This window comes from Phaeobacter sp., assembly GCF_022825805.1.
In the GTDB taxonomy this organism is placed as follows: domain Bacteria; phylum Pseudomonadota; class Alphaproteobacteria; order Rhodobacterales; family Rhodobacteraceae; genus Phaeobacter.
This window is the reverse complement of record NZ_JAJDWC010000081.1, coordinates 1-56,068: the sequence shown is the minus strand read 5'-3', so window position 1 is coordinate 56,068 and position 56,068 is coordinate 1. Positions and strand designations below refer to the sequence as shown.

Sequence of the window (56,068 nt, the reverse complement as noted above, 5' to 3'; positions counted from 1 at the left end):
TCCGCATCCAACACCTGTTTCAGCTGTTTGGGCGGCATGAAATCCGCATCCGCGCGCAGACGCGAGAGGATCTGGGACAGCTCCTCTGGCAACAGATCGCCCGCATCCATCGACAGCAGCTGGCCCATCTTCATCGCCGCCCCACGCATCCGCGCCAACTCTTGCGTCAGCCGCGATATCGCCGAGGGTGTCAGGATCAACTGGCGCAGATCCGGCCTCTGCCCGCGCAACAGCTGCGCAGCACCATCCAACGCCACGCCACCTGCGATCTGGGCCGCCATGCCCCCCATACGCGCCACCCGCTGCAAACGGCCCGACGGGATCGCCACCGCGCGCCCCGCCCGCGCATCGCTTGCGCGCTCGTCTGTGCTACGGCTGCCATGGGTCAAGGCCACGTCAGGCCCGCCATTTGCATGATCAGATGCGCCGTCAGCACTGTGGACAGCGCGGCTTTGCAACCGGTCACCGTTTGCATCGCGCGGCGTATCACCTTGGGACATGGTCTTTGACCTCTGCTCGACTGCCGTTGGGGCCGGTTAACCGCCACATTTATCTGGCGGGTCATGCAAACATGGAAACATCACAGGTTCACGACCACCACGTGCGTTTTGATTACCCAAACGAATTATCTCGATCCGACCGCAGGTCAAACCGCGCAGCCCCAATCGGAACGGCCCTGCCCGACACAGGCATACGTCAACGCACCAGGGTCCCCGAATGTGCGGCATACGCCCTGATACCGCTAAAACTTGCGCCACTTGGTAAAAGTCAATTAACGATAGATTTACTTCACAACGTCAGATCTTAAATCTGGGTCACGATGAACCAGCCTGCCTTGAGGAACCTAAACTTGCGACGTCCTGCTCTTTTGCTCATGTGTTTCTCCTTGCTGCTGATGCTGGGGATAAGCCTGCCATTGGGGACCGAGGCACAAACCCGACCCATCCGGGTCAGCTATGGCGAATCCAACCCCTATGCCTTTACCGACACGGATGGCATCGCACGGGGCTATGCCATTGATTTATTTCGCCTGATCGCGGGCAAAGCAGGCTATGATGTCCGCTTCATCCCTGCGCTCAACCCTGCCGGACAGCTGCAAACGCTACAAGACGGGCGGGCGGATGCCACCACCATGATGGCCCTCAGCCCAAGCCGGTTGGAGAACACCATCGCCACCGATCCGGTGTTTGATTTCGAAATCAACGCCTTTGTGGTCAAAGAGTCGGATATCACGCAGATTGAACAGTTAACAGGCGGCTCAATCGGAGCGGTAAAAGGTAGCTTTTCGTTGTCACGCGCCAAGGCGATCCCTGGCGTGACCATCGTCGAATTTGACACCGCCGATGACATGGTTATTCCACTGCTGTCCGGGGATCTCGACGCTGTTGTTTCCGCCCCGGCCAATCTGCTGAAACGCCTGCGCGAATTGTCGATCGACACCCGCGTCACCGCCTTGGAACCCGCCCTGACCTCCAGCCCTGCGGGCATCCTGCTGCCCCCGGCCAAAACCGCACTGCAAGCCGCATTGAACGAGGTGCTGCGCAATGAGATCAGCGCCGATGACCGCCAGAAACTGCTGGAAAAATGGTACGGTCGCGACACCAGCATGTTTGATACCGAGGCGTTCCGCTGGTTTGTCGGCATCACCGCAGCCCTGTTGCTGGTCCTGATTTTCTTTGCCTCCCGCGCAGTGATTTACCGCCGCCGCTCCGAAAACCTGCAGCGTGTGCACCGCGCCGATCAACTGCTGATTGGCGCCCTCGACCAAGTGTCCGCCGCGATTGTCATTTTCGACAAAAACCTGCGCGCTGTGCATTGGAACCAGGGGTTCGAAGAGGTGTTCCCCAAAATGGTCCCTTCCCTGAAAGCCGGCGAAAACATGCGCGATATGTTGATGCGCTCCTACACCAACGGGACCGTGCCAAACGACTGGACCATGGAACAGACCGCCGCCCATGTTGATGGCGTCCTGCGCGATATGCGTTCCGGGGCCAACAAAACCCGCATCGTGCGCATGGACGATGGACGCGTATTCCAGGCCACTGATATGCCACTTGGGAAAAACCACTTCGGCACCATACGAGTGGACATCACCCATATCCAGGAACAACAGGATCTGATCCGCCAGCAAGCCACGACGCTGGAGGCCGCCAACGAAAAGCTGCGCACCTTCACTGCCATCGCGGCCCATGATCTCAAAACGCCACTGTTCAATCAGATCAACCTGCTGGAATTCATCACCGAAGACCTGCAAAGCGCGAACATCACCCTGCCCGCAGAGGTGCAGGACAATTGGCAAGAGCTGGAGATGGTGACCCGCCAGATGCTGCGGCTGATCCAGGATCTGTCCGTCTACGCAACAACCGAAAGCGAAAGCCAAACCACCGAACGCTTCTCCCCCTCCCTGCGCCTGCAAGAGGTGTTGCAGGTGGCGCAGCCCCGGACCGGATTTCAGATCACCATTCAGGACGATATCCCCGATCTCGTGGTCAATCCGACGGCCTTTGAAATGGTCATGCGCAATCTGCTGAACAATGCCATCAAACACCATGACAAGGATTTCGGCCGCATCAGTGTGCGCTGCGAAACCCAGGCAGATCAGGTCATCCTACAGGTTCAGGACGACGGACCCGGCATCCCGGAAAACCAGCGCGAGCAGGTATTTGAACCGTTTCAGCGGCTGTCTGCACGAACCGACGGCTCTGGTCTCGGGCTCGCATTCATTCGCAAAACCGTCGACAGCTGGGGTGGCAAGGTCTGGATCAGTTCGGCGACCCCGCGCGGGTCAATCTTCTCGATCAGTTTCCCCAGATCCGCGCAGGCTGTTGATGCGTCAACCCCAACTGCCAGTACGTCCCAGACAATGGCGGCGAATACGGCGGTGGCACAGATGCCCAAAACAGGCTGACCACTGCCACGCCCCTGCCCGCGCCCCTACCCGGCCTTTGCCCACTAGAATTTCAGCCCTCCAGAGTGCGGGGCCTCACGGTTGCGGGCAAAGGCCTGGGGCCTATTGGTGATCCAGCTTCTGCGCGATCATCAGCAGCAGGGCATCTGCCTCCTCACTCGACAGGCTGCGCCCTTTCAGATCGATACGCAACGCTGTCGGTGTTACCTCCGCGCTCAGCGCACCGCCGCCAGACAGCTGGCGCATCGACAAACGCGTCACCTGGCGCGGACGACCACCCCGAGGTTTCGGATCCGACGCCGGTTCCAGCCCGGCCAGGGCCTGCTCCAGCAATCGCCATTCTGCGCGCTCATCCTCGGGCCCGGCTCCGGCAAGCGCCGCTCTCAACGCGCCCTGCCCGCCTGCCCGCAAAGCAGCAGCCAGCTTCAGCCCCGCCTTTTCAGACAGCGCATTAGGATAGCGCAGCAGATCGCCTAACCCTTCGTGCACAGCAGCGAAACTGCGCACTTTGGAGCGTTTCGCCTTTGACGCGGCCGCAAACAGGGTTTCAACTGCGGCTTCGACGGTATCAAACACCCCCTGCCCCACAACCAACACAGCAATCCGCCCCCGTTCGTATGGCGACAGATTGGCGCGCAGTTCGTTTTCCTCCACCATCGACACATAGGCATCCGCGCTTTGTGCGCCGCGACGGATAAAGGCCGGGATCGATTCAAACCCAGGTTCGATGCGGTTCAACCGGGCAAACGCCTCCAGCCGCCGGAACCCGGATACCAGACCAAAACTGCCCTCGTTTTCGACCAGCTCAATGGGGCTGCGCAGCCCGTTAACGCGGATGGAGTTCTGCAACTCCTCCATGTCACTTTCGCTCAGCTGGGTGCGATCACGGCGCAGATAATCGCGATCAATGGTGTTGAGCGACACCAACCGCACGATCTGCCCCGCATCATCCGCAGCGCGCCATTTGTCGGCATCTGCCTTGTCGCGCGCCACCTCAACCCGGTCCGCAACAGAGGTCATCGCATGCATTTGCGCGGCTTCGGCCGAAACCTTGGCGATTGGCGGCGCGCTCTGGGCAGGTGCCTCAAAGGGGTTGATCCCCGGTTTCGCCGCGAAACCTTCTTCGATCTTTTCGATCTCCGCTGCGTCCGGGGCCATCAGTCGTCTGCGTTTAGCCATCTTGCGGTGCCTCCTCCATTTGGGTGTCCCGCCACCAGCTGCCGATAAGCAGCTCTTTGAATTCTGCGTAGGTCCGGTCAAAAGTTTCTCTACCGCGTACGTAGGTATCGCGGTTGAAGTCACGATAGTCCGCTTCATAGATTCCATTCACTTGTTCTCCGGCTTGGCCCACAAGAGCTGTGACATCCTGACGGTAAGCGTTCATGAAATCGCCGAAGTAAGCTTGGATCACGTTCGCCATGTCCGTCTGCTGACTGGCGTCAAAGCGCGTGATCAGCGCTCTTACTACATCCCATTCAAATTTAATTTCTGGTAACCCTGCCGCACGCTGTGCAACGTTCTCGCCTTCCTCAATGGAAGCGAACGTCGAATAAAGCATGTCGAAAAACCGCCCCGTGCTGTCAAACTCCAGGAACGATGCCCCAAGCGGCACCAGCAGAATATCCGCCGCCGCAAGCGCATTGATCGTCAGATAGCCAAGGGCAGGCGGGGTATCGAGGAACACGATATCGTAGTCATCCAGGATGCCCTCTTGTTCCAGAAAATTGCTCAGCGCATCCCAAAGCGGCCAGCTGCGCAACCCCATGCGCCAGACCGGGATCTGGAACTCCGCCCAATAGAGGTTCAGCTGCGCGCCGATCAGATCAATGTTGGACCAATGGGTTTTCTGGATGACGTTTCGCGACGAAACTTGCAGGGCTTCGCTGAGCGTTTCATCTAGCGGCAGTTCCGGTTGCCCGGCTGCGGCGCGCACGGCGTTTTCCTCAACCACGGCTTTGGCATAATCCTTGGCGATCAGTGGGAACACCGTTGACCACTCGTCCTCAACCTTACCGCCGAGGATGGAGGTCATTGACCCCTGGCTGTCGAGATCAATCACCAGCACCTTGTAGCCATCCAGCGCCGCGGACATCGCCAGATGCGCGGCTGTGGATGTCTTGCCAACACCGCCTTTGAAATTCGCAACAGCGGTCACCTTCGCCTGCGCAGTCTTTGGCCGGTAGGGCAGGTATTCTTTGGTGGAGACGCCTTCATTGGCAAAGTGCTGCCGCAGCAGCAGAACCTCTTCGAGGGTAAACCATTTTGATCCACCTTCACCCTCGCCCTGTGGCAGGTCGGGATTGTTTTTCAGCACACGGCGCAAATGCTGTGGGGCGACCGGGATCAGATAGCGGGTGATTTCCCAGGTTGAGAATTTGCGCAGGCGTTTTTCGCCATCCGGCGCATAGCCTCGGCGCGCCAGATCCTCTCGGCCTTTGGTGCACATGGCAGCGGCTTTGGCGAAACGCGTGGTCTGGATCGGATCCGGCAATTTGTCAGCTGCGGCCTTTGGGTCCAGATTGAAATAGGGCGGCAGAGGGGGAGAGGTCATTGTGCTGGATCTCACTGCATGTTTTGCATTTTTGCTTATGTGCAGCAGAATAGGAAACATATCCGGATCTGCCTAGAGCTGACGGACCCAAGTGACATATTTTTTCAGGTGCCTTTCCCCGGTTTCGCGGCGAAACTGACCATATTCCAGGGGTTTGCCTTGAGAACTTGCGAAAATTCCAATCAAAGAAAAAACACAAGCACACTAAAACGTTTGAATCTTTTTATGAGTTTAAAGATTTTAGCCCCAGGAATATACTCAAAAACAATCGCTTAAGCCCCTTTGAGGACCCGGGTACGGGATCAATGGGTCCCATCTACAGGATGAATGGCACCCATATACAGGATTTAAGGGTCCTAACAGCGGGAACAAAGGTGCCGATTCTCGGGATCGACGTTTTTCTGTCTCTCTCATTTTGGCATATCACGCCAGGATCGCTGAGCGAGCGCTCTGGACTCTGACTGCGGTGTTTTTGACACTATTGCGGTCATTTTAGACCCTGGCGCTCACGGCGCGCTGTGGCGCTCTGCGGGGGTTTGTGCCGATGGAGCCCCACCACCCGATTCGAATTTCATGCGGTGCGGCGCGGTTTGCAGCCAGGCCATATCCTGCAGATGGGTACCTTTCGGAACCGGGTCGCTGGCGTTGGCCTGAGCTGCGTCATTTCTTAAAGGCACCCATCGGCCAATTGCAAACGGGTTCCTTTTTGCGGTCTGTTGTGCGACAGTTGCGGTCATAACAAAGAGCAACGATTCCATGGCAGAGCAAGTGTTTGACAGCGACCGGCTGACCGGCGCGCTGACCCGCGAAACGGTGAAGAAGAATGTCGCCGCCATTCACATCAGCGGCAAGCTGACCCTGTTGCAGCGCAAGCTGTCGAATGTCCTGTTGCTCAATGCCTATGACACGCTGACCTCGGCACGCAGCCACACCATTGATGCGCGCACGCTGGCAATGATGGTCGGCTATAATTCCAACGATATGGACAGTCTGCGCGCCAGCCTGCGGGCGCTGGCGGAAACCGTTGCGGAATGGGATATGCTGGACGAGCAGGGCCACCAGGAATGGGGGGTGTCTTCGCTGCTCAGTTTTGCGAAGCTGAAGAATGGCGTCTGTGAATATGCCTATTCCCCGGCGCTGGCGCTGAAACTGCATGACCCCAAAATCTATGCGCTGATCAACGTGAAGATCCAGCGCAACTTCTCCTCCGGGCATGGGCTGGCGCTTTATGAAAACTGCTACCGTTTTGTGCGCACCGGATCGACCGGGTGGTGGTCGCTCGATATTTTCCGCAAGTTGATGGGGGTGGATGGCTCCGCCTATTATGAGAGCTTCAAACATCTCAATGCGAAGATCATCAAACCCGCGGTGGCAGAGGTCAACAAAAGCTCTGACATTATTATTGAACCACAAACGCGCAAGAAGGGCAGGGCGGTCAGCGACATTCGGTTCGTGATCCGTGAAAACCCGCAGATGGCGATGTTCCAGATTGATGACAGCGAAGGTCTGCGCCAGATCCCGGTGTATAAGGCGCTGCGCGGGCAGGGGGTGTCGGACAGGTTGGCGCGGCAGTGGATCACCGAACATGGGCAGGATTACGTGCAGGAGAAACTGGACTATGTGATCGGGCAGGACGGGGTGAAATCTCCGCTTGGCTACCTGCGGGCTGCGATCAATGGTGATTATAGCCAGACGGAGGCGGGGCAATCCGCGGCGCGTGTGCAAATGGATCCCGAAACCGAACAGCGCATCCTGGAGGCGCAGGCTGTGCGTGCGGCTGAGAAAGCGGAGGAAGACGCCGCCTTTGACGCGCGCCGGGCGGAACGGCAGGAACGGGCGCGACATCTGGATATTGTCGATGAACTGGTTTCGCGGCGAAACCCCACCCAACGGGATGCGGATCGGCGGTTGTTTCTGTCCGGGCTCGACAGCGATCTGGACCGTGAGCATTTTCGCCAACATGGTTGGCGTTCGGCGCTGAACGCTGCGGCGATCATTCGGTTCTGGCAGGAGCTGGAGCCCGATGCGTTCGATCCTGCTGCGTCCGAGACCGCGACTGAGGCTGGGGCTGGGGCCCCACCAAGTTAATCGACGTGGCCCAGTCCGATTTCTGTATTTACGCCGCAGCCCCGCCCCAAAGCGCATGGTGCGCTGGGACGGGACCAGTGGCATGCCGTGACGCGGCTTATTCTGCCGCGATGGTCAGCCCTTCTTTCTGCTGTGGTGTAGCAGTGGGCATTGGTGACCAGGTCAAATCGCCATCATAGCGCGCGGTTAGCTGGCCATCCTTGTCCATCGCGATGAGATGCAGCCAACGATTGTCGAACAGTGCGCGCACATTTGGGTGCCGTTTCAGGACGTCTGTCATGGCCTCTTGTGGTGCCTCGATGATGACGGACAGGCGCAGCGGATCGTGCTGATAGCCGTCGCCATCGTGGATCGATTGCCACGGCAGACCCGGTTTCAACGCACCGCTATTGCCCTCTAGCACGCCGATACCGCCAGCCACGTTGTGCAACAGTTTGTTGCCGCCGCCAAACAGATCGGGCGCAACGGTAGAGCCGTAGTATTGCAGGCTGATCCAGCTGGCGACCACCACGGGTGCGGTCATGATCAGCTCCAACACGCCAAAGCCATCGTCCGCGGTCCAGTCATAGCTGTGCAGGAACGACTGGCCTGCGAGGCTGGTGCCTTCGGTGCGACCGCGCGGCGCGGCCACAAAGGCGCGGCAACCGGCCAGGCCCCATTCCGGGCGCAGCTCGGCCCAGTCGCCTGCGCGGCGCAACACGTCCTTGCCGGTGTTGGCGCGGGGCAGGCGGCTTGCCCGTTCACTGCGCGCGAGTGCGCCTGCGGCTTTCAGCCAGCTGCGGATCTGGGTTAGCTCAGCCGCGAGGCGGCTGCCGGTTCCAGCTGGAAGGTCCTGTTCATAGAGCGTGACCCGATCGGTGGTGGTGTAGTGCAGCGCAGGCAGAAACACGGTATCCTGAGGGATGTCGATCCCCTGATCGCGCAGACCTGTCCGCACCGCGCTGTCGTTCAGCAATGCGGCCAGCAGGCGGGCATTGACGTCGCCAGCATAGCCACCACAGGCGCCGCAGTGCAGGGCGCTGGCGTGGGGGTTGTTGGTCACATCCGCACCATGCCCGGCCAAAAGCACAACCTTGGCAAATCCGTTGGTGAGCGACATCGCCGACAGAATGGTCCGGGCCATGGTGATGCGTTCGTCCAGGGAAACCGCGTCATCCAACTGTGGGGCAGGGTCCGCAGCGTGGCTGTGGCTGTGTCCGAAGGCATCACGCAGCAATTTGCCAGCATACACGGGACCCGTCGCTTCGACGAAGGCGAAGGAGGAGACCGCCGCCAGTTTGAACCGGCCCCAGGCGCGTTTGGCGCGGGCGGCGTAACGGCGGGCGAGATCCCGGTCCTGCGGTTCCTGCGCGGTTGAGGTGACACCGGGGTTCAGCAGGACGGGGCCACGGCCCTCGCAGACATCGGAACCTGCGCCAGAGTGGTTGGCCGCGAGGCCGAAAAATCCAGCAAATCCAATTGTTTGAATGGACTTATCCTGGGTTTCCAAGGCGCGGCGGAAGACTTCGGACCGGACATCGATGCAGAATGCGGCCTGAAGCGCAGGACGGCTGTCGTCTGCGCGGGATTCTGGCGTTGGGCGCGCGGCGAAGGTCGCCGACAGTTGGCGTTGCTGCGCCCGGTCACCGGCTTCCTGCAGGATGGCATCGATGACCAGATCCCGCGTGGGCGTGATCGGCGTTTCGTGGGCGGCGACAATGTCCTGCCACCGCGACTGGATCTGATCGCGGTACTGATGAAACAACGCCTCATCAAACACCATGCGAATGGCGAGCAGCTCTGCCGTGGTGGTGTCGCTTCCACCTGCCAGTTCCGCCTGCCACAGCAGGTAGCGGCCATATTGCGCCCAGCCTTCCAGCGTGATCAGCCAGCGGTGAAACGCGGTTGAGGCGGCTTCGAAGGTGATGCCGAGGGTTTCGGAGGCCCGGCCGATCGCACGCCATTGCGAGCGGTTGGTTGCGGATACAAAGGCGCCGAACCCTTTTAATCCGTGAATTTCGGGGGTCAGGTCACGAGAGGCAAACTGGCGCCACGCGGCAAAGGTGCCGCCGGTGCGATCCGGCTGCCACAGGGCCTGGCCCTGATCGAAATGGCTGGCGGCAAAAGCGCCGATCCGCTCCCGGACGAGGCTGGACCAATCGATGCCGGACACCTCGCTGGCGAGATCCGCAACGGTCGGAAGGGGGCTGATCTGTGCGCTTGTTTGCGGCTCGCTCTGCAGGGCCTGTTTCAGGTCGTCCAATGTGGGGGAATCAAAGGGGCCGGCCACAGCGGCGATCGCATCGCTGAGATCCGTTTCGGTCAGCTCGCCCTTGTCGAATTTGGCGCGCCAATGGTCCCGGCCCGGTGTGATCCGCTGGCCTGCCACCCGCGCCAAACGGGCGGAGGCGGTGGCCAGGGGCTCCTGACTTTGGCCGAGGAACGGGTTCACCGCAACGCTGGAGGTCAGCGGGAACAGCGGCGGGATCTGTTTGCCCGCGGTGTTGGCCATGCTCACCAGTTCGAGGAGAGCCGCAGGGTAGGTTTCGTGTTTCATAAACATCTGTAGGCGCTCCGTGTTCAGGTGGTGGCTCTGGCTGACCAGCCCTTGAGGATCCGGTCAAAAATCGCGTTGGCGTATAGTCCGTTGGACAGGTGGACCCGGAGCCCGGCCGCTGCGGGATGGGTGGCCCAGAGCGGGAATGTGGCCTGTGCGATGGCGACGAGACCAAAGCTGAGGAGGGCCAGGACGATCAGCGCCCATTCCAGCGGGCCGGGGGGTGGCGTTGCGGGCAATGTCCCGGCGGTGAGTTTCAACGCGATGATTTGCAGGACAAAATAGCTGACGGATGTGGCGGCGGCATAGATCACGGTGCGGCGGGTCAGAGCACCTGGGGCCGCATCGGCAAAGCCTTGTGCCAGCAGATAGGCCACACCGAAGATCAGGATCACCCCAAGGGCAATGGCCTGCACCGATTTGCCATCAAAGCCGAAGGTGCCGCCGACCAGCGCATAGATGGCGATGCCAATGCCGAAGGCCTGCATCACGTTGCGCCCGCTGGGGACCGCGACAGGGCCGGGGCGGCGGATGGCGGCCACGCCCTTGACCGCTTCACCAGCGCTGAGGAAGGCGTGCGCCTTGTAAAGAGAGTGGGCGACGATGTGCAGCAAGGCTAGCGGGAACAGCGCGAGGCCACATTGCATCATCATGAAGGCCATCTGCGCAATCGTGGACCAGGCCAGCGAGGTCTTTACCGCGGGTTGGGTGAGCATGACCAGTCCGCCAAAGAGTGCGGTAAACCCGCCGAGCATCACCAAAAGCGCCATGATCCCGGGGGCGATCAGCATCACATCGGCAAAGCGGATCAACAGGAAGCCGCCGGCGTTGATCACGCCTGCATGCAACAGGGCGGAGACCGGGGTCGGGGCTTCCATCACCTCGGTCAGCCAGCCATGCACCGGGAACTGTGCCGAGGCCAGAACCGCAGCCAGCGCGATCAGCAAGGCGGCAATGATGGTTGGCAGAGTGGGCGTGGCCGTGGACAGAACGGTGGCGATATCGGTGGTGCCATAGGTGATCACCAACAGCAGAACCGCGATGGCCAGGCAGATTTCACCGGCGCGAGCGACCACGGATTTTTTGCGGGCGGCCCGGCGGGCTGTGGTGCGTTCCGGGTAGAACAGCAACAGCTGGTGCAGGCTGAGACTGGTGGCAGCCCAGGCGAGCAGCAGCTGGATCAGGTTGCCGGACATCACCAGCAGCAGAACCGCGGCCAAGGTGGTCGCCATCCAGCCGGTGAAGGCGCCCTGGCGGGCCTCGCCGTCCATGTAGGTCGCGGCGTAGCGCAGCACGATCCAGCCAATGAAGCTGACCAGGCAGAGCATGGTGGCGCTGACCACATCGAGGCGGACCGACAGGCCCACCCCGAAGAGCCCCACCAGTGGTGAGCTGCCGGGGCCGGACATCACCAGCATCAGCGTGGACAAGGCAGAGACGGCAAATGTGGCCAGCGCGGCCCATTCCGCCTGACGCGGCAAAGCGCCGGGCCTTGTGCCTGGTGTGGAGCGGGCGCGCACCGCAATGGCGAGCAGGAACAAAGGTGCCAGAAGCGGCAGCAGATAAAGGAACATAGTGATCTCCCATCAGGCGGCAGCAGGTTTCTGCTGCGTTGCGGCGGTAGCTAGACCAGTTCCAGTATTTAGAAAAATTCATTGTTCGCATTGTTTCGTTCGACTAAAGTGAATGAATGCCATTGAACTATCATCACCTGCGGTATTTCTGGGCCGTCGCCCATGATGGGAATTTGACCCGCACGGCGCAGCGGCTGAACCTGTCGCAATCGGCGTTGTCGGTGCAGATCAAGCAGCTCGAAGAGCGGTTGGGGCATTCGTTGTTTGACCGGCGCGGGCGACAGCTGCACCTGACCGAGGCAGGGCGGATCACGCTGGATCATGCGGATGCGATCTTTGCCACCGGGCAGGAATTGATTGCGACTTTGCAGGATGCCGGGCGCAGCCGTCAGGCGCTGCGGGTGGGAGCCCTGGCGACGTTGTCCCGCAACTTTCAGATCGGGTTTTTGCGCCCGATGCTGGCGCGGCACGATGTGGAGGTGATTGTGCGCTCTGGCAGTCCGACGGAATTGTTGGCGGGTTTGGAGACGCTGAATCTGGATCTGGTGTTGATGAATCGGGAGCCGACGACAGACAGTCTAACCCCTTATGAAATACACCAAATTGCGGATCAGGCGGTGAGCATCGTGGGCACGCCTGGACGGTTTGATCCGGAAACCCCGGTGCGGGATCTGGTGGCGGAACACCCCTTTGTGCTGCCGACCACTGACAGCAGTGTGCGTACTGCTTTTGATGCGATGGCCAGCCGTTTGTCAGTGGTGCCGCAGGTGGTGGCCGAAGTGGACGATATGGCGATGATGCGACTGTTGGCGCGCGAAGACATCGGATTGGCGCTGGTGGCTCCGATCGTGGTGCAGGATGAGCTGACATCCGGGCGGCTGGTGGAAGCACGCGAACACCCGCGCATCCGCGAGACATTTTATGCCATCACGCTGCGACGTCGGTTCCCCAACCCTCTTGTGCAAGAGTTGCTGGCGGAGGGCGGCGTGGCGATTGGGGGGCAGTGATTTGAAACCGGTGATTTAAAACCTGCGATTGGGGGGGTAGCAGCTAAGTGACTGCGCCGACGACGTCGAAAACAACTATTTGAATTCGATTTCCACCGCGAATTCAAACCGCGGCTTGTCGAAACCCTTTGGGGCTTTGGGCAGCCGCCCGGCACTGGCCACGGTCCGCAGCACAGCCTGATCAATTGTGGCATTGCCTGACGATCGGGTTATGGCGCTTCTGAGCACAGTGCCGTTGCGATCAATCACAAGGTGAACTTTCGCTGACCCACTGTCGCGAACACGCTGGCGGCGTTTCTGGCGGTCAAGCCGGTTGCGAATTTTTGCCCCCCAAACCTGCAAGAGCTTGGCTTGGCGGCCACTGTCTCCGGTGCTGACCTGGCTGCTGCCGGAACTGCCAGCCTGGCTGCTGTTGCCGTTGCCCGCGGCGCGCTGTTTGGCGCGACCGGCTGTGGTTTGTTCAGCCTCTGCGGCTTTGGGTTGAGGTTCAGGCTTTGGTCTTGGTTTTGGTTGAGGTTTCGGCTCGGGTTTTGGTTCGGGTTTTGGCTCCGGTTTCGGTTCTGGCTTCGGAGCAGGCGGTGGTGGCGTGCTGTCCACAACGAGCAGATCTGGCAGATTGGGCTGCGCCATGGGGATCTGCGCCACGGTTGTGGGGGCCTGGGCCAGATCCAGTTGCGGCAGCTGTGGCGTTGGTATGTCCGCGTTCACGACAGGTTGGTCCGCTTGCACCTGGGAGGTGAGGCTGGGCGGAGTTTCCCAGTCTTCGACCATCTTCATGACCGTGGCGTTGACGGCCTCCAACGAGACCATTTCTATGCCGGCTTGGCCTGCGGCTTCGACGCCGGATTGCGGCATTCGGGTAAAAATGGCCAGATGCAACAGCCCAGCAATGGCTGCAAAAACAGCGAGTTCGGACAGGCGCAAAACAGGGTGGGTCATGGCTGGCGGACCACCAATTCTGCGCGGGCCAAACCTGCGGCGGCCAAATCGCGCAGAACGGTGGCGAGCGCTTTGGCCTCCAGCGCGGCATCCGCCCGGATCTGCAGGGTTGCGCCCGGATCGGTCTGGGCGGCCAACCGTGCTATCGCGGCCTCACCTTCGGCGCCATCAAAGTGGATCTTGTTGTCGGCGCTGATGAACAACACGGGCTCGGCGCTTGGTTCGGTTTCGTGCGTGGCCTCGGGTGGGGTGACGTCGAAGGGTTCCGGTTCTGCCAGACGCGAGGTCATCAGGAAGAAGATCAGCAGCAGAAACACCACATTGATCATCGGAACAATGGATTCAGAGCGCGGACGACGGGGTGGGGGGCTGAATTCCATCATCGGTTTATTCCACCAGGACGAAATTGCGGAACCCGGCCGCCTGCAGCAGCCCGGTGACGGTGGTGATCCGCTGCAGGGTCGCGCCGTCATGTCCGCGCAGGATGATCATGTCTTCGGGTTTGCTGGTCAGTGGCGTCAGCGTTGCGATCAGGGCGTCATCACCAATGGCAATGCCGTTCACCAGCAGGCCAGTGGTGCTGACGTCCACCAGCCGGGGCGGGCCATCATAGCTGCCGCCCTGTCCGGCCAGGGGAATTTGCAGCACGGCGTCGGTGCCAAACCGAGAAGCCAGCATGAAGAACACCAGCAGCAGAAAGACCACGTCGATCATCGGGGTCAGGCTGGGTTTGCGCCGCGGGCGTTTGGCCTCCAAAAGCTGCATTGGTTCACTCGGCGGCGAGTTTCAGATCGTGGGGCTGCTGGGCCACAAAGATCCGCGTTGCACTGTCTTCTAGATCCTGGCGAATGCGAGTGATCACGGATTCAAACCAGGTCAGCGCGGCAGAGGCGGGAATGGCAACGGCCATACCTGCTGCAGTGGTCAGCAGTGCCTCCCAGATGCCGCCGGCCAAGAGCGCGGGGTCGGCCTTGGAGCCAGCGGCCTGCAGCGCCTGAAACGCGGCGATCATGCCAAGCACGGTGCCGAGCAGGCCCAAAAGGGGAGCAATGGTGGCGATCAGTTCCAGCGCGCCCAGTCCGGTGCCTGCCGATGCCAGATGGCGTTTGGCCACCCGTGTGGTTTCCTCGCGGGCGCGGTCTTCTGGCAGGGATCTGCTGGCGTGGATCGCGGCGGCGACCACCTGGGAGCGAATGCCGCGGCGGCCTGCCACGATGCTTTGTGCGGTGGCGATATCTCCGGTTTCAAAGGCGGTGACGGCTTTGCCGGCTTTGCCCCGTGACCAGGCCCCGATGAGGGCGAGACGCCAGATTTTCCACAGGATGAGCGCCAGGGTCACAACAGAGAGGGCGGCAATGGCCCAAATGGATGGGCCGCCGTCGCGCAGGAAGGTCATGGCGTCATTTGCGCTGTCTTGCAGGATACCCTGGAGGTCTGCAGTCGCGCCTTCGGATGCTGTGGGGGCGGGAGCGGCGACTGTTGGCGTTGCCTCTGCGGGTGTCACAGTCGCCCTTTCCGGTGTCGCTGTGGGGGATGCAGTGGCAGACGCGCTGGGAGATTCTGAGGTTGGCGCCGCTGCAACACCCGGAGTGGTTACGGGTGCGCTCTGCGTCAGGCCGGGCTGTGTCAGACTGGGCTGCGTCAGATTGGGCTGCGCCAAGGTGGGTTGTTCCAGGCTTGGTTGCTCTAGCGTCGGCTGCACGGGTGCCGTGGCCTCCTGTGCGGCCAGTGGGGACATCATCAACGCAACAGACAGACCGCAAGACGCAGCAAGGGATCGGCGAATGAGGGAAATCATGAAATGCTCCGGCCACGAGAGGTGCACTTTACACCTTGGTTTGTTCATTATCCGGCTTGGATCAAGCGCCCTGGCGGGCCGTTGTCCTGGCGAAACACGTTCAAGGCCACAGGGCCCATTTGCGAGGGTTAAAAAAACCTATCGCTTTTGTCAAGAATAGGGCGCGTTGCGGCAGTTCGCTGCGATGACCTGCGGTTTGGTCCTGCGACCGTTCGGTCTGGTTTTCAGGATAGACAGCGCTGGTGTGCGGGACCAAGATGAGCGGATCAGCGGGGGTGAGCAGCAGGGGGCCGATGATGATCCGCCATATCGTTCTGGTTCGATTGCGATCGGGCGTCGAGGACCACGCCGTTGACGGGGTGGTCCGTGAGCTTGCGGCGCTGCAGTCTGTGCTGCCAGGTATTTTGTCCGTGTCCGGGGGGCGGAGCCAAAGCCCCGAGCAGATAGAGCGTGGTTATCTGCATGGGTTTGTTATCGATTTCGACAGTTGGGCCGCCTTGCACCGCTATCTGGAAGATCCCCGGCACAAAGAAGCCGGTCAGGCATTGGTTGCGCTATGTGAGGGCGGCGTCGAGGGCGTTTTGGTCTTTGACTATGAGGTCGATGTCGCGCCCTGATGCCGCCGGTTGATACCAGTTGGTTATGGGCCCAGTGATGTACCCGGTGAATTGTCCAGTGAATTGCCCGGTGATGCGCCCCTAGAGAGGGGCGCCTGCAAAGGTTGCGAGCTGCACACCGCTATCGTTGAGTTGGCGGCGCACCTCTGCGGCGATGGCCACGGCGGTTGGGGTGTCGCCATGCAGGCAGATGGTGTCGATCCGGGTCTCGATTCGCTTGCCACTGGCGGTGATGATGGCTCCTTCGCGGACCATATCCACCATGCGCTGCCCGGCCTGTTGGGGATCGTGGATCACCGAGCCGGGGAGTTTGCGGTCCACCAGCGTGGCATCGTCGTTGTAGGCGCGGTCCGCAAAAATCTCGCAGGCGGCGCGACAGCCCAGTGTGGTGACGGCCTGCTGTTGTGCGGTGCCTGCCAAAACCATGATGATGATGTCTGGATCCACGGAAAGCGCGCCTTCGTAGCAGGCCAGTGCCATGGCGTGATCTTCGGCGGCCATATTGGCCAGCGCGCCATGGAGTTTCAGGTGGCGCACCTTGGTGCCTGTGGCCTGGGCCATGGCCTGCGCGGCCCCCAGCTGATAGCGCACCAGATTGGCCAGTGAGACATGTGCAATATCCATACGGCGGCGGCCAAACCCATGCAGGTCAGGGAACCCCGGATGGGCACCGATGCCGACATGGCGGTCACGGGCCTGCGCCATGGTGGTGGCCATGACGTCCCAATCCCCGGCGTGAAAGCCGCAGGCGATGTTGGCGGAGGTCACAATATCCAGCAGCGCGGCATCATCGCCCAGGCTCCAGGCGCCAAAGCCTTCGCCCATATCTGCGTTCAAATCGACGGTTTTGGTCATGAGGGCACAGCTCCTTACAGATCGTCCTCGTCACCGGCGATGGCGCCGCTGATCAGTTGATAGGATAGAAGATCGGTCATTTTATGTGGATCCCGGATCAATGGCTGGCAGCGCGCGGGCAAGGTCTGCCGGTCCTGCGCGGCGTGGCGCTCTGCCTGGATTGCATCGTCCTGGCTGATGAACTGAAACCGCAGCAGCGTGCCGGGCTGTGCCTGCGCCAGTTTGGGCAGATCACAGGGCAGCGCGGTTCCGATCCGGGGGTAGCCACCGGTGGTCTGGCATTCCGACAGCAACAGATAGGGGGTGCCGTCACCGGTGATTTGGATGTCTCCGGGGGTGATCACCTCTGACAGCACAGTGCGGCCGCCATCCGGCTGGAATGACGCCCCATCCCCGTCCAGTGCAACGCCCATGCGGTTGCCACGGCTGGCGCGGCGAAATTCTGTGTTTTCAAAGCGCTGACGCTCGGCTTCCGGGAACAGTGTGGTTTGCAGACTTTCGACGATGCGGATTGTGCCGCCATCAAAACGGTTCTCGGCCGTGAGCCCAAGCCCCGCCGTGGGGGTAGAGGTTGCAGGCCCGAGCGGCAGGGTGTCACCGGCTTTGCAGGGTTGGCCGATCCCGGCAGCGACATGAACGGACCGGGCGCCAAGGGGCGCAGGTCCGTCAAAGCCGCCTGCCACGTGCAGATATCCATAACAGCCCTTTTGCACTGCGCCGATCTGCAGCCGGGCACCGGCAGGCAGGTGGTGGCTCGCGTTCCAGGCCAGGGTGGTGCCGTCAAGGCTCGCTGCCATGGGCGCGCCGGTCAGGGCGATCACGGTGTCTGTGCTGCTTTCGAACTCACCCCCCATGGTTGCCAGTTCCAACGCGGCCAGATCCGGTGATTGGCGCAGCAACGCGGCCCCCTCGGCGAGGGCCAGCAGATCTGCCGCGCCTCCACGGGACACGCCGTATTCCAGCCAACCGGGACGTCCCCGGTCCTGCAGCGAGGCGCCGGGCCCGATGGAGAGGATTTTCAAATGCTCCGTCATCGCAGCACCTCGGATGTGGCGCCACCGAAGGGGTCAGTTTTCATATTGGTCAGCTGTTCCGGCGTGACCTCCTGAAACATCACCTCATCGCCGGCGCGCAGCAGAAACGGGTTCTCGGCATCTGGCTGGAACAGGCGCACGGCAGTCTGTCCCACATGCATCCAGCCGGTTGGGGTGGTCACGGAGAACAGAACCAGCTGCCGGATCGCAACAGCCAGAGCGCCAACAGGAATCTGGCTGGTGAGCTGGCTTTGGCGGGGAATGTTCCAGGCTTCGGGCAATTGCCCGAGATAGGGTTGCCCCGGAGCAAAACCGATGGCTTGCACCCGAACGCGGGCAGCGGCGAGCTGTGCGCGGGCCTCTGTCTCGCTTAGCCCGGCGGCGGCTGCGGCCTGCGGCAGCTGTGGTGCAAGATCGGTGCCAAAAACGGCCGGGATGCGCCAGAGGCGACGGTTCTGTGGCGGCGGTTGTTTGGTCCAGTCGCGGCTGTGCAGCAGATCGGTCAGCGCCTGATACAACACGGCGCGATCCGTCGTGATCACATCAAAGCGAATGTAGGTGGACACCAGCGAGGTCGACAGCTCTTCGACACCGGGCCAGTTTTGGCGGCTGATGTCATCGCGCAGGGCCAACGCAGCCCGGTTTGCGGCCTCGTCCAGCGCATCGGCAAAGCTGACGAGGAGGCCATCCACCCCAACCGGACGGATCTGCGGCCAGGTCTGGGACGCGGTGTTGGGATCGGGGGTGGCGTCTGTGGTCATTGATGTGCGGGGGCCAAAATGAGGGAAAGCAGGGCGCGTGAAGGATATTGATTGCAATTTGCTGGCATATTGTCGATAAATTGTCAACGTTATCGAGCGGCCGATTTGTCTGCCCCCAGAAACTGACCCCTGCATATGTCTGCGTTCAGTTGAACCAGGTGGGGTAGGTGGGATCAGACAAGGCCTTGGAAGTCGTGGAGATCAGCCATGCAGGACCCAGAACAGCCAGCACCAGAAAAACCGGACCTGCCTGATCCAGAGACAGGGCCAGAGACAGAGCGAGATACGGAAACTGGCGCGCAACCGGATCGGCGGCGGATCGTATCCTCGCGCCATCTGGCGGAAGGGGAAGGGTGGGAGCTGTCAGAGCTGGAATTCGGCCTGATCATTGCTTTCAACGCGTTTTCCCGCTGGACAACCCGTTGCATGGCGGCCGCCGGGCAGGCGGATCTGAGCGCGCTGGAAATCCTGGTGTTGCATCACGTCAATCACCGCGATCGTGACAAGCGGCTCAGCGATATCTGTTTTCTGCTGAACATCGAAGACAGCCACACCGTCACCTACGCGCTGCGCAAATTGGTGAAAGCAGAGCTGGTCAGTTCGCAAAAGCGCGGCAAAGAGGTGTTCTATCGCAGCTCGCCGACGGGGATGGCGCTGTGCGATCGTTATCGCGATATCCGTCGGGAATGTCTGCTGGATGGCGGTGAGAGCAACCCGATGCTGTTGGAAGGATTGTTTTCGGACAAACAGGGGCGAGATCTGCGGGTGGTGGCGCAGCGGTTGCGGGTTCTGTCCGGCCAATATGATCAGGCCAGTCGGTCCGCAGCCTCGCTGTAGAGCAAAAGCGCCCGCAACCTGGCGGTGACAGCGAGCGCAGAGATCATTGAGGCGGGTCTAGGACCATACCGAGGGAGCGGTGGTCCCGGACCCGCCTATGTTGGACAGATGCGGGTCACTGGTTTGATCCGTCATCCGTCCAATACGCCGCAACATAACGCCTCTCGCGGTCTGCTGCCGTGTTCGGAAGGCTGGCACGCAACTGCTGAACCTCTGATTTTTCGGCGGCATACCACAGGAAATGGTTGGGGTGCGCGGCGATCAGAGGCTCGGCCACGGACAGGAGGCTGGGCGCATCTGCGTCGCGGTTCAGCCAGCGGACCGACACGCCCGGAGGTGTGGTGATCGGATAGGCGCAGTTTGCGCCAGTGTCGGCAATAAACACTGCGTGGCCCGTGGTTTCATCTGGCAGCGCCTCCAGGATGCGGGCGGCGGCTGGAAATCCTGTTTCATCGGCAAACAGCAGGATCTGCGCGCTGTTCACCAGCCCACCACCGCCCGGCCCATTGATGGCCAGCGTTGCGCCGACGGTCGCCGTCCGGGCCCAGTCGGTGACGCGGCCGCCATCATGGAGAAAGACATCAAACGCCAGTTGGCGGGTCTCGTGGTTCACCCAGCGGGCCGTATAGACGGGCCGATGAAGCGCCTTGTCACCTTTGGGCCATTGTGCGGATCCGTTCGGCGCGAGGCTGGGCCATTCCACATCCACCAGATCCTTGGGGGGCAGCACCACCCGGAAATGGATCGCATCATCGCCGTAGCTGGACAGATCCGGCACCTCGATCACGACGCGCAGAAACGATGTCCCCACTGGGGTGATCGACAGGATTTTTGTGAACTGAAAGGCAGGGGGGAAAGGCCCTGTGTCCCCGGTTTCTCCGGTGTTGCTCCAGCGTAGATTGGCCGCCACCTCGGGTGCAAACGGCGTTAGGTGTTCGATCAACCCGTCTTTCAACATGAACAGCCAATCCGGCTTGGCGGCGCAAAGATGTATTTTCGGGCCATCGTCCTGGGGTTCGATGCGAAACAGCCCATATGGGGTTTCGACGACCACCCGGCTGTCTGTGTTTTCGCTCACGGGCAGTTCGTGTTCTTGCGCTTCGTGCAGCAGCAACTGGCGCATCGCGGAAAACTGCAGGCCGCGTGCGGTGGCTTCGGTGCTCAGCGGAAAGTCGGGATGGACGGTCATTTGTTCCTCTCCTCAGATGGGATCAGGTGGGGATCACGTGCGGGGTGCCGCTGACCGGATCAGCGATGATCGTACAGGACAGATCAAAAATCTCTGCCATCGTGGCTGTGGTGATCACCTCATCCGGCGTTCCCTCCACCAGAACACGACCGTCTTTGAGCGCGATGATGTGATGGGCGAAACGGGCGGCAAGATTGATGTCATGCAACACCATCGCCACGGTGCGCCCTGTGTCGGTGTTCAGTTGTTGCACCAGTTTCAGTAGCTCCATCTGGTGGGGCAGATCGAGAAAAGTGGTTGGTTCATCCAGCAGCAAAATCTCGGTGTCTTGGGCCAGAGTCATGGCAATCCAGGCCCGTTGGCGTTGACCACCTGACAGGGCATCAATCGGGCGATGCGCGTTGTGGGACATGCCGGTCATGGCCAGCGCCTCATCGATTTTGCTGGCATCATCATGGCCGTATTGGCGCAGCGCGCTCTGGTAGGGGGTGCGCCCGCGGCTGACCAGATCCCGCACGCTCAACCCCTCTGGCGCAGTTGGGTTTTGCGGCAGGATCGCCAGTTGGCGCGCAACCGCGCGGCTGTTTTGCCGCCGGATGGATGTGCCATCCAGTTTGATCTCGCCCGTATCTGTGGGTTGCAGCCGGGCGAGGCTGCGCAAGAGGGTGGATTTGCCACAGGCGTTGGGGCCGATGATCACGGTGATTTTCCCATCGGGAATATCAACGCTGAGATCGCGCAGAACCGGTGTGTTTTTGGCAAACGCGAGGGAAATGTCCTGGGCCTTCAGGCGGGCGGGATGATCCATCAGAGGGTTCCTTTGCGGGTTTGAACGAGCAGGAGCCACATCAGCACCGGGGCGCCGATCAGGGCTGTGAAGACCCCGGTCGGGAGATGCACAAGTGGAATGGCGCGGGCTGCAACATCGGCCAGCAGGGTGACCAGCGCGCCTGTCGCGGCGGCGGCGAGTATTGCAGGGCGGCCGCCCCCGATGATACGGCGGGCAATGGGCCCAGCGACGAAGGCAACAAACGGCAACGGGCCTGCCACCGCGACGCCAACGCCAACCAGCACAACGCCGGTAACGGTGATCGTGAGGCGCAGCGGCGACAGCGGCAAGCCGAGGCTGGTGACCGTGTCATCCGACAGGTTGAGCCGATTGAGCGCAAAGCTGAGCCAGAGCGTCACCGGCAACAAGGCGGCAAACACCCCCCAGACCACTGCGACATCTGTCCAATTGCGGGCGTTGAGCGTGCCAATCAGCCACCGGGCCATGTCTGCGGCTGTGAGCGCGTCGAGCGACGCCATGGCGAGATCGCTGGCTGCTGTCAGAAACAGGCTGACGCCAACGCCGATCAGGATCAACCGGTTGGGTTGCAGGCCTGCAGACCAGCTCAGCCCGATCACGAGGAGAGCGGCGATTGCACCGCCAAGCAGTGCGCCCAGCAGGATCGAACCCCCGGTCAGCACCAGCGCCATCACCGCTCCGAATGCAGCGCCGGAGGTGAAGCCGATCACATCCGGAGAGGCAAGCGGGTTGCGCAGCATCGTCTGGAACATCGCCCCCGAGAGACCGAAAGCAGCGCCCGCGCCAAGGGCGGTCAGGATCCGGGGCAAGCGGTGATCCAGCAGGATCACCTGGTCGGCGGTGTTGTTCGATTGGCCGAGCAGGGTGGCCCAGGCCTGCGCTGCGGGCAGCGGGTAGGATCCTGTCAGCGCGGCGCTTGCGGCGGCAATGAGCAGCGCGGCAAGCAGCACCGTCCCCAATATCGCTGCGCGATAGGACAGCACAAAGGACAGGCTGGCCAGCCGCAGGGTGACAAAACCGGAGGCGACAGTCATCAGCGTGCTCCTCTTTGAAGCGGTGTGGATCTGTTGAACAGGATCAGAGCGATCAGGGTTGGGCCGCCTATCATGGCCGCCAGCACTCCGGCCTGCATGTTGCTGCCCAGCAGGGGCAAACGGCCCAGCAGATCTGCGCTGATCATCAAAGCGGCACCGATGGTGGTGGAAAACAGCAGAACCCAGCGCATGTCCGGCCCGGATATCGCCCGCGCCAGATGCGGCACGATCAGCCCGACAAAGGCAATGGGCCCCGCCATGGCGACAGTGGCCGCACATAGGCAGAGGGTGGCCGGTATCGCCAGAATACGGATGAGCCCGACCCGAAGCCCCAGGCTGCGGGCGGTGTCTTCGCCCAGCAACAGCGCGTTGAGACCGGGTGCTGCGATCGCGGCCAGCAGGGCGCCAACTGCGAAGAACGGCAGCAGGGTCTGTACCGTGGCGACATCAATGCCGTTGAACCCGCCAAGCACCCAATATCGATAAACCTCCAGCGCCTGTTGGCTGATCATCAGCAAACCGCGGGTCAAGGCCATGAAGAGGGCGCTGGCCGCAGCCCCTGCCAGGATCAGCCGGACCGTTGTGCCTTTGGTCCCGCCGCCGAGTGTAAGAACCAGGCCTGCAGCACTGACTGCGCCAAGCATCGCGGCCCAGATGAACTGGGCGGGATCGGTGATGCCGAGGGCAAAGATACAGAGCACCACGCCAAGCGCGGCCCCGCCATTGAGCCCCAGCAAGCCCGGATCGGCGAGGGGATTGCGGGTCAACCCCTGGATCAACGCACCCGAGGCGCCAAGCGCGGCCCCAGCGATCAGAGCACCGATCAGACGTGGCAGACGGATTTCCAGCAGGGTGATGTGATCCGGATTGGTCGCATCATAGCTGCGCAGCGCGGCTATGATATCGGACCAGCCCATGGTGCGCAGGCCAAACCGCAGCGCCAGAAGCGACAGGCCCACGATGGCAAGGCCGCTCAGCAGCAGCCACAGCATGCGTCTGTCTGCGGGGATGACAGTGATATCGGGCGCGGTTTGCGACAGGCTCATGGCGTGGTCCCTTTTGCGCGGGTGACTGTGGACAGGTCGGGTGTGATGCCGATGTCAGCGGAGCTGGGCACGATGGTGGCGGGGTCGCCGTCTGCGGCCAGCTCCACGAGCGGGACAATATGATCCAGGGCAAAGGACAGGCTGAGCGGGCTGGAGTGGGACAGCGCCGCGGAAAGCAGAGGATTGATATAGACCTCTCGCCCTTCTTTATGGGCGCGCATGGTGGTGCGCAGCGGTTTGGCATGCAGGCTGTTGGCCGTGCCGCCACCATCGATCCACAGCAGGGCATCCACGTCTATGGGCGACAGGTCTTCGTCCGGGATCAGGATATAGAAATTATCCATGGTGCCGCGCGTGTTGATGGTGTCAGGGATCACAAACCCGAGGTTTTCGAGAAACCTGCCGCGTATGTCCCGAGCGGTGTAGGCGCCGGTTTGGCCTGCCCAGACGATGGCGGCGGATTGGCCGGCCCAGTCGGGGTGGTCGCGGCGCACGGCCGCAAACCGAGCGTCGAGATCGGCGATGATGCCTGCGGCTTTGGCAGATGTCCCGGTGGCCCGGCCAAGAGTGCGCAACATCTCCTGCCAGGGCATGCCGTAGTCACCGAAGCCGGGTTGCGGTGGCAGGGTCGGGGCGATCTGCGACAGGATCTGATATTCCCGCCGTGTGATGCCGGACCATTGCCCGACAATCAGATCCGGCTGCAGCGCGACAATCTGCTCAATGTCGATTTCACCGTGCATGACAATGGGTTCGGCCTCGCCAAGTGCCTCCTGGGCCCAGGGCCAGACACCAAAGGGTTGGCCCCCGTACCAATTGCGAAGCGCATAGGGGCGGATGCCGAGAGACAGCAGAAAATCATGGTCAATGAACCCTATACTGACGATACGCTGTGGTGGTGCCCCGATCCGGGTGGTGCCGTAGCGATGGGTGATCTCAACCGGGAAGGGCTCTGTTTGCGCGGACTGCTGCGTTGGATCCGCGGCCTGGGCGGGCCCGGTTGCGAAGCAGGCTGATGCAACGCAGGCCAGCGCGAGCAAGAGCAGATGGCGAAACATGCGGGTGTCCTCTTCAGGCGGTTGAACGGCGACCAGCGCCCCGGTTTGGACGCTGGTCTGGGTGCTTGTTTGAGTGTTTCTTTGTGATCGACAGGCCGAGTGTGATTGACTGGGCCTGTCGGTGGGACTGGACCAGGCTGCTTAGAACTGGCGGCTGAGGGTGAAGGACACGGTCCGACCGGCGCCAAAGGCGCAGCCCGCGCCCTGTGGTGCTAGGGCTGGCGAGGGCAGGGCGCTTACGCTGGCCGGGTTGCAATAGGTCACATAGCTTTCGTTGGTGAGATTGCTGGCGGCCAAGGTCGCGGTCCAATCGTTCTTGCTGTAGGTGACAGAGGCGTCAAACACGGTCACATCATCCAGTTCGAAGGCAGGGGTGTTCGCACTGTCCGAGAAACGCGCGCCCGTGTAGCGTGCACCGATGCCTGCGCGCAGACCAGGCACCTGAGCGACCTCATAGTTCAGCCACAGCGACGCTGCGTGTTCCGGGATCCGTGCCAGAGCGTTGCCCTGGTTGGCGCTGTCTTTGGTGATTTCACCGTCGATGTAGGTGTAGCCGGCCAGAACGGACAAGCCATTCTCGAAGTTGTAGTTCGCTTCCAGCTCGACCCCGCGAGAACGCACCTCGCCCACTTGTTCAAATGCGCCGGGGATGCCCGCAACGCTTTGCGCTGTGTTGGTTTTGCGGATGTCAAAGACCGCGATCGACAGCAGGGAGTTTGTGCCGAGAGGGCGGAACCGGGCGCCAAGCTCGAAGGATTGGCTTTCTTCGACGTCCAGGGGCTGGCCTGTGACGCTGAAACCGGATGGGGGCAGTGCAAAGGATTTGGCCACATTGCCGTAGACCGTGATCTCTTCGTTCAGGGCGTAGGACAGACCGAGATGTCCGCTGGTGAAGGACTGGTCATTGGTCTGACGGACGCCGTTCTGGCTGCCGTCGATATCCAGACGATCGTGGCGCAGACCTGCATCCACCACGAGGTTATCGCCCACATTCAGGTTCCCGATCACATAGAGACCGGTTTGTTTGATGTCCTGACTTTCGACGGTGACAGCTGGGGTCGTTGGCACGCCAGGCAGCAGTGTGATTTGGCCGGTTTGCAGGAAGAATGTGCCGCCATAGCCAAAGGCGTAGGTGTTGTCGTAATCGGCACTGTAGTGATCAATCCCCGCCATGACCGTACCGGTGACCGCGCCGAAATTGACATCAGTCGACAGCGCATTGTCGAAGCTGATCTGCTTGGTGCGTTGGTCGACATCGAAATCCACCAGCGTTGCGGTGTCGATGCCGTTGGGCACCGGGGGCAGCCCGGCCAAGACGGCGGAGGAGTAGAACGCTCCGGCATAAGCGGTCTGGTTCAGCCAGTCATTGTCCGCATAGCGCGCCCGCGACCGGAAGGTCAGCCCGTTGTCGAACGTGTGGTCGAATTCATACCCAACGTAGCTTTGGGTGGTTTGAATGGTGTTGCGGTTGGGGTTGTTGGTGTAGAAATCATTGCCATAGCTTAGCACCGGGTTGGGCAATTGTGTGCCGTATTGCGGTGCCAGGATATAGGTGTCGCCGACATCATCCTTTTGGTACTGGGCAAAGACGGTCAGATTGGTGCGGTCTGTCGGTGACCATGTCAGCGATGGCGCCAGGTAGATCCGGCTTTCGTCGACCTCATCAAAAATGGTGCCGGTTTCGCCGGTCAATCCGACGAAACGATAGGCCAGCGTGTCAGAGAAAACACCTTTGGTGTCGATGCCGACCTCTGCGCCGCCATGTTCGGTGACCCGCGTGGTCAGTTCTGTTCCGGTCTCGAAATCGGGCCGTTTGGTGATCGCGTTCACCAGTCCACCGGGCTGGTTGGCGCCATAGAGACTGCCGGTTGGGCCGCGCAGAACTTCGATACGTTCCAGACCAAAGGTTTCGGTGCGCCAGGCGCCCCAGCCAAACAGCCGCAGCGGCATGCCATCGCGGTAGATCCCGGCGTTTTGCGCGTCAAAGCCGCGGATGGCGTATTGATCATACCGGTTGTCGAGGCCGAAGGTCTGCACTGTCACCCCGGGCAGATAGGCGATGGCATCTTCCACCGAGCCTGCAGCCTGATCAGTGATTTGTCGTTCTGACACAACGCTGACGGAGCGGGGTGTGGTGGCCAGATCCCCTTCGAGGCCACGGGTCGCGGTGCTGGCCGCTTCGGCGGCATAGGTTTCGACGGATTTCAGCGCTGGGTCCGAGGTGTTCGAGATCACGATCTTGCGCAGGATCACCGGATTGTCGGCGGTTTGGGCCAGCGCGGCGGGCGCTGTGGTCGCAAGGATGATGGCCAGATAGCTGGGGCGAAGGTGTTTTTGTTTAATCGGCACGGTCTTGATCCCAAGGCGTCGGGTTGGACGCAACATCGTTCGATGCCGCAGCCTGGCGGGCCGCGCAAAAACGGGACCGCAGGAGTGCAGCAGCATGGCTTTTCAATGATTGGCTTGAGGGGGGCTGTCAGGTGGACAGCTGCTCTGGCGTTTGCGCAAATGGCGCTTAGCGTCGGCGTAAATTTGCCAAGTGTTTTTGTCAAGTTTATGCGTGAAAAAATGTGAGCAAATGCTCACTTTCGACCAAAACACACCAGAGACACCGTGCTGCGCAACGCGAGTATGCGGCTCAGTTGCGCAGATTTCGATCGGATCGGGATCAGGCGGCCGCCATGCTTGCGGGGTAATGACGCAGTTTCAGGCTGTAGGCCTGGCAGAGCTCGCCCGCGATTTCACACTTCGGACCGGCCGGGTGCATGTGGAAGCCAACCTTCAGGGTCAACAAGGCTGCCGTGACCGAGGTGAGGCAGAGAAAAGAGCGCACCTGCAAGGCGGTGGCCATGCTCGCCAGGTTTGACGCCAGCTCGCGGTAGACGGTCTTGCGCTCGTGGCTGAGCAATTCGTCCGAGATAAACACGCGGGTGATTTCCCAGACATCCGGATCGCGCGGAGCGGGGGTGTCCAGCAGGGTGTTTGGCAGGCCCGGCAGAAGGCCCAATTGGGCGTCGCGCAACATGTAGCTGGCATTGATGCTTTGGGCGGTGGTGGGGGTCAGGCGGAAGCCTGCCTTCACCGAAGTGTCATCATGGATCGCGCAATAGACGCTTTCAGGCGTGTCGTATTGATCGAATTCCATCCCCCGGGCGTGGGGCAGATCCCAATCGTTGCGTTCGTTGAAATGGCGATGGCGGGCGCGCAGCAAACGGGTAAACACGCCGCCGGTTTGCTCCAGGTTGTCGTAGGTAATGTGGGTCGACTGCATGGTGTTTCAGGAACCTTCAAATCAATTTCCAGTAGATTTGAACCCACCAAAATTGACTAAAATTGTCCTAAAATACGAAGAAAGAATGGCATAGTTAACAAGACGTTAACAAAGCGTCGCCTGCGCGATTTCTGTTTCTGAATTGGGCTGTGACTGGGGCGAAACTTGATCAAAACCTGGGCCGAGGTGTGTGGTCAAGCCATGGGTTTCGGTATCTTTTGGGCAGGCTGATGTAGTCGAAATTTGTGCGAAAACGATCTGCCTGGACCAGATGGGTGTGTCAGACCCATGCGCCTGTTTGAAATGGCCAGATGCCCGCCTCTGGAAAAATAAACCCGCCACAAAACGGGGCTGTGGCGGGTGCTATTGGCTGGGCGTCCGTGTCGTTTTGGGCGGAGGTACCTGGCTAAATCTGTGAGCAGCTGATCAGCTGAGGTGCGCGCGCAGGAACCAGGCGAATTTTTCGTGAGTTTGACCGCGTGCGATGCAGAGATCTTCGGTCAATGTGTCGCCATGTTCTGCGGCCAGTTCACCGGCGCCTGCCAGCGTCTCTGCCAGGGTTTCCTGTGCCTCTTTCATCAGGCGGATCATCTCTTCCGCGCTTGGCACGCTGTCGGCTTCGGCAATTTTGGAGCGCTTCAGCATACCGGCCAGGGTGCCTTCGGCGTGGGCGTTCAGGGCTTTGACCCGTTCAGCCAGATCATCCTGGGCAACAAAATGGTCTTCGTAGATTTTCTGGAACAGGTCATGCAGCGGGCCAAAGGCCATGCCGGTAACATTCCAGTGGAAATTCTGGGCCAGCATGGTGGTGACAGCGGTTTCGGCCACACACTGGTTCAGTGCGTCGGCAATTTTGGTGGTTGCGTCTGTCGATAATGCTTGGGCTGTCTGAGTCATCTGAGCCTCCTGAAATTGAATTTTGATCGCTGCGGTTGGTAGCGAACATAGTGCGGGTTTCAGGAGGTCTCAAGAGTTTTTAGAATAATTCTAATCTAGACAGAAATTGTCGACTACGTTGCGCAGCAGGAAAATCAGATTGCGATGGGCGTGTTTTGGCACCCGGGAATGCAGCAGAAACGTAACGCTCGGTGTGTGGTCGCGGCGCAGCCCATCGGCCAGGGCCATCAGCCAGCGCTCATCAAAGGATTGCTCGCGCTCACCATTGCGATACAGGATGGGCCGCCTGCCGAGGGCATGCACAAGGCCGCGCACCAGCACCTCTGCCGCGGCCTGAGCAGCCACGGTGCGATTGCCGGAAAGGGCAGCGCAGGCGCCGAACAGATCAACATACCCTTTGCAGCGCGCACCGCGCGCCACGGTGCGCAGGAAGTCCAGCAGCGGATCGGGCGTAATAGGATCAGCGACTGGCTGGCTGAGCGGTTTGTCCGAAATCAGGCGGGCAACGGCGGTCATCTTGGGGTGCGGTGCTTTCTGGTTGGGTGATGCGATTCGCGATGTAGGGGCCGGGATCATCTGTCGCTGATACCGAGTTTGTGGCCGTGCAGGGCAGGGGTCTAGGCGGCTTCCTCGCGGTTCAGGACTGCCAGAGAGACCTTCTTTTTCGCGCATTTCTTGCGGTACGCGATGTCCCAGTGGGTGTAGCGGCCCATAACGCTCTGCTGTGCGGCAACAAGATCGACATAGGCCTCGCGATGGGAATTCTTCTTCAATTTCTTGAAGATAGATTTCTGCTGCTTGGTCATCGAACACCCAATGCAATGGCCGTCTCGTTTGAATTTACAAACGCTGATACAGGGGCTGGGCACTTTGGGCATAAGGTCCTCGCTATCTGTGTGTTGTCGCATCTTCCGGCAGGTTGGTCTGGGGACCGTTGCCGTGGATGCGGGGCTGTCTGCATCTATTTCTGACTGAAAGTGTCGAATTTCAAGATCCAGCTAGCTGTTTCTTACTAATTCAGTCAAGTTAAAACGGCGTGTATCGCCATGTGACGTTGTCGCAGACCGCCCAACCCGGCGCGCCAATACAATAAGGCGCCGCAGGGATCTGCGACGCCTGTAGAGCCACAAACCTGGACAGGTCAGTCGGCTGCGATGGCCTGGATGGAGCTGAACCCTTCGAACTTGGGCGCGCCTTCGTGTAACTTCTGGGTTTTGCCCGCATTGGCGTGAGCTGCGCGGAACTGTTCGCTTTTGGTCCAGGCGCGAAAGTGGTCTTCGCTCTGCCACACCGTGTGGGAGGCATAGAGCACCTGGCCTGCGTCTTCTGGACCTTTCAGCATGTTGAAGGACACGAAGCCGTCCATTTCCTGCAGATGGCTGTCGCGGTTCAGCCACAGCTCTTCGAAGGCGGCGGCGTTTTCGGTGGTGACGGTGAAACGGTTCATCGCGAGATACATGGTGGTGTCCTTAGTCGCTGAGAAGGGCGGCACAGGGATCGCCCCGCTGTGCCGGTGGAACAAGTCGGATGTCATCAAAGGGCGTGCCCGTATCGTGTTCGACAAATCCGATGGCGTGGGTGCGCACCTCTGGGGCTGCACGTTTGATCGCTGCGGGGATGCCCCAATCCGTGCGGGCATGGCCGTTACCTGCAATCACAGCAACCGGCCCACCATGAGTGGAGAGCGCCGTCAGCGCGGCACGGGCAAAGACCGCATCGCGATAGCGCTGCACGTCAACCATACCGGCCATCAGATTGCGGGGCATTGCTTCGCAATGTGCGGCGAACTGCAGGTCTTCGCGCTCGGACTGTTGCGCTGCTGGCAGCGGCTCGGTGAGCCCATATTGCGCGGCGTCGGGTCCAAAGAGGCCGGCGGCCCCATCGGTATAAACGACGGCGATCTCCGATCTGGGGGCGGCGGCTCCGACGATCGTGGCGGATCCCAGCGCATCGAAGATCGGCGCATAAAGCGCGTAGTCCGGCCAGGCGCCTTCGGCCCATATCGCAGGGAGGTCGGCAGGGTTTGCATTCGCGGCGGCGGCTTGCTCGGCGGTGAGCATTTCAAAGACAACAGCCTTTGGGGCCAGTGCGCGCAGGGCGTTAGCTTGACCCTGGTGGGAGGCGGCATTGTCGTGGACCTCGCCGAGAATGACGATATCTGCGTCGGGTGCTGCCTGGGCTGAGGCGGCAGACAGCAGGCCGATCACTGCAACTGCAAAAAGCGGAAAGCGCATGTGGTGTGTCCTTTTGCCGGGTTAGGCCGAAGCGGCATGAGGGAGAATATAGGGCCGTTCATCGCCGGGTGGTGCGCAAACCCGCAGGGTGCAACCATAGGTCCGGGAGAGGATGTCGTCCTGCAACACCTCGGTTGGGGTTCCGACGGCGAGACATTTGCCCGCGGCCAAAATGGCAACCTTATCGGCAAACAATGCCGTGAGGTTCAAATCATGCATCACCGCGATCACCCCTCCGCCGCGCGCAGCAAAATCACGTGCGATGTCGATCACCTGAAGCTGATGCGCGATATCGAGGCTGGAGACGGGTTCGTCCAGCAGTAACCACCGGGGGGTTCCGGCCTGTACCGGGGCCCACACCTGGGCCAAGACCCGCGCAAGCATGACGCGTTGTGCCTCACCACCTGACAGATCCTGAAAATTGCGGTGTGCATAGTGGCTCAGCCCGACGCGGGCGAGCGCGTGCATCGGCACATCTGTTTGTGCCCCGGCGGTTCCGGCGTGCAGCCCGATCTGCACCACTTCGATCACGGTGAAGGGAAACGCCAGTTTGGAGGCCTGGGGCAAGACCGCGCGTTGCGCTGCGAGCTCCCAAGGTTTTTGACCTGCAACGCTGCGACCGTTCAGGGAGACCTCACCCTCATAGGGCAGGGTGGCGGTCATCGCTCCCAGCAAGGTGGATTTCCCGGATCCGTTCGGCCCGACAATGGCGGTCACCTCGCCTGCTTTGGCGTGGAGGCTGACGCCCGCGAGGGCCTGATGGTGGCCATAGCTGACGTGGATATTGCGTGCGTGAAAGCTCATAGTTCAACCAGGCCTCGACGTTTGAGCAGGATCCACAGGAACACGGGCGCGCCCAGCACCGCTGTGACGATGCCGATGGGCAATTCTGCGGGTGCAATGACCACGCGGGCGATGACATCAGCGAGGATCAGCAAAATCGCACCAACCAGTGCGGCATTGATCAACAGGGTTCTGTGATCGGGCCCTGTGGCCAGGCGCAACAAATGGGGCACAACGATGCCGATGAAACCAATCCCACCGGATACGGCAACGGCGGCGCCGGTGGCGCCCGCGACGGTCAGGATGGCAATGGACTTCAGCCGCTGTACATCGATGCCGATGTGTTCGGCGGTTGCTTCGCCCAGGGCCAGCCCATTGAGACCGCGGCCAAGATAACTGGCCACCGCGATGGAAAGGAAGATCATGGGTCCCGCGGCAACGATCTTGGCCCAGCTGGCCCCGGCAAGGGACCCAAGGCCCCAGAATGTCAGATCACGCAGCTGCCGGTCATCGGCGACGTAGACAAGGATGCCCGATATCGCGCCTGCCAATGCGCCAAGGGCGATGCCTGCCAGCAGCATGGTTGCAACCGAGGTCCGGCCATTGCGTGTCGACACCCGGTACAGCAACAGGGTGGAGCCCCACCCGGCCAGGAACGCCGCAACAGGAACCAGCTGATTGCCAGTAACCTCTTGGATCCACAGCGGCAGACAAGCGCCCAGAACGATGGCGACGATCGCGCCCAGACCCGCCCCGGCGCCAACGCCAACAATGCCCGGATCAGCAAGCGGGTTGCGAAACAATCCCTGCATTGCAGCGCCTGAGACCGCAAGGGCCGCACCAACCAGGCAGCCCATCACCAATCGCGGCAACCGGATGTCAAAGAACACCACCTGTTCTGCGGGGCTCAACACCTGGCCACTCGCAGCTTTGAACAAGATGGTGGTGAACTGCACGTCGGTTGCGCCGATTTGCAAGCTGAGCCCGGCACAGACCACGAGGGCGCAGATCAGAACCCAATGCAGGGACCTGACTTTGGCATATCGGGTCTTGGGCGGCAATCCTGTCTGACTTATGGCCACCACGGCTCAGCTTCCTTCGCCATAGAGCGCGGTGTTTAGCTGTACGATTGCCTCGGCGGTGCGCGGACCAAAGCCGAGCAGCAGCAAACCGTTCATGCGCACCACAGCCTCGGTTTCGGCCGCAGGGGTCAATTGCAATGCGGGCATGGCAAACAGGTCACTGTTGGTGCCACCGTGGTTGCCACCGCGGTCCATCATCAAGATGACATCGGGGGCCGCCGCGCCCACAGCCTCGTCAGAGATCTGTTTGTAGCCTTCAAAGCTGTCGATCACATTGATCCCGCCGGCCATTTGGATGATTGCATCTGCTGCCGTCCCCACACCGGAGGCGTTGATCTTCCCGCCTTGTGTGGAGAGGATAAACAGGACGCGTTTCTTGGTGTCTGGTGCCCGCGCGCTCTGTTGCTGTGCGGCTTCCATATCGGCGAGCACCTGCGTCGACAGCTCTCGCGCTTTGTCTGGCACGTCGAGTGCTGCGCCGATGATGGTGATTTTATCCGCAATACCCTGCGCAGTGTAGCTGTCTGGCACCTCCACAAACGGCAGGTTGGCCGCGCGGATGACATCAATCGCCTCGGGTGGGCCAGAGCCCTCTTCTGCCAGGATCAATTCGGGGCCAACAGACAGCACGCCTTCTGGGGACAGCGCCCGCATATAGCCAACATTTGGCAGATTGACGACCTCGGGCGGGTAGACCGATGTGGTGTCGCGCGCCTTTAGCCGGTGTTGTTGGTCCAGTGCCGCGACGATTTCGGTGACCGAGCCCCCGATTGACAACACATCTGCATGGGGTGCGGCCTGCGTGCTGGCGTTTTGGGTGCTGACGGCGGTGGCGAAAAAGGACCCCAGAAGCGCGGTCCAAATCGCTGCGAAGATCGCAAATCCATCCTTTTTGCCGCTCATGCCAGTTGCTCCTCTTTTAGGGTGGGCAGCTGCGCCACGATTTGGCCCCAGGCATCCCGGCTGTCGCGCCCTTCTTTGCCCAGGCCGAACATCTGAAAGATCAGCCCGCCGTCTGCGTCAAAGGCTTCGACCGATACGGCGGGGCCGCGTTGGGTGGGTTTTTCGACGGCCCAGATTTCTGCGATACGGTCCAAGCGGATGTGCAGGTTAAACCCGGGGTCCATGATGTTCTGCCAGGGCCCCATCGGTGTTAGTGTGTGGATGGGTCCGGTGTGAATTTGGATACAGCCGCGATTGCCGACAAAGAGCATGATTTCAATGCCCGCATCGCGCACCAGCTGCAGAACCTGAGAGGCCGCGTCCGGCGACAGAGGCCGGGCGAGCGCGTGACCCGCGATGCGGTATGCGCCAAGGCGGTTCATTTTCAATTTCGCACAGAGGCGCAGAAATTGGTGGGTGTCGGTCAATTTGCGCCACTCGCTGCGCAGGGTGTCGACCTTGTCCAACCGCGATTTTGCCGCCTCCGTTGGGACGCGGTCGGCGACATCTTGGGTGTCACCTTGATCTGCGAGAGCGAGTCTTTGCACCAGATCGGGCCAGACCTCATGGTGGGAGGTGTCACGCAGGTGAATTTTGTGGATCGCATCGCCCGCGGCGTCAAAGATCTGCAGCGACCGGCGTGGTCCGGTTTCACCTTCTGTTTCGACGGCAAAGGCATGAACCCAGTGTTTGGGAAAAATCCGCAAATCGATGTCTTCGGTCAGGGTCATCGCGGCATGTTCACCGCTGTGATAGTTGCCGTATTCGCCGATTTTTTCGTGGACACAGTCGCCGGTCCGCGTCAGGGCCATGACCTTCCCCAGTTGTTCAGCCGCCGGAATGATACGGTCGGGGTGCGCATCAATGCGAACTGCCCCATGCCCGCAGAGGGCTGCGACCAGTTGGGCTTCGCGCAGTCCAAGGGAATCAGCGGCATCGCGCGCGCGTTTCGTTGGGTTTTCGGTTAGGAAACGGCGTATGTCTTTGGCCGTTTTGGGGGAGCCATCAGTCATGAGATCCTCGCAGCTATGGACCGATCGGATGGCGTCACACTGCTGAGGTGCGTGGCTGTCGCAAATTACTTGACTGTTTTAGTATGGATAGAGTACCGCTGCAACCCGATTGGATCAGGTGACAGCTGGTCCGCTCAGCACCACTCATTCACACACGCCGCTAAGCCAGCCCTTGCAAGTTACGGCCCTGACCAATCACAAGGATGGCTAAATGCTTATGCCTCTGTTGCGCGGGACGACCGCGCTTGTATGTCTTTCTGTCGCGATGCCTGCTGTCGCCCAAGAGGAACCTGTTTTTCTAGGCAAAATTGTTCTGACGCCCGGCAAGCGGGATTTGACCTTCGGCACCGCGCTGCCGCGCACGGTGGTGGATGAAGAAGAGATCCAGGACCGTCAGGCCAGCACCGTGGCCCAGTTGATCGATTCGGTGCCGGGTGTGACGTTGGTCAATGGCACCACACCGCAAGGATCCGGGATCAACATCCGCGGTTTTGGCGCCAATACGACATTTGGCTCCGACCAGAAAATTGCTGTCCAGATTGACGGGGCCAGTGTTGGGTCCGAGGAGTTGTACCGCATCGGCACGCAGCTGTTCACCGATCCGCTGCTCTACCGCGAAGTCGAGGTGCTGCGCGGCACCATCGGCAGCTTTGCCTACGGCTCTGGTATTGTCGGCGGTGTCGTCAAACTGGAAACCAAAGACGCCTCGGATTTCACCGATGGGGTTCCGGGCTTTGGCGGGTCGCAGACCTTTGAGTTCAGCTCCAATGGCAATGGCTGGGTCACCTCCACCAATCTGGCGTGGATGCCGAATGAAAATGTCGAACTGCTGTTGAATTATTCCTTGCGTGATCAGGAAGATCTGGAAGCAGGCGATGGCAGTGTCATCGGCAACAGTGCATTCCGAACCCCGTCTTTCTTGTTGAAGGGGAAGTATTCCTTCGGCCAGGACAACGCGCATTCCTTGACACTTAGCCATTCGCAAACCGAAGCGGATGACAAAGATGTGCCCTATGATCAGTTTGTGACCGACGATGGTGTGTTCGGGAATGTGGACCGGCTGACAGATACATCGCAAACCGTTCTGGAATACCGGTTCAACCCAAATGATGATCGTTGGGATCTGCGGGCAAACCTGTCCTATGCCGATCAGAAGATTGAGTATGACTACGTGCCCGGCTCCTCGATCCTGGAAGGCACACCGTCGTTTCCGTTCCTGTCTAGCACCGTCAATGCTGACCAGCGGTATGAGACAACCAAGTTGACTGTGACCAACCGCTCGCTGTTCACCACGGGATCTGTCTCGCATGATCTGTTGGCTGGCTTTGAGCTGCAGCGTCGCGAGCGGGCTGACAACACAGCAGCCAGCGCACCCGGTGGCACCAACGACCGGTTTGCGTTGTTTGTGATCAACGAAATGTCGATTGGTGGGCTCTCTGTGACGCCGGCGCTGCGCTATGAAAGTTCCGAGATCGACAGCGCCCTGCCGCTGGCGGGAGTGCCGGATTCCTATGACAGTGACGCGCTGATGGGTGGTCTTGCCCTGCGGTACGAATTTGCCAATGGCTTCTCCGTCTTCGGCAGCGCCGCGTATACCGAAGGTCTGCCGATCATCGACGATCTTGGGACCAGTGCCACCGCGCAGCGCCGCATCAACCTGTCGGAAAAATCCCGCACCTTTGAAATTGGGGCGGAGTATACCGGCAATGACGTGTTCGTCGGCGGCGATAGCTTCACCGTGCGCGGCAACTACTACGACACCGAGCTGTATGACGTCACCAGCTATACGGTGCCTGGATCCAATGGTCTTGATCTGCGGGATGTGGACTCCAGCGGGTTTGAACTGGAAGGGTCCTATGGTGTTGCCAATGGTACCTATGTCGATTTTTCCGGTCAGATTGCTGATGGCACGGAAAACAATCCCGATGGCACATCGCGGGTGTGGCGCAACACAGCGGCGGATCGTCTGCAGGTCACCGTTGGGCGGAAATGGGATGACTGGCTGGACGTGAGCTGGGAGTTTGTCCATTCGTCCAACCGCCGTGACGCGCTGCGCAATGATCTGCCCAATGTGACCCTGCACAATTTGCGCGCCACCTGGCGTCCGGACCGGGGCTTGCTGGAAGGTACCGAATTGCGCGCCGGGATCGAGAATGTCCTGGATGAGGATTACGTCGGCCACCTGTCTTCCTCCAGCCGCAAAGCCCCGGGTCGGTCCTTCAAAGTGTCTTTGACGAAGACCTTCTGATCATCTGATCCCTCGCACAGCGGTGCTGAGGACAAGCGATAAGGATCACTGATAGAGACCGGGGCGCAAGCTCCGGTCTTTTGCGTCACGGTGGATCGGTATTTGGTGAAATTGCTGATCAGATCGCACAAAGCGCTTGTAAGTTCGGGTCATCCTGTGTCGTTTGGCAGCATGAAACTGAGCGGTCCCTTCCTATTTATCCTCGCAACACTGATGATCGATGCCATCGGTATCGGCATCGTGTTTCCCATCATGCCCGATCTCATGGATCGGGTTGGCGCTGGCAGCACTGCCGAAGGCGCGTTTTGGGGCGGCGTGATGATGTCGGCCTATGCGGCCACGATGTTCTTGTTCGGGCCGATCATTGGCAGCCTTTCGGATGCTTATGGGCGCAAGCCGGTGTTGCTTGTCGCGCTGGTGACGCTGACGCTGGACTACATCATCATGGCGTTGGCGCCGACCTATTGGCTGTTGCTGGTGGGGCGTATCATCGCCGGATTGGCGGGGGCGACCTATATCACGGCGACCGCCTACATCTCTGATATCGCGAAACCGGAAGAGCGTAGCGCAAGTTTTGGCATGATTGGCGCAGCCTTTGGAATTGGGTTTGTCCTTGGCCCGGCTCTTGGTGGGCTGGCCTCGGGCATTCATGTCACGGCGCCCTTTTGGATCGCGGCGGGTTTGTCGGCGCTCAATGTGCTGTTTGGGCTGTTTATCCTGCCGGAATCGCTCAAAAAGCAAAACCGCCGCCCGTTCGGTCGGCGTGATCTCAACCCCTTTGGCAGCATCGGGCGGGCCTTTCTGACCCCGGGGCTGGCGATCCCGTTGATCTGTATTTTTGTGTTTGAATTCGCCAATATGGTCTACCCGACGCTCTGGGCCTTCTGGGGGCGCGAGGTGTTTGCCTGGGATGGCTTTACCATCGGTTTGACGCTGTCAGGCTATGGCGTATTGATTGCCATCGTGCAGGCGGGCGTTCTGCCGCGCCTCACCAAAAGGTTGGGGGATTACCCGACACTGGTGCTGGCGGTGGCGGCTGCGGTGGTCGGCATGATCGGCTTTGGGTTTTCGACCGCTGTCTGGGCCGTCATCCTGTTTTTGCCCATTGCGGCCCTTTCGGATATGGCGCCGCCTTTGATGACTGCTTTTGCTGCCAACCGGGTGGGCGAGGACCAGCAGGGTCTGGTGCAAGGCGTCATTGCCTCCCTAACCTCGGTGGCGGCGGTTCTGGCGCCGCTCACCTTAACGGGATTGTTCGAGCATTACGTGAACGGCACTTCGATCTACTTCCCCGGCGCGCCATTTATCCTGTCGGCGCTGTTGATCGTGGCCATCGTTCCTCTGGTGCTGCGCATTCAACGTCAGTGATCGGCCAAGTGCCCCTTGCGAGGAGCGCTCGGCTATTTAGCGCGTCGTAGACGCGCGCAGCTGAGGTTGCAGAACGGCCGCAATTGCTGCGGCGATGAGATCGGAACCAAGTGCAGAAGGGTGCAGTCTGTCGGCGGCAAAGAGCGCGGTGTTCTGCGGTGAAAATGTTGCATCCAGATCAATCAGCGTTACCCCGGCATCTTGCGCAGCCATGCGCGCTAGGCGCTGTTCAAACTGTCGGTAGGGGCGCAGACAGCCGCTGTTGGCGAACCGCGGTGCCGTGTAATATTCGACCCAGATGACGCGGGCCCCTGTTTGGCGGAGCTTCCTAACCATGGTGGGAATGGCGCCATCGCTTGCATCACGCGTGATCAACTGATCCAGAGTGGCGTTACAGCTCTGGCAGCCACAATTGGCCCGCAGATCATTGGCACCACCGTTCAGGATCACCCATTCGGCCCGCAGCGGCTCGGCCTGACGGGTAATGTTCAAAGGGCCGCGGTTCAAAAGGCTGGGTCCATCGGTGATACGGGCAAACGACAGCGACACGTCCCCAACGGGCTGCTGCAGTCGCGCGCTCAGCCGGGCGGCGACAGATTGGTTCGCACCGCGGTTCCACGCCATCACGGAATCCCCGGCAACTATGATACGCGCATCATCCGGCACACCGCGTCCACAGGCGGTGAGCAGGCACAGAAGAATAATCATCAACCTCGTCATAGCCCCGAACCTATGTTGGATTGCGGCGGCGGCAAGCAGGTAGGCGATTTGGGATCGGTTAGGTGTCCGGGCTCACTTTGGCAGCGTCACGTTGGAAGGTTCACGTTCGCGGGCTCGGGGCCGTGAGCTCGGGGCTATGGGCTCGGGGCTGGGGCCGCTTAGGCTGGTTCCATCGGGGCGCCTTCCCAGTGTTCGCCCATGGCAACGATGCAAGATGTGCCGTTTGCGTAGTTCTGGACAATCATCCAATCACCGCTCCGGCGAGTGACCCAAACCTCCAGCATGGTTTCCGGATCGCGCAGGCCGATGCCCTGACGTTCTGCGCCCAAAACGTCCTGGAGCATATTGGTCATTCGCGCGCTGTCGTCGCAGCTGACGTCTGTCATTTTCGCATGGGCGACTGTTGGCAGGGCGACAGAGATCGCCAATACAAATAGGGAACTTGTACGCATGGCAGTATGCTAACAGGATCGGGCCGCGTTTTGTAACAAAATCATGACGCCCTGTGGATAAAACCCAGTTGAGCACATCCTACGCGGGTTGGTTGCGTGTGAGACGAGACCTTCGCCTGTCACAAATCTTTTGCTCAATTGCCAATAAACTGAATCAAAACTGCCACGCAGCTGTAGCGTAGCGCCAATATTACCGCCCCAAACATTGGGGGCGATATGCTGAAAATCGATGCGCTGACAAAGCGGTTTGGACAAAATACAGCTGTTGATGCAGCGCAGGTTTCTGTCGACCGACCAACGATGATAGGGATCATTGGACGCTCTGGTGCGGGGAAATCCACCCTGCTTAGAATGGTCAATCGTCTCAGCGATGCGAGCAGCGGAACGATCACCTTTGAGGGTGAAGAAATCACCGCTTTGCGTGGAGCGGCTAAGCGGGACTGGCAGTCGCGCTGTGCGATGATTTTTCAGCAGTTCAACCTGGTTCCGCGTATGGATGTGGTATCAAACGTGCTGCACGGCACTTTGAACAAGCGGTCCACATTTGCGACGATGTTCAATCTCTATCCGCAAGCTGATATCCATAAAGCGATTGAAATTCTGGACCGTCTGGGCATCGCAGAGCAAGCATCCAAGCGCGCCGAGGCATTGTCTGGAGGTCAACAACAGCGGGTCGCCATCGCGCGGGCGCTGATGCAAGATCCCAAGATCATTCTGGCTGACGAGCCGATCGCCTCGCTGGATCCCATGAATGCCCAAGTGGTGATGCAAAGCTTGCGCGATATCCACGAGCAAGATGGCCGCATGGTCATTGCCAATCTCCACACATTGGACACGGCCCGGCGTTATTGTGATCGCGTGATCGGCATGCGCGATGGTCGCATTGTCTTTGATGGCACGCCGGCACAGCTGACCTCTGGTGTTGCGCGCGACATCTATGGGGCAGGGGCGGATTTTTCCGAGGCCGCAACATCTACCGAAATCGAAACACTGGACAGGTCTGCACAGCAGAAAGCTTACGCCTGAGCCAGTCATCACCCGCGCCTTTCGCGGGCCACCTTCATCAAACCAAACTGGAGAGACTGATGAAAAAGACCCTCGTATCGGCGTTTGTCGCCACCACAGCACTCAGCGGCGCTGCGTTCGCTGAAAACATCACCGAATTCCGCATCGGCGTATTGGGCGGCGAAAACGCTCAGGATCGCATCAACAACTACCAGTGTCTGGTTGACTACACGACAGAAGCACTGGGCGTTGAGACAAAGGTTTTCGCCCCGGCTGACTACAATGGCGTGATCCAGGGTCTGCTGGGCGGCACCATTGACATGGCGTGGTTAGGTGCATCGTCTTATGCTGCGACCTACCTGCAGGATCCCGAAGCGGTTGAACCCGTTCTGGTCAAGGTGAACCTGGACGGTTCCATCGGCTATCATTCGATTGGTTTTGCGCGCAAAGACAGCGGTGTCACCTCGCTTGACGATATGGAAGGCAAGGTCTTTGGCTTTGGTGATCCGAACTCCACCTCCGGTTACCTGATCCCGTCCATCGAGATCCCACAGTACAAAGACGGGATCACAATGGAATCGGGTGAATACTTCGGTGAGGTCAAATTCACCGGCGGCCACGAGCAGACCATCGTTGCGGTGAGCAACGGTGACATTGACGGTGGTGTGACCTGGGCCGATGGTCAGGGCAACTGGGAAGATGGCTACAACTCCGGGGCTCTTCGCCGCGCCGTGGATGCGGGCCTTGTAGACATGAACGACCTGGTTCAGATCTGGAAATCGGATGTTATCCCAGAAGGCCCTGTTGTCCTGCGTTCCGCTCTGCCTCATGACGTCAAAGTTAAGATGACTGCTCTCATGGACACTCTCTATGAGAAAGATGCCGACTGTTCCTACGGCGTTTTTGCAGGCGACAACCTGGGTGCGGAACCTGTGACCCACGACACCTACATCTCGATCGTCGAAGCACGCAAAGCGAAAATTGGCGGGTAATCGCTGGGCGATCGTCCAGCTGGCTGCGCGGCTTTCATAGATATTCACGCAGCCACACCTGCAACATCCAGGGTGCCCCGATTGGGGCATCCTTTTCTGACAAGAGGGCAGCATGGCAGAAATATCCGCAAGCGGCGCGCCGCAAAGCGTGGCCGGCATCCAATCGAGCTATCTGGCGCAGGTTCAACGCCGCAGGTTTTATGGCGGGCTGACGCTGCTCATTTTCGTCATCCTGATGGTGTCGGGCTTCAACATCGCAGATGACCGCAACGCGGGCGGTTTCTGGGAGGGGTTGCACCAGATTGGCGACTACCCGGCCGATGTTCTGTCCGAAGCCTGGGAGAAACGCGCCGACCTGCCAGGTCTGATCGCCAAGTATGTCCCGGCTCTTGTTGAGACCATCAATATTGCCGCTGTCTCGACTTTGATTGGTGTTGCGGGTGGCATTTTCTTGTCCTTGCTGGGAACGCGCGGGTTGGCCAGATGGCCCCGTCTGATCCCGCTCTTTCGTCGGATCTCTGACATCATGCGCGCGGTGCCTGAAATCGTTATTGCGTTGGTGCTTATCTTTGTCCTTGGAGGTGGGCCAGTGCCCGCCATGATCGCCATTGCCATTCACACGGCCGGTGCCCTTGGCAAAATGTTCTCGGAGGTGGCCGAAAACGCTGATTTAAAACCGGTTGAGGGGCTTGCTTCAACCGGGGCGACCTGGTCACAGCGCATGCTGTTGGGCGTGTTGCCGCAGGTCGCTCCGAACTATATCAGCTATTCGCTGCTGCGGTTTGAGATCAATATCCGCGCATCAGCCATCCTGGGTTTTGTTGGCGCCGGTGGCATCGGATACGAGCTGCGCAACGCCATGGCCTGGGGGCCTGGCCGGTTCGATGAGGCCGCAGCGATCTTCATTCTGCTTTTCGGCACAATCGTCTTCTTTGATCAGGTTTCCAGCCGCTACCGCAACCGCCTTACAGAGGGGCAGGGCCAATGACTGCAATCGATCTGAACCTGACCAAACAGGACGCCGACAAACTGTTTCAGCGCAAGCGTCTGATCGGCTTTAGCATTCCGGCACTTATTTTCGCTTATCTCGTTTATATCTTTTTTGCATTCGATGTCCCTGGTCTTGCGGGGCGCGCCAATCTCGACAACGCAGTGACGCTGGCATCTGACAGCTGGTCGCACAAAGTTCACGTTACGCGTGACAACCGTTCGGGCGAGATCAGCTATGCCGTCGAGGGGGAGCGCAAAGGGCTCTACCCGGACGGCCAGCGCCCTGATTGGGTCAGTGGCGATAGTGTGGTCACCATCGATTTGGGCGGTGATCATATTGTCCGGTATCTGCCCGATAACCGGACAGAGGTTGAGGTGCCTGGTTTCCCATTGATCGAGGTTCAGGCGGTGGGGCGCACGCTGACAAGCAACTTGCCCGCAGATTTGCCTGATTGGATTTCCGCCTCCAACCGGCGGATCGCGATTACAACGCCAGAGGGTCGGGTCACCCTGACCGGTGCGCGCTCTGAGGTGTTCAACTATTTCCCTGGCTGGGAGCTGTTTTGGTTCACACTCGACAGCCCTTACCATGGGCAGAGCCTTGGCAAGATCTTGCTTGGCCCGCGTCTTGACCCGGATCGCAGCAATATTGGTGGTGCGGTATCCGACTGGTGGAACAACAAAATGTGGCGGCACAAGGATGTGGCCTGGGCCATCGGTGAAACCATTTTGATGGCGTTCCTTGGAACGATGGGCGCGGCGATCCTGGCGTTGCCACTGGCCTTTCTGGCGGCCAAACGCTTTTCGCCCGTGATGCTGGTGCGCGCGGGCACGCGGCGGATTTTTGACTTTGTGCGCGGGGTTGATGCGTTGATCTGGACGGTGGTTCTGGCACGTGCCTTTGGACCGGGGCCGCTGACCGGCGCATTGGCCATCCTGATCACTGATACGGGCACCTTTGGAAAGATCTTCTCCGAAGCGTTGGAAAACGTCGACCAGAAACAGATCGAAGGTGTGTCGTCCACGGGTGCCAAACCCCTGCAACGCTACCGTTTTGGTGTGATCCCACAGGTCGTGCCCGTTCTGTTGGCGCAGATCCTCTATTTCCTGGAATCCAACACGCGCTCGGCCACAATCATTGGTGCGATCACCGGGGGCGGTATCGGCCTGATGCTGACCCAGGCGATCCAGACCCAAAAGGACTGGGAGGAAGTCGCCTATTACATCAGCCTGATCGTCGTCATGGTGATGTTTATGGATTGGCTCTCGGGTTGGTTGCGGAGCAAATTGATAGGGCGCAAAGACTGATGCCACGGCTTAGCGCAACAGAGCCCTTCATTCACCCGGACTGCGACATCACGGACAGCACCTTTGGGGCATATGTCGAGATTGGCAAGGGCAGCCGGGTGAACAATTCTCGGTTTGGGGACTATTCCTATTGCGACCGTTATGCCGACATCGCGAATGCCCAGATCGGTAAGTTCGCCAATATCGCAGCGTTCTCCCGGATTGGTGCGACGGACCATCCACTGCACACCGCGTCTTGCCATCATTTTCTCTACAGATCGGATGACTACTGGGACGATGCGGAACGAGATGAAGCGTTTTTTGAGCACCGCCGCTCCCGGACGGCGCGCATTGGTCATGACACCTGGATTGGCGCGGGTGCGATGATCAAGCCAGAGGTCACCCTGGGGCACGGGGCGGTTGTTGCCGCGGGCGCAGTCGTGACAAAGGACGTTGATCCCTACACCATCGTGGCGGGTACACCGGCCAAACCCTTGCGCCAGCGCCAACCGGTCGAGATTGCAGAACGGCTGATCGCCTTGTCCTGGTGGGATTGGCCGCATGAGGCCCTTCATACCGCACTTCAGGATTTCAGGGCCCTCAATGCAGAGGCTTTTTTGGAAAAATATGAAGGCACTCGAAGTTCCGACGAGGCCACCACCGACGCTAAGGCCACGGGCGAGATTGCATGATGTTACAATGCGTCACGTGGCGAATGTTGCACTAGGTTTCCAGCGTTAGCGTAACGCGATCTCCAGCAAACCATGTGCGGCCGTATTCGATTGGCAGGCCCGTTTCATCGACATTCACGCTTGTGGACTTCAGCAACGGGTCACCCTCAGCCACATGCAGATGCAGGGCTTGCGTCGCAGAGGCGCGCACCGCCGTGAGCCGGGTCGACGCACGGGTGTAATCAGAAATCCCAACCGTTTTCAGAGCTTCGGTAATGCTCGTGTGCAAACGCAAAGCATCGTCAATTCCATGCAGGTGTTCTGCGGGAAATACGCTTTCGACAACGGCCACCGGCTGGCCATCCGCCAGGGACAGACCGTGATAGGCACAGACAGGCGCGCCTTGTGCAATCCGCAGGGCCTGCGCTTCGCCAGTTGTGGCAATGCGGCTGTCGATTTGCAGGACTTTCTTTGCTGGGCGGCGCCCGGCAGCGATTAGATTTTCATGGAATCGCACCCGTTTGCCAATGGCATAATCCGTTGGCGTTGCAGCGACAAACGCGCCAGATCCGCGGCGGGTTCGGATCAAGCCTTCTTCGACCAATGCCGCGATGCCGTGGCGCACCGTGTGCCGGTTAACCCCGAACCTTTCAGCCATTTCAGCCTCGGTCGGAAGCTTGTCGCCGGGGACATATCGACCATCCGCGAGGTCGTCCCGCAGCGCATTTGCGATGGCTTGCCAAATGGGGGTTTTGCCTAAGGTGTCACGCAAGTTTCACAAATCTCTTCTGTCGCTACAGGGGAATTCTGCTAAGATATGTATAGTTGTATAGTATATGGAAAAGTTGTCGGGATGAAAGACACTTTTGACGAAAAACACGAGCGGAAGGCCTGGATGAGCCTGTTGGCCAAGGCGCCTGAAGGTCGCATCTCCAGCCTGCTTGATGCTGCAATTGCAAGGCCGGATTTCACGTGGCTTCGGGCCCCTGAAATTGGCAGCACCATGGTTCGGGGTCGCGCGGGCGGTACTGGCACGCCCTTCAATATCGGCGAGATGACTGTGACGCGCTGTGCTCTGACACTCGCCAGTGGTGAAGTGGGGCACGCCTACATCCAGGGTCGCCGCAAGTCAGATGCCGAGGCCGCAGCTCTGGTCGATGCGCTTATGCAGAGCGACGCTGCGGATGCCATTTGGTCCGCTGTGCTTGAGCCGCTCCAGGCTGAACAGAGTGCTGTCAAACTGGCGCGCGCTGAAAAAGCGGCGGCGACAAAGGTTGAGTTTTTCACGATGGCCCGAGGAGAGGATTGATGCAGGCTCAGACGCTTTCAGGCGGGTTTGATAGGCCGCCCGTACAATCTGCCCACGCTTTTCGCGCGGTGATGGATGCGATGGCCCGTCCTGGTCGGATCAGCAGGATTTCTGGCGCCCAGCCACCTGCGCCGTTGTCGATTGCCGCGGGCAGTGTGTTGTTGACACTGTGTGATACCGACACCCCTGTCTACCTTGCTGGTGACACCGATACGGATGATGTTCGCGCCTGGCTGGCCTTTCACACTGGCGCGCCGCTGACGGGCCCGTCCCATGCCACCTTTGCGGTTGGTGGTTGGTCGTCGCTGATGCCGCTTTCGGCTTATGCAATCGGAACGTCGGAATATCCGGATCGGTCGGCAACCTTGTTGGTTGAATGCACCGAGCTGAGTGCATCAGGCGCGCGTTTGACCGGTCCTGGCATTCAGTCTGAAGCCGCTTTGTCCTTGCCGGATGTGCAGTCTTTTCAGGACAACAGCGCTCTCTTTCCGCTCGGGCTGGATTTCATTTTCACCTGCGGTGGCCACCTGGCCGCTTTGCCGCGCAGCACAAAGGTGTCCTGATGTATGTGGCTGTGAAAGGGGGCGAGCGCGCCATTGAAAGCGCTCATGCCTGGTTGGCTGAAGAGCGCAGGGGTGATCCAAGCGTTGCCGAGCTGTCCATTTTCCAAATCCGCGAACAGCTGAAGCTGGCGGTGGATCGCGTAATGACCGAAGGGTCGCTTTATGATCCTGATCTGGCGGCGTTGGCGATCAAGCAATCGCGTGGAGATCTGATTGAAGCCATCTTTCTGATCCGCGCGTATCGCACCACGTTGCCGCGATTTGGTGCCTCGAAGCCTGTGGATACCGGTGCCATGGCGTGCGACCGGCGCATCTCGGCCACGTTTAAGGATCTCCCTGGTGGGCAAGTGCTGGGGCCAACCTTTGACTACACGCATCGTTTGCTTGATTTCAAACTGGCTGCGGATGGAGATGTGCCCGAGGCACCCAGCCGCGCGGCCAGTCCTGGCGAGGTGCCCCATGTTACGGAATTTCTGAACCAGGAGGGCCTGATCGAAGAGGCCCCGCATGAGGACACAATGCCTCCCGATCTGACGCGCGAGCCTCTGGAAATGCCAGCTGACCGCGCGCTCCGTCTGCAGGCGTTGGCCCGTGCGGACGAGGGATTTACGCTTGGTTTGGCCTATTCGACACAGCGCGGCTATGGCCGCAACCACGCCTTTGTCGGTGAGCTGCGCATTGGCGCTGTTACGGTTGAGATGGACATACCCGAAGTGGGTTTCGCCGTTGAGATTGGTGAAATCACCCTGACAGAGTGTGAGACGGTGAACCAGTTCACAGGCTCCAAGACAGAGCCGCCGCAGTTCACCCGCGGTTACGGGCTGGTCTTTGGCCAGTCTGAGCGCAAATCGATCTCCATGGCGCTGGTGGACCGCGCCTTGCGTTGGGAAGAACTGGGTGAGGACAATGTGGGTGCTCCGGCACAGGATGCCGAGTTTGTGCTTTATCACGCTGACAATATCCAGGCGACGGGCTTCCTCGAGCATATCAAGCTGCCCCATTACGTCGACTTCCAGTCCGAACTTGAACTGGTGCGAAAGCTACGACGCGAAGCGGGCGCCGATCGCGTTCAGGAGGCTGCAGAATGAAACACGTCGTATTCGATATCGGTGCCGTGCTGGTGGACTGGCAGCCTGAACTTGCCTGGGCGGATGAACTTGGGTTGGATGGGGCGCGCGATTTCATTGATCGCATCGGCTTTGATAAGATCAATCTTGCCTGCGACGCCGGGGCTAGTTTTGCCCAAGCAAGCGAAGAGATCGCAAATCCCGAAGATGCTGCGCGGTTCGCACACTATGTCAGTCGCTATCACCTAACGGTGCCGCGAAAAATTGCGGGCACCTGGGAGTGTCTTTACGCGCTGAAAGCACGCGGCATCACGCTGCATGCGATCACCAACTGGTCTGCCGAAACTTGGCCAATCGGCCTGAACGTCCACCCCGAATTGGGCCAGGTTTTCGACACCACAATCGTGTCTGGGCAAGTCGGTATGATCAAACCCGGCGTGGCAATCTTCGAACTTCTTTGTGATCGCGCTGGTGTCGCTGCAGAGAACTGCATCTTCATCGACGATGGGCTGCACAATTGTCTCGGCGCGAAAGCGGCTGGAATGCACATAATCCACTTCACAGATCCTGACGCGCTCAGAGCTTCACTAGAAGCAAAGGGGGTTTTATGACCGACCAAGCTTATAACTTCGCGTATCTCGACGAACAAACGAAGCGCATGATCCGCCGAGCGATCCTTAAGGGGTTGGCGATACCGGGCTATCAGGTGCCCTTTGCCAGCCGCGAGATGCCTATGCCTTATGGCTGGGGCACAGGTGGGGTTCAGGTTTCTGCCGCGGTGCTAACACCCGAAGATACCTTCAAGGTGATTGATCAGGGCGCGGATGACACAACAAACGCGGTTTCGATCCGCTCGTTTTTTGAACGTACCGCCGGGGTGCGCACCACGACTGCGACCTGTGAAGCGAGTGTCATCCAAACCCGCCACCGCATTCCCGAAGAACCGCTGACGGAGAATCAAATCCTTGTCTATCAGGTGCCGATTCCCGAACCGCTGCGCTTTTTGGAACCTCGCGAGAGTGAGACCCGAAAGATGCACAGCCTTGAGGAATACGGGCTTATGCATGTCAAACTCTACGAGGATATCGCGCGGCATGGTCATATTGCGACCTCTTATGCCTATCCGGTGAAAGTGGAGGGTCGCTACGTTATGGATCCCTCCCCAATCCCCAAATTCGACAATCCAAAATTGGGTGATATGCACGCGGTCCAACTGTTTGGGGCAGGGCGGGAGCAACGGATTTATGCCCTGCCGCCATATACCCAGGTTGTCAGCCTCGATTTTGAAGATCACCCGTTTGAGGCCAGCAAAGCCGATCACTCATGCGGCTTGTGTGGTGCAACGGACAGTTATCTCGACGAGGTGATCACTGACGATCAAGGCGGACGAATGTTTGTCTGTTCCGACACAGACTATTGTGAGGGCCGTCGCGCCGCAGGGTTTGTTGGGGACATGTCGGCTGACAACCCGGCTGCGGCAATGATGGCAGCGCAGCCTACACTGGAGATCCAAACATGAGCACAGATCTCAGGCCGCTGTTGTCGGTCAAAGACATTTCAAAACGCTATGGCTCTCATATCGGCTGTGCTGGCGTATCCTTTGACCTCTATCCCGGCGAAGTCATGGGCATTGTTGGGGAATCTGGTTCAGGCAAGTCCACGCTGCTCAATTGCTTGGTTGGCCATCTCACTCCGGATACTGGCGAGGTGGTGTTTGACACCCGCGTAGATGGGCCCAAAGACACCACGACCATGTCAGAGTCCGAGAGACGGATGCTCGGGCGCACGGATTGGGCTTTTGTTCACCAACATGCCCGCGACGGTCTGCGTATGGGCGTGTCAGCCGGTGGCAATGTCGGCGAGCGCCTGATGGCTGTTGGCGAACGGCACTATGGCGATATTCGCGATAAGGCCACAGATTGGCTGGAACGGGTCGAGATTGATGCCGCCCGCGTCGATGACCGCCCGACCACTTTTTCCGGCGGAATGCAGCAACGCCTGCAAATCGCCCGCAATCTGGTGACCGGGCCGCGCCTTGTTTTCATGGATGAGCCGACAGGCGGGTTGGACGTATCGGTGCAGGCGCGTCTGCTTGACCTGCTGCGCGGGTTGGTGCGCGACATGGGGCTGTCCGCGATCATCGTTACCCACGACCTCGCTGTTGTGCGCCTGCTCGCCGACCGTTTGATGGTCATGAAATCGGGTAGAGTGGTTGAGGCGGGTCTGACCGATCAGGTGCTTGACGATCCGCAGCATGCCTATTCCCAGCTTCTTGTCTCTTCGGTTTTGCAGGTATGAACGATGATTGAGCTAAAAGACGTCTCGAAAACCTTCACGCTGCACAATCAGGGCAGCGCGGTCATTGAAGTGATCAACGATGTGTCCTTTCATGTGGCACCCGGCGAATGCGTGGCGCTGACCGGGGCCTCTGGCGCAGGAAAATCCACGCTGATGCGCATGATCTACGGCAATTACCTGACACAATCGGGATCGATCCGCATCGGGGATGTGGACATCGTGAAAGCCGAGCCTCGAACAGTGATTGCCATGCGCCGCGAGGTATTGGGCTATGTCAGTCAGTTCCTCCGCGTGGTGCCGCGCGTGCCGACGCTGGATGTTGTCGCAGACCCGTTACGGGCTCTGGGCGTATCTGCCGAGGAGGCGCGTGCAAGAGCGCAAGAACTGCTGACACGACTCAATATCCCTGAACGACTTTGGACACTGTCGCCCACGACGTTTTCTGGGGGTGAGCAGCAGCGGGTCAACATTGCGCGCGGCTTCGTCCATGCCTACCCGGCAATGCTGCTGGATGAACCCACGGCGAGCTTGGATGCAACGAACCGTGAAGTGGTATTGTCCCTGATAGAAGAGGCCAAAGCGGGGGGTGCCGCGATCATTGGTATTTTCCACGACGAGGCAGCGCGGGAGCGTGTCTGTGACCGCGAAATTGATGTCAGCGTCTTTACGCCTGGGCTGTCCTCATGCAGCGGATCCATCGGATATCAAAAGGAAACTGCGGCATGACCAGCGGTCGCCTCATCGCAGTGGTTGGTCCATCTGGTGTGGGAAAGGACAGTGTGATGCAAGGCGTGGCCGCGGCCGTGCCGGGATTGCATCTTGTCCGGCGAGTTATCACGCGCGCTCCGGATCTGGGCGGTGAGGACTATGATGCGGTATCGGAAACGCAGTTCGAACAGCTGGCAGACGACGGTGCGTTTGCAGTTCATTGGGGCGCGCATGGGCTGCACTATGGGATCCCGAGGTCGGTGAAATACCAACTGAACAAAGGTACGGATTGTTTGGCCAACTTCTCGCGTAAGGCACTTCAGGCTGGCGCGGATGAGTTTTCGAGTTTCGTCGTATTGAACATCACCGCCACGCCCGAGACCTTGGCTGCCCGATTATCCGCGCGCGGCCGCGAGACCGAGGCCGATATTGCCAGACGCTTGGCCGAGGCGCAAAAGCCACTACCCGATGGCCTGAACGTCATTACGTTGTCCAACGATGGCGCGCTTTGCCAGACAATAGCGCGCGCTGCGCAACTGCTTCAGCCTGTAGGCGTGTAGCGATGGATCAGTTCAAACCATCCGTTCCGTCGTTCGCCGCAAAGCGCGATCTGATCGAACATCAATGGTGTGGGGAAGCCTGGCAGATGAAGCTGGATCCTATCCGCAAGACGTGCGGCGGCTTGCTCCAAAGCCTGAGGCATCTGTCCTGGGCCCGGTCTAATTCGCGGTTTCAGAGTGGCATGAACTCCGTATTTGCGCGGTTTCATTGTGATGTCACGCAAACCGGGCAAGTCGAACAGGGGCACTTCATGGCCCGCTATACCCTTCTAGCCCAGTCACTTTGCGCCGAAGTCGGCCAGGGGGCCTTCCGGCGGAACATCGTAAATTGCAAAACGAGCGTATGATATGAACTCCTCCTTTCCCGCATCGTCTTTGACAAACGCCTTTGACGCTTCGATGTCAGGCGACCTTTGCCTCGCCAACGCCCAGCTTGTTTTTCCAGACCGCACAGCACTTGGCGCGGTCACAATCGAAGCAGGAGTCATTTCCGAGATCACCGAAGGCGACGCTGTGCCAACAGGTGCTCTGGATTGCGGTGGCGACTTGGTTCTGCCGGGTCTTGTCGAATTGCATACCGACAATGTTGAGCGTCATATTGAGCCGCGCCCAGAAGTCGACTGGCCGCATTTGCCGGCGCTCTTGGCCCATGACGCAGAATTGGCCTCAACTGGTATCACGACTGTGTTTGACGCCATGCGTGTGGGTTCTATCCATTCGGGCAAGGGACGTTACATCGATTATGCCCGCAAACTGGCGGATGAATTACTTTCCGCGCGAGCAAACGGCATGTTTAAGATCAGCCATTTCCTTCACCTACGGGCCGAGATCTGTTCGGAAACCTTGCTCGAAGAATTGGCGGCCTTTGGTCCAGAGGATCACGTGGGTATCGTCAGCTTGATGGATCACACGCCTGGTCAGCGGCAATTCCGCGATCTGGCGGCGCTCAAGACCTATGTTGCAAAGAAGCGGGGCATGAGCGATGCAGATTTTGCCGACCATGTGCAAAATCTCTTGGGCCTTCAAAAACGTTTTGGTGCCAAGCATGAAGCGGGCGCTGTGACCGAAGCCGCCCGTCTGGGCGCTGTTTTGGCCAGCCATGACGACACCACCGCGGAGCATGTTGCGACATCAGCCGCCAATGGTGTTGGTTTCGCGGAATTCCCAACAACGGTTGAAGCAGCCGAAGCCTGCCGCAACCTTGGCATCGCGGTCATGATGGGCGCGCCCAACCTCATCCGGGGTGGGTCACACTCGGGCAATGTCGCGGCTGAAGATTTGGCGACACGGGACCTTTTGGACATTATCTCGTCGGATTATGTGCCATCAGCTCTGTTGCTGTCTGCCTTTCATTTGGCGCGTGTTTGGGGAGATCTTCCGCGTGCTATCGCAACGGTCACCCGCAACCCTGCAGAGGCAGCGCGGCTTTACGACCGCGGCGTGCTGGACCCAGGAATGCGTGGCGACGTCCTGCGTGTGCACCAAGCTGGAACGACCCCATTGTTGCGCGGGGTTTGGAGCCAGGGTCAAAAGATCGGTTAAAGCTCTTGTGAGCGAGACCTGTTTCGGCTGTGCGGAACAGCCTCGTGACGGCACACTGCATGCCTCTAGGTGCTTGGTGATAGGTGGCATTCTTGCCGAGGTTCTTATGAAAACCGGCAGGAACCTGGATAGCCCATTTTGGAAATTGGGATCAGCGGTTTTCTGTTTCTTTGGCGTACAATCGATGCAAATGGGCAAATGGTAGAGCTCCGGCTGACGTTGCGACGGGATGTCAACGCAGCCAAAGCCTTTCGAAATAATGCGATCGAGCGGGTAATCGTTCGCGCCGTCCTTTCGCGATCTGCACGGACTAAGCGCTGGGTTGTCGCCTGCGGAGCGAATTGATGCCTTGCGCTCTGCAAACGGAGTAGCGAATGGCCCTCAGCGACGGGTATTTTCGGTGCTGGCCTGCGCTGTGTTTGATGGAGGCGTTGGCGCCATCTGGCGCAGTTTCATGCCCGATCTATGTTGGTCAGCATAGTCTAAAGGATCATTTGGTCTTTACATCTGGTCTATATGGTCTAACGTCAGATGCAGGAGTGAGACGATGCAGATCACCGCGAAAACTCGTGAACCCGTAGAAATCAACGCCGTTGCGCTGAAAGCTTATGCCCGTACGGCGTCCGCATGGCGCCTGACGTTGAAAGAGGCCGCGGCTTTGGCTGACATGTCCGAAAGCACATGGAAGCGCGCCAAAAAGCCCGGGTTTACTGGAGAGTTGACGAAGGATCAGCTTCTGCGGCTGTCGGCGATTATCGGTATCTACAAGTCACTGGAACTCTATTTCTCGGAACCGCTTGCCAGGAGTTGGATGACCCGGCCAAACGCAGGCCCTCTTTTTGGTGGTGCGCGACCTGTTGAAACCGCGATAGAGGGCGGGCTGCCGCATATTCTGAACATCAGAACCTATCTGGATGCGCTGCGGGGCGGGGCATGAAGCAGACGGAGATTTCGGACCGTGGTCTGATCCGGCTTCTTCCAGCAACCTATCACAAGGCGCCTGCGCTGCGGGGGTTGGTTGATTCTGATGAGGAAGCAGACATTCTGGCGGAGATCGAAGGCCTGACAAGCGCGCGCCTGGTTGCTGAGAGCGGCAAGAGCCCGCATCTTGATCCAAGAGAGCTTGCCTGGCACCGCCGCAAGGCAGACCTGCGCGTTTATGGGAACACGCATGTGAATGCAGCGTTTACCTACACCAGGGCAAGGGGGAACCGATTTAACGGAGAAGACCGCGGCGCCTGGTATTGTACGTGGGATGTCATGGTGTCCGTTGCGGAGGTTGCGTTCCATCGTACCCGCGAGCTTGGGTATGTCGGCGATTTCAACGACGTGGCACGTTACGTCGAATTGCACGCCGATTTTATCGGTATTTTTGATGACCTAACAGATGAGCCCGGCCATACTGCGCTCCACGCTGATCCCAAGGTCGGCTATCCGGCGGGTCAACACCTTGCAGATGATTTGCGGCGCACGGGATCTCGCGGTTTGATTTACCCGTCGGTGCGCGCACCGACGGGCAATTGCCTGGTGTGCTTTGATCCGCAGGCGATCCAGAACGTCCGCCCAGGCGCTTCTTGGGATCTGACCTGGGACGGTGCGCCCGACTATTCGATTCTGCCGGTTGTCTGATCAGCGGGCTTCACGCCCAACGCGCCCTGGGTGGTGGAGGGCTGCCAGAGTGAATTCCGCTCTGGAGCCTGGGAAATGCTTGAGAGTGGAAACCGCATGCGTAAGGCGTTTTATGGCGGTTGAGGTAGGATCGGAGAAACAGTTTCGGCTGATGCTTTGCCCTGAATCATCTGGCGCCGGACGTTGTCTTTTTTCAATAGATTGGTCGTGAAGTGCGGTCAGGATATGCCCAGTGACGGCCAACCATAGCACGATCCAGATGGTCCCATGCCCGGTGTGGAACAGCATGGCCATGGCCAAATAGGAACGCGCTATCATGGGCAACTGGTGGGTGTCAAAAAAACTTACGAGTTCTCCTGTGGCCTGTGACTTCAGGACGCTGCTAAGAGGTTGCGCGATCCAGCGCGCCTGAAATCGCAGGCACGCCGCGGGTGGGTGTGGTGCTGACTAGTGTCAAAGTGATCGGCAGGATTTCGACCGATCCCAGCTCGGCAAACTGATCTGCCTGTACGACGAGCGCGGGTTGAGGCTTGCCGTGGTCACCCTGAAGGGCACCCGTCACCAGATCGCCGCGCTTCGCCGGCAATCATCCAAATCAGCCTGTGCGGCGTACATGAAGTATGACAGGTCAGTGTCCTGTTGATCTTCCTTGGCTACAAGAGCGGCTTGTCGACGGCACGCGGCTGCGAAATTGGGACGACGTTTGTCAGGCACCCAGATTTGCACGGGACGTAGGCCAGCGGCGCATAGGGCATCCCGTCGCTTTTGGACACGCTAGGAAACTGGTGTAGGCATTGCATTCTCCGTGGCGGCTACACGTAACATGCCCTATGGCTGACAACGGGTTTCCAGACAGTAGAAATAGCCCATAATTTCTTAGCTTGTCGCAGTTTTGTTTAGATCGAGCGTCCCATATGAGATCGACGGGCCATCGAAAAAAATATAAGAACTGCTGATCAATCAAATGGCGATTGAAAAACTTAAAAATCAATCATGGCGTTCAGTGTGGGTTACTTGGGGATACCACATTAGGAAAATCATATGGAGTTGTTCAAAGAATCCAGATCGCTTAAGTGAATATAGAGCTGATGAAGACATTCAGGCGTCAACTGAAGATTTTGGTTGGTCTGAATATTTTTCCATTATTTATCAATTTCTTAAATTCCATTCTGAGTGACATAGCGATGTATAAGAAGCTGAGTCAGTCTTGAGACGATATGGCGAATTATAGCTCTCCCTATCGAATGGTATTTTGATGACCAAAAGACAGGCTATTTCCGCAATGGCTGATCTGGATAGGAATTGGTGCAGTCACTTTCATGGAGAAAAAAATGGCGAAAATCGATATCGCGTTCCCAACAGTTGTGAAAACAGGCACAACTGGTGACGATCAATTCACCCTTCAAGCAACTCTATTCTGACAGCGTCACTCAGTCAGACAGCGGCGGTCAAGGCGGTGCGACGGTCCGTTTTCTGGACGGCAAAGGCGGCACAGACACCATTAAGCTCAACAGCAATGCGCTGCATGATTTTGTGAGCGATGATGCCCAGACCATTTCATATGACGAGCAAACTGGCGAATGGACCATCACCAGTCTCGATACTGGTGGCTCCAGTCAAACCGTTGAGCTGCGCAATGGGTTTCGCTCGGTGTCATTCTCTGATGAGGCAACACTGACGGCTGGGATTTCGTCAAAGGGCGTGGTCAGTCCGGGTGTCGGACGTACGGCTCTGGCTGATGCTGGCGCGGATACTGGCTTTTATCACGTTGATGTTGCGGCGACAGATTACAATTGG

At 59.5% G+C, this 56,068-nt stretch carries 57 protein-coding genes (1 of these 57 cut by a window edge); 24 read left to right on the top strand and 33 right to left on the bottom strand.

All coding sequences use genetic code 11. The features are described 5' to 3' along the window. Positions 1-500: the 5' end (the start) of an AarF/ABC1/UbiB kinase family protein gene (locus tag Q0C28_RS08990; RefSeq protein WP_293574973.1), read on the bottom strand. Its footprint begins 991 nt before the window's first position; only the first 500 of its 1,491 coding nucleotides appear in the window; it begins with the start codon at positions 498-500; its stop codon lies off the left edge, out of view. A 350-nt stretch (positions 501-850) separates the two neighbouring features. Between Q0C28_RS08990 and Q0C28_RS08985 the strand changes: the two genes are divergently transcribed. Then, positions 851-2,908, top strand: coding sequence for a transporter substrate-binding domain-containing protein (locus Q0C28_RS08985; protein ID WP_293574971.1), 2,058 nt, complete (start codon positions 851-853; stop codon positions 2,906-2,908). A gap of 102 nt (positions 2,909-3,010) precedes the next feature. On the opposite strand, the gene Q0C28_RS08980 is transcribed toward Q0C28_RS08985, so the two are convergent. Next, positions 3,011-4,087, bottom strand: coding sequence for a ParB N-terminal domain-containing protein (locus Q0C28_RS08980; protein WP_293574969.1), 1,077 nt, complete (start codon positions 4,085-4,087; stop codon positions 3,011-3,013). Beyond that, positions 4,080-5,459: an AAA family ATPase gene (locus tag Q0C28_RS08975; RefSeq protein ID WP_293574967.1), complete on the bottom strand. Its 1,380-nt coding sequence runs from the start codon at positions 5,457-5,459 to the stop codon at positions 4,080-4,082. Before Q0C28_RS08975 ends, Q0C28_RS08980 begins: the two co-directional genes overlap by 8 nt. A gap of 756 nt (positions 5,460-6,215) precedes the next feature. On the opposite strand from Q0C28_RS08975, the gene Q0C28_RS08970 reads away from it, so the two are divergent. Continuing rightward, positions 6,216-7,547: a replication initiation protein gene (locus Q0C28_RS08970; RefSeq protein ID WP_293574965.1), complete on the top strand. Its 1,332-nt coding sequence runs from the start codon at positions 6,216-6,218 to the stop codon at positions 7,545-7,547. A gap of 97 nt (positions 7,548-7,644) precedes the next feature. Here Q0C28_RS08970 and Q0C28_RS08965 read toward each other — a convergent pair whose 3' ends face one another. Beyond that, positions 7,645-10,089, bottom strand: coding sequence for a YbcC family protein (locus Q0C28_RS08965; RefSeq protein ID WP_293574963.1), 2,445 nt, complete (start codon positions 10,087-10,089; stop codon positions 7,645-7,647). A gap of 17 nt (positions 10,090-10,106) precedes the next feature. Further along, entirely contained in the window at positions 10,107-11,657 is a 1,551-nt protein-coding gene (locus Q0C28_RS08960; protein WP_293574961.1) for a proton-conducting transporter membrane subunit, read from the bottom strand. 116 nt (positions 11,658-11,773) lie between these two features. Between Q0C28_RS08960 and Q0C28_RS08955 the strand changes: the two genes are divergently transcribed. Continuing rightward, a complete protein-coding gene (locus Q0C28_RS08955) occupies positions 11,774-12,664 on the top strand; it encodes a LysR family transcriptional regulator (protein ID WP_293574959.1) in 891 nt (296 codons plus the stop codon). Between the two features lie 75 nt (positions 12,665-12,739). Here Q0C28_RS08955 and Q0C28_RS08950 read toward each other — a convergent pair whose 3' ends face one another. From Q0C28_RS08950 to Q0C28_RS08935, 4 genes are read right to left on the bottom strand one after another with little or no spacing between them, the layout of a single operon-like run. Continuing rightward, positions 12,740-13,603, bottom strand: coding sequence for a TonB family protein (locus tag Q0C28_RS08950; RefSeq protein ID WP_293574958.1), 864 nt, complete (start codon positions 13,601-13,603; stop codon positions 12,740-12,742). Beyond that, positions 13,600-13,983 (bottom strand): biopolymer transporter ExbD, encoded by a 384-nt coding sequence (locus Q0C28_RS08945; protein WP_293574984.1) that lies wholly within the window; start codon positions 13,981-13,983, stop codon positions 13,600-13,602. Before Q0C28_RS08945 ends, Q0C28_RS08950 begins: the two co-directional genes overlap by 4 nt. Before the next feature lie 7 nt (positions 13,984-13,990). Beyond that, entirely contained in the window at positions 13,991-14,368 is a 378-nt protein-coding gene (locus tag Q0C28_RS08940) for a biopolymer transporter ExbD (RefSeq protein WP_293574956.1), read from the bottom strand. Between the two features lie 4 nt (positions 14,369-14,372). Then, the gene (locus Q0C28_RS08935; protein WP_293574954.1) at positions 14,373-15,401 is read right to left on the bottom strand and encodes a MotA/TolQ/ExbB proton channel family protein; all 1,029 of its coding nucleotides are present in this window, start codon (positions 15,399-15,401) and stop codon (positions 14,373-14,375) included. Positions 15,402-15,694: 293 nt separating this feature from the next. Here Q0C28_RS08935 and Q0C28_RS08930 point away from each other — a divergent pair, with 293 nt between their 5' ends. Next, entirely contained in the window at positions 15,695-16,018 is a 324-nt protein-coding gene (locus Q0C28_RS08930; protein ID WP_293574952.1) for a Dabb family protein, read from the top strand. 81 nt (positions 16,019-16,099) lie between these two features. Here the strand turns inward: Q0C28_RS08930 and Q0C28_RS08925 are convergent, their stop codons facing one another. From Q0C28_RS08925 to Q0C28_RS08915, 3 genes are read right to left on the bottom strand one after another with little or no spacing between them, the layout of a single operon-like run. Beyond that, a complete protein-coding gene (locus Q0C28_RS08925) occupies positions 16,100-16,873 on the bottom strand; it encodes a 5-oxoprolinase subunit PxpA (protein WP_293574950.1) in 774 nt (257 codons plus the stop codon). A 14-nt stretch (positions 16,874-16,887) separates the two neighbouring features. Next, positions 16,888-17,907, bottom strand: coding sequence for a biotin-dependent carboxyltransferase family protein (locus Q0C28_RS08920; protein WP_293574948.1), 1,020 nt, complete (start codon positions 17,905-17,907; stop codon positions 16,888-16,890). Further along, a complete protein-coding gene (locus Q0C28_RS08915) occupies positions 17,904-18,668 on the bottom strand; it encodes a carboxyltransferase domain-containing protein (protein ID WP_293574946.1) in 765 nt (254 codons plus the stop codon). The genes Q0C28_RS08920 and Q0C28_RS08915 overlap by 4 nt, the downstream gene beginning before the upstream one ends. Before the next feature lie 207 nt (positions 18,669-18,875). On the opposite strand from Q0C28_RS08915, the gene Q0C28_RS08910 reads away from it, so the two are divergent. Next, positions 18,876-19,505, top strand: coding sequence for a winged helix DNA-binding protein (locus tag Q0C28_RS08910; RefSeq protein WP_293574944.1), 630 nt, complete (start codon positions 18,876-18,878; stop codon positions 19,503-19,505). A gap of 115 nt (positions 19,506-19,620) precedes the next feature. Here the strand turns inward: Q0C28_RS08910 and Q0C28_RS08905 are convergent, their stop codons facing one another. The 16 genes from Q0C28_RS08905 to Q0C28_RS08830 form a co-directional block, all read right to left on the bottom strand. Then, positions 19,621-20,694 (bottom strand): siderophore-interacting protein, encoded by a 1,074-nt coding sequence (locus tag Q0C28_RS08905; protein ID WP_293574942.1) that lies wholly within the window; start codon positions 20,692-20,694, stop codon positions 19,621-19,623. Between the two features lie 22 nt (positions 20,695-20,716). Further along, positions 20,717-21,502, bottom strand: a complete 786-nt coding sequence (locus Q0C28_RS08900; protein ID WP_293574940.1) for an ABC transporter ATP-binding protein — start codon at positions 21,500-21,502, stop codon at positions 20,717-20,719. Continuing rightward, positions 21,502-22,536, bottom strand: a complete 1,035-nt coding sequence (locus Q0C28_RS08895; RefSeq protein WP_293574938.1) for an iron chelate uptake ABC transporter family permease subunit — start codon at positions 22,534-22,536, stop codon at positions 21,502-21,504. The genes Q0C28_RS08900 and Q0C28_RS08895 overlap by 1 nt, the downstream gene beginning before the upstream one ends. After that, on the bottom strand, positions 22,536-23,582 hold the full coding sequence (locus Q0C28_RS08890) for an iron ABC transporter permease (RefSeq protein ID WP_293574936.1): 1,047 nt from the start codon (positions 23,580-23,582) through the stop codon (positions 22,536-22,538). The genes Q0C28_RS08895 and Q0C28_RS08890 overlap by 1 nt, the downstream gene beginning before the upstream one ends. Next, positions 23,579-24,640 carry an iron-siderophore ABC transporter substrate-binding protein gene (locus Q0C28_RS08885; RefSeq protein WP_293574934.1) on the bottom strand — a complete coding sequence of 354 codons (1,062 nt, stop codon included), beginning with the start codon at positions 24,638-24,640 and terminating at the stop codon, positions 23,579-23,581. The genes Q0C28_RS08890 and Q0C28_RS08885 overlap by 4 nt, the downstream gene beginning before the upstream one ends. A 141-nt stretch (positions 24,641-24,781) precedes the next feature. After that, positions 24,782-26,989 carry a TonB-dependent siderophore receptor gene (locus Q0C28_RS08880; RefSeq protein WP_293574932.1) on the bottom strand — a complete coding sequence of 736 codons (2,208 nt, stop codon included), beginning with the start codon at positions 26,987-26,989 and terminating at the stop codon, positions 24,782-24,784. A gap of 319 nt (positions 26,990-27,308) precedes the next feature. Beyond that, complete coding sequence (locus Q0C28_RS08875; RefSeq protein ID WP_293574931.1) at positions 27,309-27,911, bottom strand: acyl-homoserine-lactone synthase; 603 nt, start codon at positions 27,909-27,911, stop codon at positions 27,309-27,311. A 426-nt stretch (positions 27,912-28,337) separates the two neighbouring features. Next, a complete protein-coding gene (locus Q0C28_RS08870) occupies positions 28,338-28,808 on the bottom strand; it encodes a DNA starvation/stationary phase protection protein (RefSeq protein ID WP_293574929.1) in 471 nt (156 codons plus the stop codon). A 90-nt stretch (positions 28,809-28,898) separates the two neighbouring features. Then, positions 28,899-29,324, bottom strand: a complete 426-nt coding sequence (locus Q0C28_RS08865) for a hypothetical protein (protein WP_293574927.1) — start codon at positions 29,322-29,324, stop codon at positions 28,899-28,901. A gap of 101 nt (positions 29,325-29,425) precedes the next feature. Then, a complete protein-coding gene (locus Q0C28_RS08860) occupies positions 29,426-29,686 on the bottom strand; it encodes a DUF1289 domain-containing protein (RefSeq protein WP_293574925.1) in 261 nt (86 codons plus the stop codon). A gap of 263 nt (positions 29,687-29,949) precedes the next feature. Beyond that, positions 29,950-30,267, bottom strand: a complete 318-nt coding sequence (locus tag Q0C28_RS08855; protein WP_293574923.1) for an antibiotic biosynthesis monooxygenase — start codon at positions 30,265-30,267, stop codon at positions 29,950-29,952. 10 nt (positions 30,268-30,277) lie between these two features. Next, a complete protein-coding gene (locus Q0C28_RS08850; RefSeq protein WP_293574921.1) occupies positions 30,278-31,042 on the bottom strand; it encodes a ChaN family lipoprotein in 765 nt (254 codons plus the stop codon). A gap of 21 nt (positions 31,043-31,063) precedes the next feature. Next, positions 31,064-31,846, bottom strand: a complete 783-nt coding sequence (locus Q0C28_RS08845; RefSeq protein ID WP_293574919.1) for a heme ABC transporter ATP-binding protein — start codon at positions 31,844-31,846, stop codon at positions 31,064-31,066. Further along, positions 31,843-32,910, bottom strand: coding sequence for an iron ABC transporter permease (locus tag Q0C28_RS08840; RefSeq protein WP_293574917.1), 1,068 nt, complete (start codon positions 32,908-32,910; stop codon positions 31,843-31,845). Before Q0C28_RS08840 ends, Q0C28_RS08845 begins: the two co-directional genes overlap by 4 nt. A gap of 3 nt (positions 32,911-32,913) precedes the next feature. Then, the gene (locus Q0C28_RS08835) at positions 32,914-33,810 is read right to left on the bottom strand and encodes an ABC transporter substrate-binding protein (RefSeq protein WP_293574915.1); all 897 of its coding nucleotides are present in this window, start codon (positions 33,808-33,810) and stop codon (positions 32,914-32,916) included. After that, positions 33,807-34,862 (bottom strand): ChuX/HutX family heme-like substrate-binding protein, encoded by a 1,056-nt coding sequence (locus Q0C28_RS08830; protein ID WP_293574913.1) that lies wholly within the window; start codon positions 34,860-34,862, stop codon positions 33,807-33,809. The genes Q0C28_RS08835 and Q0C28_RS08830 overlap by 4 nt, the downstream gene beginning before the upstream one ends. A 211-nt stretch (positions 34,863-35,073) precedes the next feature. On the opposite strand from Q0C28_RS08830, the gene Q0C28_RS08825 reads away from it, so the two are divergent. After that, positions 35,074-37,110, top strand: coding sequence for a TonB-dependent receptor (locus Q0C28_RS08825; RefSeq protein ID WP_293574911.1), 2,037 nt, complete (start codon positions 35,074-35,076; stop codon positions 37,108-37,110). A gap of 171 nt (positions 37,111-37,281) precedes the next feature. Then, the gene (locus Q0C28_RS08820; RefSeq protein WP_293574909.1) at positions 37,282-38,478 is read left to right on the top strand and encodes an MFS transporter; all 1,197 of its coding nucleotides are present in this window, start codon (positions 37,282-37,284) and stop codon (positions 38,476-38,478) included. Between the two features lie 36 nt (positions 38,479-38,514). On the opposite strand, the gene Q0C28_RS08815 is transcribed toward Q0C28_RS08820, so the two are convergent. Together Q0C28_RS08815 and Q0C28_RS08810 are read right to left on the bottom strand one after the other, a co-directional pair. Then, positions 38,515-39,186, bottom strand: coding sequence for an SGNH/GDSL hydrolase family protein (locus Q0C28_RS08815; protein ID WP_293574907.1), 672 nt, complete (start codon positions 39,184-39,186; stop codon positions 38,515-38,517). A gap of 170 nt (positions 39,187-39,356) precedes the next feature. Then, positions 39,357-39,650 carry a hypothetical protein gene (locus Q0C28_RS08810; protein WP_293574905.1) on the bottom strand — a complete coding sequence of 98 codons (294 nt, stop codon included), beginning with the start codon at positions 39,648-39,650 and terminating at the stop codon, positions 39,357-39,359. A 216-nt stretch (positions 39,651-39,866) separates the two neighbouring features. Here Q0C28_RS08810 and phnC point away from each other — a divergent pair, with 216 nt between their 5' ends. The 5 genes from phnC to Q0C28_RS08785 all read left to right on the top strand — a co-directional run bounded on the left by phnC (position 39,867) and on the right by Q0C28_RS08785 (position 44,616). After that, on the top strand, positions 39,867-40,676 hold the full coding sequence (gene phnC, locus Q0C28_RS08805; RefSeq protein ID WP_293574903.1) for a phosphonate ABC transporter ATP-binding protein: 810 nt from the start codon (positions 39,867-39,869) through the stop codon (positions 40,674-40,676). A gap of 59 nt (positions 40,677-40,735) precedes the next feature. After that, positions 40,736-41,647, top strand: a complete 912-nt coding sequence (gene phnD / locus Q0C28_RS08800; protein ID WP_293574901.1) for a phosphonate ABC transporter substrate-binding protein — start codon at positions 40,736-40,738, stop codon at positions 41,645-41,647. A gap of 112 nt (positions 41,648-41,759) precedes the next feature. Beyond that, positions 41,760-42,635 (top strand): phosphonate ABC transporter, permease protein PhnE, encoded by an 876-nt coding sequence (phnE, locus tag Q0C28_RS08795; protein WP_293574899.1) that lies wholly within the window; start codon positions 41,760-41,762, stop codon positions 42,633-42,635. After that, positions 42,632-43,945 (top strand): phosphonate ABC transporter, permease protein PhnE, encoded by a 1,314-nt coding sequence (gene phnE, locus Q0C28_RS08790; RefSeq protein WP_293574897.1) that lies wholly within the window; start codon positions 42,632-42,634, stop codon positions 43,943-43,945. Before phnE (Q0C28_RS08795) ends, phnE (Q0C28_RS08790) begins: the two co-directional genes overlap by 4 nt. After that, a complete protein-coding gene (locus Q0C28_RS08785) occupies positions 43,945-44,616 on the top strand; it encodes a DapH/DapD/GlmU-related protein (RefSeq protein WP_293574895.1) in 672 nt (223 codons plus the stop codon). Before phnE (Q0C28_RS08790) ends, Q0C28_RS08785 begins: the two co-directional genes overlap by 1 nt. A 31-nt stretch (positions 44,617-44,647) precedes the next feature. On the opposite strand, the gene phnF is transcribed toward Q0C28_RS08785, so the two are convergent. Beyond that, a complete protein-coding gene (gene phnF / locus Q0C28_RS08780) occupies positions 44,648-45,367 on the bottom strand; it encodes a phosphonate metabolism transcriptional regulator PhnF (protein ID WP_293574894.1) in 720 nt (239 codons plus the stop codon). 81 nt (positions 45,368-45,448) lie between these two features. On the opposite strand from phnF, the gene phnG reads away from it, so the two are divergent. From phnG to Q0C28_RS08725, 11 genes are all read left to right on the top strand, one after another. Beyond that, complete coding sequence (phnG, locus tag Q0C28_RS08775) at positions 45,449-45,904, top strand: phosphonate C-P lyase system protein PhnG (RefSeq protein WP_293574892.1); 456 nt, start codon at positions 45,449-45,451, stop codon at positions 45,902-45,904. Beyond that, complete coding sequence (gene phnH, locus Q0C28_RS08770) at positions 45,904-46,467, top strand: phosphonate C-P lyase system protein PhnH (protein ID WP_293574890.1); 564 nt, start codon at positions 45,904-45,906, stop codon at positions 46,465-46,467. Before phnG ends, phnH begins: the two co-directional genes overlap by 1 nt. Next, on the top strand, positions 46,467-47,555 hold the full coding sequence (locus Q0C28_RS08765) for a carbon-phosphorus lyase complex subunit PhnI (protein WP_293574888.1): 1,089 nt from the start codon (positions 46,467-46,469) through the stop codon (positions 47,553-47,555). The genes phnH and Q0C28_RS08765 overlap by 1 nt, the downstream gene beginning before the upstream one ends. Next, entirely contained in the window at positions 47,552-48,145 is a 594-nt protein-coding gene (locus Q0C28_RS08760) for an HAD family phosphatase (RefSeq protein ID WP_293574886.1), read from the top strand. The genes Q0C28_RS08765 and Q0C28_RS08760 overlap by 4 nt, the downstream gene beginning before the upstream one ends. Then, a complete protein-coding gene (locus Q0C28_RS08755) occupies positions 48,142-49,053 on the top strand; it encodes an alpha-D-ribose 1-methylphosphonate 5-phosphate C-P-lyase PhnJ (protein WP_293574884.1) in 912 nt (303 codons plus the stop codon). The genes Q0C28_RS08760 and Q0C28_RS08755 overlap by 4 nt, the downstream gene beginning before the upstream one ends. Then, positions 49,050-49,832 (top strand): phosphonate C-P lyase system protein PhnK, encoded by a 783-nt coding sequence (phnK, locus tag Q0C28_RS08750; RefSeq protein WP_293574882.1) that lies wholly within the window; start codon positions 49,050-49,052, stop codon positions 49,830-49,832. The genes Q0C28_RS08755 and phnK overlap by 4 nt, the downstream gene beginning before the upstream one ends. A gap of 3 nt (positions 49,833-49,835) precedes the next feature. Continuing rightward, entirely contained in the window at positions 49,836-50,558 is a 723-nt protein-coding gene (gene phnL, locus Q0C28_RS08745; RefSeq protein ID WP_293574880.1) for a phosphonate C-P lyase system protein PhnL, read from the top strand. Next, complete coding sequence (phnN, locus tag Q0C28_RS08740) at positions 50,555-51,100, top strand: phosphonate metabolism protein/1,5-bisphosphokinase (PRPP-forming) PhnN (RefSeq protein ID WP_293574878.1); 546 nt, start codon at positions 50,555-50,557, stop codon at positions 51,098-51,100. The genes phnL and phnN overlap by 4 nt, the downstream gene beginning before the upstream one ends. Positions 51,101-51,448: 348 nt before the next feature. Continuing rightward, positions 51,449-52,642, top strand: a complete 1,194-nt coding sequence (locus tag Q0C28_RS08735) for an alpha-D-ribose 1-methylphosphonate 5-triphosphate diphosphatase (protein WP_293574876.1) — start codon at positions 51,449-51,451, stop codon at positions 52,640-52,642. A gap of 547 nt (positions 52,643-53,189) precedes the next feature. Continuing rightward, positions 53,190-53,579 (top strand): MbcA/ParS/Xre antitoxin family protein, encoded by a 390-nt coding sequence (locus Q0C28_RS08730; RefSeq protein ID WP_293574874.1) that lies wholly within the window; start codon positions 53,190-53,192, stop codon positions 53,577-53,579. Next, complete coding sequence (locus Q0C28_RS08725; RefSeq protein ID WP_293574872.1) at positions 53,576-54,271, top strand: RES family NAD+ phosphorylase; 696 nt, start codon at positions 53,576-53,578, stop codon at positions 54,269-54,271. The genes Q0C28_RS08730 and Q0C28_RS08725 overlap by 4 nt, the downstream gene beginning before the upstream one ends. Positions 54,272-54,653: 382 nt before the next feature. Here Q0C28_RS08725 and Q0C28_RS08720 read toward each other — a convergent pair whose 3' ends face one another. Both Q0C28_RS08720 and Q0C28_RS08715 read right to left on the bottom strand, forming a co-directional pair. After that, positions 54,654-54,857 (bottom strand): type II toxin-antitoxin system PemK/MazF family toxin, encoded by a 204-nt coding sequence (locus Q0C28_RS08720; protein WP_293574986.1) that lies wholly within the window; start codon positions 54,855-54,857, stop codon positions 54,654-54,656. After that, positions 54,830-54,985, bottom strand: coding sequence for an antitoxin MazE-like protein (locus tag Q0C28_RS08715; RefSeq protein ID WP_293574870.1), 156 nt, complete (start codon positions 54,983-54,985; stop codon positions 54,830-54,832). The genes Q0C28_RS08720 and Q0C28_RS08715 overlap by 28 nt, the downstream gene beginning before the upstream one ends. Before the next feature lie 669 nt (positions 54,986-55,654). Here Q0C28_RS08715 and Q0C28_RS08710 point away from each other — a divergent pair. Continuing rightward, positions 55,655-56,068 (top strand): hypothetical protein (locus Q0C28_RS08710; RefSeq protein ID WP_293574868.1); only part of this gene is annotated, 414 nt, incomplete at its 3' end.

Coding starts and splice junctions, on each gene's coding strand:
- Q0C28_RS08760 (WP_293574886.1), top strand. CDS start 47,552: ATGAAACACGTCGTATTCGATATCGGTGCCGTGCTGGTGGACTGGCAG.
- Q0C28_RS08890 (WP_293574936.1), bottom strand. CDS start 23,582: ATGAGCCTGTCGCAAACCGCGCCCGATATCACTGTCATCCCCGCAGAC.
- phnK (WP_293574882.1), top strand. CDS start 49,050: ATGAGCACAGATCTCAGGCCGCTGTTGTCGGTCAAAGACATTTCAAAA.
- Q0C28_RS08915 (WP_293574946.1), bottom strand. CDS start 18,668: ATGACCACAGACGCCACCCCCGATCCCAACACCGCGTCCCAGACCTGG.
- Q0C28_RS08905 (WP_293574942.1), bottom strand. CDS start 20,694: ATGACCGTCCATCCCGACTTTCCGCTGAGCACCGAAGCCACCGCACGC.
- Q0C28_RS08925 (WP_293574950.1), bottom strand. CDS start 16,873: ATGACCAAAACCGTCGATTTGAACGCAGATATGGGCGAAGGCTTTGGC.
- Q0C28_RS08765 (WP_293574888.1), top strand. CDS start 46,467: ATGTATGTGGCTGTGAAAGGGGGCGAGCGCGCCATTGAAAGCGCTCAT.
- Q0C28_RS08810 (WP_293574905.1), bottom strand. CDS start 39,650: ATGCGTACAAGTTCCCTATTTGTATTGGCGATCTCTGTCGCCCTGCCA.
- Q0C28_RS08860 (WP_293574925.1), bottom strand. CDS start 29,686: ATGCCCAAAGTGCCCAGCCCCTGTATCAGCGTTTGTAAATTCAAACGA.
- Q0C28_RS08735 (WP_293574876.1), top strand. CDS start 51,449: ATGAACTCCTCCTTTCCCGCATCGTCTTTGACAAACGCCTTTGACGCT.
- Q0C28_RS08725 (WP_293574872.1), top strand. CDS start 53,576: ATGAAGCAGACGGAGATTTCGGACCGTGGTCTGATCCGGCTTCTTCCA.
- Q0C28_RS08945 (WP_293574984.1), bottom strand. CDS start 13,983: ATGGAATTCAGCCCCCCACCCCGTCGTCCGCGCTCTGAATCCATTGTT.
- Q0C28_RS08825 (WP_293574911.1), top strand. CDS start 35,074: ATGCTTATGCCTCTGTTGCGCGGGACGACCGCGCTTGTATGTCTTTCT.
- phnE (WP_293574899.1), top strand. CDS start 41,760: ATGGCAGAAATATCCGCAAGCGGCGCGCCGCAAAGCGTGGCCGGCATC.
- Q0C28_RS08730 (WP_293574874.1), top strand. CDS start 53,190: ATGCAGATCACCGCGAAAACTCGTGAACCCGTAGAAATCAACGCCGTT.
- Q0C28_RS08950 (WP_293574958.1), bottom strand. CDS start 13,603: ATGACCCACCCTGTTTTGCGCCTGTCCGAACTCGCTGTTTTTGCAGCC.
- Q0C28_RS08870 (WP_293574929.1), bottom strand. CDS start 28,808: ATGACTCAGACAGCCCAAGCATTATCGACAGACGCAACCACCAAAATT.
- Q0C28_RS08785 (WP_293574895.1), top strand. CDS start 43,945: ATGCCACGGCTTAGCGCAACAGAGCCCTTCATTCACCCGGACTGCGAC.
- Q0C28_RS08940 (WP_293574956.1), bottom strand. CDS start 14,368: ATGCAGCTTTTGGAGGCCAAACGCCCGCGGCGCAAACCCAGCCTGACC.
- Q0C28_RS08935 (WP_293574954.1), bottom strand. CDS start 15,401: ATGATTTCCCTCATTCGCCGATCCCTTGCTGCGTCTTGCGGTCTGTCT.
- Q0C28_RS08755 (WP_293574884.1), top strand. CDS start 48,142: ATGACCGACCAAGCTTATAACTTCGCGTATCTCGACGAACAAACGAAG.
- Q0C28_RS08830 (WP_293574913.1), bottom strand. CDS start 34,862: ATGACTGATGGCTCCCCCAAAACGGCCAAAGACATACGCCGTTTCCTA.
- Q0C28_RS08955 (WP_293574959.1), top strand. CDS start 11,774: ATGCCATTGAACTATCATCACCTGCGGTATTTCTGGGCCGTCGCCCAT.
- Q0C28_RS08970 (WP_293574965.1), top strand. CDS start 6,216: ATGGCAGAGCAAGTGTTTGACAGCGACCGGCTGACCGGCGCGCTGACC.
- Q0C28_RS08865 (WP_293574927.1), bottom strand. CDS start 29,324: ATGACCGCCGTTGCCCGCCTGATTTCGGACAAACCGCTCAGCCAGCCA.
- Q0C28_RS08895 (WP_293574938.1), bottom strand. CDS start 22,536: ATGACTGTCGCCTCCGGTTTTGTCACCCTGCGGCTGGCCAGCCTGTCC.
- phnG (WP_293574892.1), top strand. CDS start 45,449: ATGAAAGACACTTTTGACGAAAAACACGAGCGGAAGGCCTGGATGAGC.
- Q0C28_RS08960 (WP_293574961.1), bottom strand. CDS start 11,657: ATGTTCCTTTATCTGCTGCCGCTTCTGGCACCTTTGTTCCTGCTCGCC.
- Q0C28_RS08850 (WP_293574921.1), bottom strand. CDS start 31,042: ATGCGCTTTCCGCTTTTTGCAGTTGCAGTGATCGGCCTGCTGTCTGCC.
- Q0C28_RS08845 (WP_293574919.1), bottom strand. CDS start 31,846: ATGAGCTTTCACGCACGCAATATCCACGTCAGCTATGGCCACCATCAG.
- Q0C28_RS08920 (WP_293574948.1), bottom strand. CDS start 17,907: ATGACGGAGCATTTGAAAATCCTCTCCATCGGGCCCGGCGCCTCGCTG.
- Q0C28_RS08815 (WP_293574907.1), bottom strand. CDS start 39,186: ATGATTATTCTTCTGTGCCTGCTCACCGCCTGTGGACGCGGTGTGCCG.
- Q0C28_RS08965 (WP_293574963.1), bottom strand. CDS start 10,089: ATGTTTATGAAACACGAAACCTACCCTGCGGCTCTCCTCGAACTGGTG.
- Q0C28_RS08930 (WP_293574952.1), top strand. CDS start 15,695: ATGATGATCCGCCATATCGTTCTGGTTCGATTGCGATCGGGCGTCGAG.
- Q0C28_RS08975 (WP_293574967.1), bottom strand. CDS start 5,459: ATGACCTCTCCCCCTCTGCCGCCCTATTTCAATCTGGACCCAAAGGCC.
- Q0C28_RS08820 (WP_293574909.1), top strand. CDS start 37,282: ATGAAACTGAGCGGTCCCTTCCTATTTATCCTCGCAACACTGATGATC.
- Q0C28_RS08885 (WP_293574934.1), bottom strand. CDS start 24,640: ATGTTTCGCCATCTGCTCTTGCTCGCGCTGGCCTGCGTTGCATCAGCC.
- phnE (WP_293574897.1), top strand. CDS start 42,632: ATGACTGCAATCGATCTGAACCTGACCAAACAGGACGCCGACAAACTG.
- Q0C28_RS08980 (WP_293574969.1), bottom strand. CDS start 4,087: ATGGCTAAACGCAGACGACTGATGGCCCCGGACGCAGCGGAGATCGAA.
- Q0C28_RS08910 (WP_293574944.1), top strand. CDS start 18,876: ATGCAGGACCCAGAACAGCCAGCACCAGAAAAACCGGACCTGCCTGAT.
- Q0C28_RS08875 (WP_293574931.1), bottom strand. CDS start 27,911: ATGCAGTCGACCCACATTACCTACGACAACCTGGAGCAAACCGGCGGC.
- Q0C28_RS08900 (WP_293574940.1), bottom strand. CDS start 21,502: ATGGATCATCCCGCCCGCCTGAAGGCCCAGGACATTTCCCTCGCGTTT.
- phnC (WP_293574903.1), top strand. CDS start 39,867: ATGCTGAAAATCGATGCGCTGACAAAGCGGTTTGGACAAAATACAGCT.
- phnN (WP_293574878.1), top strand. CDS start 50,555: ATGACCAGCGGTCGCCTCATCGCAGTGGTTGGTCCATCTGGTGTGGGA.
- Q0C28_RS08855 (WP_293574923.1), bottom strand. CDS start 30,267: ATGTATCTCGCGATGAACCGTTTCACCGTCACCACCGAAAACGCCGCC.
- phnH (WP_293574890.1), top strand. CDS start 45,904: ATGCAGGCTCAGACGCTTTCAGGCGGGTTTGATAGGCCGCCCGTACAA.
- phnD (WP_293574901.1), top strand. CDS start 40,736: ATGAAAAAGACCCTCGTATCGGCGTTTGTCGCCACCACAGCACTCAGC.
- Q0C28_RS08835 (WP_293574915.1), bottom strand. CDS start 33,810: ATGAGCGGCAAAAAGGATGGATTTGCGATCTTCGCAGCGATTTGGACC.
- phnL (WP_293574880.1), top strand. CDS start 49,836: ATGATTGAGCTAAAAGACGTCTCGAAAACCTTCACGCTGCACAATCAG.